The organism is Carboxylicivirga litoralis (assembly GCF_025499605.1).
Lineage (GTDB): Bacteria > Bacteroidota > Bacteroidia > Bacteroidales > Marinilabiliaceae > Carboxylicivirga > Carboxylicivirga litoralis.
In genome coordinates this window covers 57,672-115,342 of sequence record NZ_JAFMVC010000013.1, presented here as the reverse complement: position 1 = coordinate 115,342, position 57,671 = coordinate 57,672, and the positions used below count along the sequence as shown (strand labels likewise).

Genomic DNA, 57,671 nt, shown 5'->3' with positions numbered 1-57,671 from the left:
AAAACCATTTTAAATGCTAAGCGTGTGCGAGTATTAGCCTGGGGTGAAGGTAAAGCTGCTATTTTAAAGAAAACCATTGAAGGTGGAATGACTGAAGAGATTCCTGCGTCGTTCCTGCAAAAGCATGAAAACTGTAAGATGATTGTTGACGAAGCTGCGGCAGCTGATTTGATTCGTGTACAAACGCCTTGGTTGATTGATAGTGTGGAGTGGGACGATCGCTTGATTAAAAAAGCTGTTCTTTGGTTGTGCCAAAAAGTGAAGAAACCAATTTTAAAGCTAACCGATCGCGATTACAATGATAACGGGATGGGGGATATCTTGGCTGAAAGAGGTTCGGCTTACCAAACTAATATTCGCATCTTTAATGAATTACAGCATACCATTACCGGTTGGCCAGGAGGAAAACCTAATGCTGATGACACAAACCGTCCTGAGCGTAAATCGCCTGAAAAGAAACGTGTTATTATTTTTAGTCCGCACCCCGATGATGATGTGATTTCGATGGGAGGTACTATGTTGCGTTTGGTTGATCAGGGGCATGAAGTACATGTGGCTTACCAGGTGTCGGGTAGTATTGCCGTATCAGACGATGATGTGTTGCGTTATCTCGATTTTATTGGGGATTACACTAGCGGTTTGACTGAGGACGATAAGAAAATTAGGGCCGAGCACGATAAGATTCGCAAGTTTTTAGCTAACAAAAAAGCTGATCAGATTGATTTACCTGAAGTACGTCGTATTAAAGGCTTGATTCGCGTTGGAGAGGCCAAAGCCGGATGTCGTTATGCCAATGTGAAGGATGAGAATGTACATTTCCTAAATCTTCCTTTCTATGAATCAGGAAGTGTTGAAAAGCATCCGATGGGCAAAGCAGATGTGAAGATTGTTGCTGATTTGATAAAAGAAGTAAAACCACATCAGATTTTTGCAGCCGGTGACTTATCTGATCCACACGGAACGCACCGGGTTTGTTTGGATGCCATTTTCCAGGCCATTGACGTGTTAAAGAAAGAAACTTGGATGAAAGACTGTTGGGTATGGTTATACCGTGGTGCATGGCACGAGTGGGAAATCCATAACATTGAAATGGCGGTGCCAATCAGTCCGGATGAGTTGATGCGTAAGCGTAATGCCATTTTCAAGCACCAATCACAAAAAGACGGAGCGATGTTCCTTGGAGGTGATAACCGTGAATTCTGGCAACGTGCAGAAGACCGTAATCGTGGAACGGCTCAATTATATAACGAATTAGGTATGGCCGAATATGAGGCGTTTGAAGCCTTTGTACGGTACGAGTTTTTATAAGATTTTAATAATTGATGATAGGCCTGGAGTTGAAAACTCCGGGCTTTTCTTTGTTGTTTGGATATGTTCTTTTGTTGTATCAACACAAAAAAAGAGCAACCATTGCTGATTGCCCTTCCATATCTTTTGAGATAACTTCTATCTGTTTGCTTTAAGCTTTGCAGCCATGGCAACACCTAATTGCCAGCAGGCTTCGTATTTGTCTTCTTTTAATGCATGCTTTTCTTCCACCGCATCGGCTACTTCTTCCCATTTAAGGTTTTCGCCAACTTCGCGCAACTTCTTAACCGAAGCACCTGCCCAGGTGAATGAACCTAATACTCCAAAATAATGATTAACAACACCCATGTGCTGAAGCTTGTTAGTTAAAGCTTCCATGTTAGGGTGTAATTCATTGCTGTAGGTTGGGCTACCAAGAATGATACCTTTGTATTTAAAGATGTCAGAAATGATGTAGGATGGATGTGTTTTACTTACATCATAAACACGAACATTTTTAATGCCACTTTCTGTTAAAGCACGGGCTGTTACTTCGGCCATTTCCTCAGTATTTCCATACATCGAAGCATAAGCGACAACTACCCCTTCTTCACCTTCGTATTTGCTCCATTGATCGTACATTTCAATCATGCGGGCAATGTTTTCACGGTAAATAGGGCCGTGTGAAGGAGCCACCATTTTTAAATCCAGACTGCCTAATTTTTGAAGTGCTTTTTGCACTGGATTGCCATACTTTCCAACAATGTTAGAGTAGTAGCGTCGCATTTCGTCAATGTAATGCTCAAAGTTTAGTTCATCGTCGAAAATGCCACCATCAAGTGTGCCGAAGCTACCGAAAGCATCAGACGAGAAGAGGATTTGATTGGTTTCTTCAAAACAAACCATCGACTCTGGCCAGTGTACCATTGGAACAGTATAGAAAGTCAGTTTATTTTTACCAAGATCGATGCTGTCGCCTTCTTTAACAATTTCGAAGTTGCTATTGATACCGTAATATCCTTCAATCATTGGAACCGTTTTTTTGTTGCCAACAATTTTCATTTCAGGATACAATTCAGTTAAAATGCGTATAGCGCCTGAATGATCAGGTTCCATATGGTTGACTACAAGGTAATCAACTGCTCGGCCATTTAATATAGCTCTTACTTTTGCAATCCATTTTTCGAAATGTCCTGCTTCAACAGTATCAATAATAGCTACTTTTTCGTCGGCAATAACATATGAGTTGTAAGAAACACCACGATCAAGTGGCCACATGTTTTCAAATAAGCTTGTGCGACGATCATTTACACCAACGTAAAAAATATCTTCAGAAAGATTTACCGGTCTGTACATATTTGTCTGGTTTATATTTTATCTAGTTTATTTCGGTATTTGAATGCGCAAAAATAGGAAAAAGTTAAGGAGTAGAAAGAATAATTATCATGATATGTGTCGTTTATTGATGTTGAAGGCATAAAAAAAGCCGGAACATAATTGAACCGGCTCATCGTAATTTCTTAATAATGCTTATGCTTTACGAATTAGCAACCAAACATCATTATACTTTTCAAACTTCTGGCGGATGGAGCCAATCTTAAAACGGGCAGTATCTTCTTCGTTGTAGGCCGAGACAGAGACACGGTACAAGCCATTTTCGTTTTCAAGCAGAACCGGTAAAAAACCTTCTTCAATCAATTGTTTTTTATAGTTCTGAGCATTTTCCAAAACGCGGAAAGAGCCAATTATGACGTAGTATTTATAAACTTCAGCACTTTTATCATCAATAACAGTTACTTTTTCTTCCTTCACCACAATTTTTTCAGGTTTGGGTGTTGGTTGCTCTTTAACAACAGGTGTTGTTTCTTCTTTTATATAGGGGCTGTCGCTATCGTCAAAACTAGACGAACCGCCATTTAGCGATGCACAAGAAACAATCGATAGTGAGATGAAAGCTAATGTTAAGAATTTAAATAGTTGCATTTGAATGGTTTTAATATTATCGATTAATGAAGCTGATAGCTTCATAAAATTGTTTGCGTTTGCGAAAATAATTCCAATTTTCTTCTGTTGCTACTTCTTCTAAATAATCTTCAAAAATATTGCTGAAAACATTAGAGAAGGTGAAATGTTCAGATTTTAAAAATTCAGGCTTATGTATTTCTTTTATTCGTTTTATGTATTTATCAAGAATCATACCTTTATTAAGGTTTGCTTTATACTCGCCGGTTTCTTGTCCTTTATCTATATTGTTGCTCAGGTGCTTACGAATTAATTCAAATTTTTTGTTTTGGCAGTTTCGGTACAGCTCTGGATTAATATCAGCAATAAACACGTAATTTGCAGGAGACAGTTGCTCGAAACGTTCGTAAATTTCCTGGCCGCTAATGACCATGCTATCAACGGCATTTTCCGATTTATATTTGTCGTAGTCAAGCACATCCATTAATTCCTGACTTTTTAAATCAAGTATCTGTTCAATTAACGATTCTGGTGTTGAAGCCCAGGTTGTTATTTCGTTTAACTCGTAATTCAGCTCTTGACAAATTTCCAATAGATTTATTTTATTGGCCTTTTTCCTGCGTAGATAATTTCGAATTTTGATGAGTATTTCTCGCTTATCTTGTTTCATAGCATAAGGTTTAATTGTAAGATGAAGCAATTATAAAAGCTTAAAATAATCATTTTGAAACAAAAGAACGAATCGGCTTCAATTATCGATATATCCGGTTTGAGTTAAGTGCTCGTTGAAACTTGGCTGCATTGATATTGTGCTGCTTCAGTGTTTTTGCAAAGTTATGATAGCCTGAAAAATCTTCTTTAGCACACATATACAGGTATTTGTGTTTCGTGTAATTTAATACAGCGTCAATGCCCGAAACCGATGGAATCCGGATAGGACCTGGAGGCAGACCGGCATATTTGTAGGTGTTATATGGCGAGTCGGTTTTTAAATCTTTCGTCAGGACTCGTTGAATGGAAAAATCGCCAATGGCATATTTAATGGTTGGATCGGCCTGTAAGCGAATGTTTTTATTGAGGCGATTAATGTATAATCCGGCTACCTTAGGTTTTTCATCATTTTTGATGGTTTCTTCATCAACAATGGCTGCCAGTGTGCTAACTTCAACAGGAGTAAGCCCTGCTTGCTTTGCTTTATCGATGCGCTGAGCTGTCCAGAACTTTTTATATTCCTTGTGCATGCGCTTTATAAAACCTTCAGGTGATGTATTCCACCAGAATTCGTATGTATTAGGAATGAACAAAGCTGGTGATGTTGCTTTACTAAAGCCCCATTCTTTAAAAAGAGATTCTTTGTTAAGTGTTTCCAAAAGTTCAATACTGTCACACTCTAAATAATCACTTACTTCGCCCGCCAACTCAGCCATTGTTCGGATGTTATTAAAAGTCACTTTTACTGGCGTTTGATTGCCTGAGCGTAGTGTATTAACCAAATCATTATTAGTCCAGTTATTCTTAATACGATAACGTCCGGGTTTAATATTAATATAGTTTTTTTGCTCAGCTACCCATTTAAAACCATCAACATCTTTCAAGTAACCCGCTTCTTCTAGCGCTATACACACATCTTCAAAATCGGAACCTGTAGGGATGTAAAAGTATTCAGTACCTTCAGCTACTGTAATATTCGGGGCGTATATTTTATTATAAAACGATTTACCTACAAATATTGCCACTACAATGAACAGTAATGCTGCATATATGAGGCGCATCAATAGCTTGTTGGGTTTATTGCTTTTGCTTCGTTGCTTTATTGACATGATTTTCGATTAAGGTTTTATTTTAAAACAAGCTCAAATTAGAGAATGTTGACTTCTGGTTCAATGGAAATACCAAACTTTTTTTTGACATCTTCTATAATTTGTTGTGCCAAATTTAAAATATCCTGTCCACTCGCGTTTCCTTTATTAACGAGAACCAGCGCCTGTTTATTATGCACGGCTGCATCACCAATGGCTTTGCCTTTCCATCCTGTTTGTTCAATTAACCAGCCAGCTGGTACTTTAATATGCTTGCTGTCTATCGGATAATTGGGTATCGATTCAAATTGATTTTGTAGTTGTAAAAAGTGGTCCACTTCAATAATTGGATTTTTAAAGAATGAACCGGCATTGCCCAATTCTTCCGGCTCCGGTAATTTGCTTTTTCTTATTCCAATTATGGTTTGGCGAACATTTTTTAAACTAATCACCCCTTTTTTTTCTACCTCTTCTTTTACAGGGCCGTAATCGAGCGTGTAGCTTTCAGTTTTATTGAGTTTATAAACCACAGAGCTGATGATGATTTTATTTTTCAACTCTGATTTGAAAATGCTTTGGCGATAGGCAAAGTGGCAATCGGCATTACTTAGTTCAAAAGCTTCTGCATTTTCGATATAAAAACCTTTCACTGTTTCAATACAATCTTTTGCTTCTACACCGTAAGCTCCAATATTTTGTACTGGAGATGCCCCCACATTGCCTGGTATATAAGAAAGGTTCTCTAAACCATACCACTTGTTATTAACACAGTGTTCTATAAAGACATCCCATTCAACACCAGCCCCAACTTCAATCCATACATGACTTTCATCTTCTTTAATAAGTTCAATAGTTGATAGTTGCGGATGAATGATGAGTCCATCGAAATCATTGCAGAATAAAATATTACTACCACCTCCTAGTATAAAGTATGGCTGAGGATTCTCTCTTAGATAATGAAGGGCTTCTTTAATAGATTCAACTGTATGGCAGGCTATCAATTCTTTTGCTGTAGCTTTTATGCCAAAGGTATTATAGGTACTAAGATCAACCTTATTTGTGGTATTTATCATTTCTATATTATTGAACCAACAAAGATAAAAGAATCCTGCAGAGAAAAGTAATGACAAAACGGCAAGAAGGGTTAACAGAAGAAAAGAGAAGGCAAAATCCTTCTCTTTTTTATATCCTGTTCTGTTACTGCTTGAAATTTATTTCTCAGTTGAATCAACTTTGAAGAATTGAATCATATTATCCAGTTCTCCTGCCTGGCTAGATAACTCCTCGGAGCTTCCAGCCATTTCTTCAGCCGAAGTGGCATTCTGCTGGGTTACCTGGCTAAATTGTTGGATTGAAGAATTGACCTGATTGACCCCTTCAGCTTGTTCAGAACTGGCACTTGAAATTTCTTGTACTAGTTCGGACGCATTTCTGACATTAGGTATAATGGCTTTTAACAAATTATTGGAATTCTCAGAAACGAGCGTTCCTTCCTGTGCTAATTCAACAATCTCATGTGCGGCTGCTTTACTACGTTCTGCTAATTTTCTCACTTCAGCAGCTACTACAGTAAAACCGCGACCTTGTTCACCTGCTCGTGCAGCCTCAACTGCGGCGTTAAGAGCCAGGATATTGGTCTGCTCCGCTATATCAACAATCGCTTTAATTTTATCATTGATATTTTTCGACGATTCAACGTTTTTTTCTGATGCAGAAGCAATACTTTCAATTGATTGGCTGGTTTCATTTGTAATCAATAATGCCCTCTTGGCATTAGCAGATGTTTGCTGAATATTTGAAGCCATTTCCTCCATCGATGATGATATTTCTTCAGCCGATGCAGCTTGTTCGTTAACACCGTTAGAGATTTGTTGTGCACCCGACGTCATTTGTTGACTGGCAACAGCTAGGTTATCTGAGCCGGTTTTGATGTTACTTACAATACTTTGAAGTTGCAAAGCCATGTCGCTTAGTGCCTTTGCTAGTTGACCAATTTCATCGTTGTGGTCTATATCTACTTTTGCCGTTAAATTACCTTTGGCCATCTCATTTGCAAAAGCAACTGATTTTTTAATAGGATTCAGCAGGTTCATAGTAATTAAATAGGCTAGTATTGCTGAAATAATAACTGCTGCAATAATCAACCATATAACAACCAAGCGAGTAGAATTGGCCCTTTCCAGCATGGCTTCATCTGTTAATATATAATCCTTCGATTGTTCAATCGTTTGGTCAAAGAGGTGTCCCATTGTTTCCAGATGTTGCATTGTTTCATTCTGATAAATGCTATTGGCTTCATCCATTCCATGCAAATGTACCTCGGTCCATTCACCAAATTTGGATAATTCTGTTAAAACAGCTTTCGTGTTAGACCTGATGGTGGTGTTGAAGAATTGCTCAGCTTGTGTTTGATTTCCTTGTTTTAGAAATGATTCGGCTCGATAAACGCTTGAGTGAAGATTATCGTGTTTTTCAGAAATGCTTTGTAAAATATTTTCAAGTTCAGGATGACTTTCTTTAAGAAATTTTAGGTCTTCAGAATTTAACCATTTACCAAAATTACATTTAGTAGGGTCTTTAGTAACATTTATGTTTTTGGCCTTTTTAATAAAGATGGCATCTTTTACATTATTCATCCAATTGATATGGTCTAATTCGGCTTGTTTCAATAAAACCGTTATTCGCCAGTCCATTTGCTCAAATACTTGATCTAATTTAATGGCTGATTCGTGTAAATGCTGATGTGGTTCTTCAAACTGATCAAATATTGGTTTTAACTCAGGGACTAATTTTTCCGCATTTTTACGGCCTTCTCCATAATACCATTTGCCAAAAGCGCACTGGTGAGGATCGGTTTGGACTGTTATTTCAGTAACATTTTCATCGGTTAATAAACGATTTAGATCTTTAGCCCAAAGCAGGTGGTCAACATATTTTGTTTCAAGATTTGTGCGAAGTTTGTTGCCATCAATTACTTCATTGGCATCTGATACAATACCTCCAATACCATTAATAGCCCAAAAGCCGGATAACAAAAGCAAGGAGATAATAATGCCGAAGGAAATCAAAAATTTAATTCCCAGTTTTAAATTATTCCATTTCATGATGTGTGATAATTGTTCTAGTTATTTTTCCATGAGCTGTTACGTCATTATTGAAGAAGAGTTTCTGTAATGACAAACAGGAAAAATAGTACCTAAATCAATAAAAACATTAAAGCCTTGATGTCAGATAGGTAATGAATAACAAAACTTTAAATTTAACCTTTCTTAACCGCTTGTGGGTTTTGATGAGTTACTAATGAGGTATTTATGTTACGTTCTTTCACATCTTTTTTAATTTGTTCAATGTTTATGGTATGCTCATTGATTCCTTTTTATGAAAAGGAAAAAGTAATGATGGCAAATGATGTGTGGGAGTTGATGATCAATTCATTTGATTATGAACGAAGACGATGTAAACAAGAGTTTGAAGAGATTTGTGAACGCTCTTCGTATCAGTTAATAGAGTTACGAAACAATAATCAATTACAAGGTATAGTAGGATATTGGGACTTTAGTAAATGGATTGCTATTGAACACCTAGCCGTTCAGAAAGGTGAAGATGAGACGCAGATCGTACCTGCCTTGCTTGAGCAATTATTACAAACAACCGCCAATGGAGTGATTATTATTGCAGAAGTCGATATTTTGCAAAATAGTAGAGGTCATTCGATTAAAAGCCTATATAAAAAAACAGGTTTTATCGAAAATCCATTTGTTTATATTCAACCCTCCTATCACAAGGGATGTGCGTCATTTCCTCAGCGAATTTTAAGTTATCCGAGTGCCATTAATTACGGACAGTTTAAAGAATTACGTAGCCTGCTATACCGGTTTGTTTACGGTAAAAAGAAAGTTATTTAATTTATATAAACTACAACGTCAATAAGGGGATGTGATGGCTTAATTTCACCGTTAACCAGCATATACCAAACAAATATTTACTTTTGTGCTAAAACTGTGTTATGACAAAAGTAAAAGCTTGGATTAGTGCATTTCGATTACGCACTTTGCCTTTAGCACTTTCATCAATAATAATGGGAGGTTTTTTAGCAGCCTACTATGACGCTTTTAATTGGATTATATTCCTATTAGCCTCTCTGACTACATTATTTTTACAGGTTTTATCTAACCTGGCCAATGATTATGGCGATACGGTTAATGGTGCCGATCATGAAGAACGAAAGGGCCCGGCACGTATGGTTCAGTCGGGTTTAATAGCTTTAAAAAGCATGCGTCATGCCATTGTTTTGTTTTCCATTTTAAGTTTCATAACCGGGTTGGCCTTAATTGTTATAGCATTTGGAAGTGCTAATGCGTTGTTAAGTCTCCTTTTTATTTTACTTGGAATAGCTGCCATTGCTGCAGCTATGAAATACACAATGGGCAATAATCCATATGGCTACAATGGGCTCGGAGATTTTTATGTATTGCTATTTTTTGGTTTAGTTGGGGTAGCTGGTTCATTCTATTTGTATATGCACGAGATACGATGGGAAGTATTGTTGCCAGCATCGTCGGTTGGATTTTTAAGCGCAGGCGTGCTAAACCTTAATAATATGCGCGATGAGCAAAGTGATAAAATGGCCAATAAAAATACTTTAGTGGTTAAGAAGGGGATTAATTGGGCAAAAAAATACCACTATTCACTTGTTGTTGGTGCATTACTTTTGAGTTTTGTATTTGTGTTGTTTGGTGAGCTAACTGCATATAAGTTGTTGTTTTTGTTAAGTCTGCCGTTATTTATTCGTCATTTGATTGTTGTGAATAAAGCAAAAGAGTCGAAAGCGTTTGATCCTGAACTAAAGAAGTTGGCTCTTTCTACGCTTATTTATGTAATTTTATTTGGTGTTGGACTTATATTGGGCTAATTGAAATGCATAAAGCGGAATTTGTTAAACGAGAATTAGAATTTAAAGAAGCAGGAGGAACTTCCAGAGGTGTTCTTTATACCAAACCAAGTTGGTTTATAAAAATTACAAATGAGGAAGGTTGTAGTGGAATTGGTGAGTGTTCTATTATTCCATCCTTAAGTTTGGATGATGCGCCCGATTTGGAAGATAAAATTGAAGAGGTTTGCAAAAATATCGATGCATATCTCTTGGATTTTCATTCGTCTTTAGTTGCGTATCCTGCTTTGCGATTTGCCATAGAAATGGCCTTGCTTGATTTATCCAATAAAAGGCCTTTTCATTTGTTTGATTCAAGTTTTGTCAAAGGAGACGATTCCATCACCATTAATGGATTAATTTGGATGGGCGAAGCTGAAGAAATGCTACGTCGTATTACTCACAAGCTCCAAAGCGGTTTTAAATGCTTGAAACTTAAAGTTGGAGCGATTGATTTTGAACAAGAGCTTAGTTTATTGACCACTATACGTCAGCATTACTCAGCTGATGATTTGGAAATAAGGGTAGATGCTAATGGTGCTTTCGCTGCAGGGGAGGTGGAAGAGAAGTTACAGAGGCTTGCGAACTTTCAGATTCACTCAATTGAGCAACCCATAAAAGCCGGGCAAATTGAAGAAATGCATCATACTTGTCAAACTTCACCAATTCCTATTGCCCTAGATGAAGAGTTGATAGGTGTTTCTGATTATAATGACAAGAAATTACTTTTAGAATCCATAAAGCCACAATATATTATTTTAAAACCAAGCCTTTTGGGAGGATTTTCTGCTAGTGATGAGTGGATTGAACTGGCAGAGAAACTGAATGTTCAATGGTGGGCTACATCGGCTTTAGAAGCCAATGTGGGATTGAACGCCATTGCACAATGGGTTTTTACTAAAAATAATCCATTGCGTCAGGGGCTTGGAACGGGGCAGGTTTTTACCAATAATATCGAATCGCCGCTTTATCTCTCTGGTGAGAAACTGTTTTATCAACCTAAAGGTGTTTGGGAGAATCCGTTTGTATGACAAATGCCTATTCATATCGTTTGTTTCAAACCATCATATATAATGATGAAGGGTATAGAGGAAAAGAAGCTATATTGACATTGGCTCAGCAACTTGTGAACGATGATGAGGAAGAAAAGCATTATATTGGACAATTTTTGTCAGACTGGCTCAATGATAATGACTTTATAGAATTACAAACATCTGGCAGTACGGGAACTCCCAAAATAATTAAAGTCAAAAAGGTGGCAATGGTTGCCTCCGCAAAGCGCACAATTGAGTTTTTAAAGTTGCAGCCATTTGATTCTGCATTGTTATGCCTGTCGGCAAAGTACATTGCCGGAAAAATGATGTTGGTTAGGGCAATGGTTGGGCAGTTAAACTTGGTGACCTCAACAGTTAGCTCAAATCCAATGGAAAGTATAAGTCGCGACATTGATTTTGCTGCCATGGTGCCAATGCAGGTGGCAACTATTCTGGAGGAGAATAAAAATGCTTTTAAGAGTATTCGCCACCTGATTATTGGCGGAGGAAGGGTGAATGCTCAAATATCAAAGGCGTTAAGGACGCTTAAGGTTAATGCTTGGGAAACTTATGGCATGACCGAAACAGTTTCTCATATTGCTTTACGAAATATCAAAGATGAAAGAACAGGGTTTCGTGTATTACCAGGTATCTCCGTTTTAAGTGATAAACGGGGCTGTTTGCTTGTAGAAGCATCGGACATAAATGAACAGCCTCTTGTTACTAATGATATCGTTAAGTTTAACTCTTCTAATGAGTTTACTATAAAAGGACGATACGACAATATTATTAACACAGGTGGTGTTAAAGTAATAGCCGAGGATATTGAAACAAAACTTGCGCCGTCAATAACGGTGCCTTTTGCTATTTCCTGGAAGAAAGATGATTTGTTGGGGCAAAAAGTAGTACTCGTTTGTCAATCAAAAGAACCGGTTATTCTTGAAAGCATTGGGTTTCTTACGAAATTTGAGTGGCCCAGGGAAGTGATATGCATTGATAAAATCCCAATGACCGAAACAGGAAAAATACAACGCAAGAAATTGCAACAACTCATAGATAAATAGTGTTATGCAGTGGGCAATATATTATATTTGCTGCGCACTATTTTTGATTGAATACAATGAAAACTTATTTGTTAGGTAGTTGCGTTGTCCTGATGCTGTTGTTGGCATCGTGTTACAATCAGCGAGAGAATATTAATTATAGCACTTTTTCAGAACCGGTTAATCCGGAGAAAAAAGATATAGAATCATGGGAAGCAACCGGACGTGGTTTGCACCTTTCGTTTGGCTCAAAAGATGTTAAGTACGCAAAAGGGCAGGTTCCAATGAAAGCCGTTACAAAAGAAAAACAGCTGACAGCCTGGAGAGGTGAGCGTGTTTCATTTCAGGCTGTGTTGTGGAGCTCCTATGATGTCAACCAAGTAGAATGTGTTTGGAGTGATCTTGTGTCGTCGGATGGAGATACTATTGGTAATGATATAATAGAAACGCACTTCGTCCGATACATTATGAGTGATGCTGATTTTGTGTCAGAAGAAGCGGATGAAATGACCTGGCGCGATTCCTGCCTGATTCCGGATATGCTTGATAATTTACCATGTATTGATGTTGAATCTCAGTCTGTTCGGCCTTTGTGGGTAACCATTAAGGTGCCAAGAAATGTAAGTAAAGGAAGTTATAATGCCTCACTTAAAGTGTATTCTAAGGAAAACCCACCGCAAGAGTTGAGAGTGCAGCTAGATGTAATTGATAAGGAGCTACCTGCATCCGGAGAGTGGCGATTTCAAACAAATATGTGTATTAATCCTGTTACAATAGCCCAGTGGCACAAGGTCGAATTATGGTCAGAAGAGCATGTTGAGCAACTGACACCTTATGTGGAATTAATGAAGTTGGCAGGACAAAAAAATATTAATGTTTCCATCTTTAATCAATATAATACGCCAACTCAATTACCACTTATAAAATGGAAAGAGATATCTGATGGAAGATTAATGGCCGATTTTACCAACTTCGATAAATGGGTAGAAACATTATCTGAGCTAGGCGTAAAAGAGCAAATTGATTGCCTGGCATTTCGTCCGGAAGGCGTTAATACAATAAGTTATATATCAGGTGAAGGGCAAATAGTTAATCAATCAATAGATATTTATGGAGACGCAGTTTTAATTAAAAATTGCTATGCACAGCTTATTCAACATTTAAAAGAAAAAGCACTGTTCGAAAAATCAGTTTTCGTAATAGGAGCAGGAAATTCAGAAGATATCACATTTTTAAAGGAGCTTATTGCATCAGTTGATGCAGAAATTAAACTTGAGCTTGTTGCGCATGAGTGGACAAGTGGCATTATGCAAAATGTTTATGCCGCTAATGTGCCTTCCCAGTTCAGTAATTTAAAAGAGTGGTTTAAGTTGCGCCATCAGAAGGGATTAGAGACTTCTTATTTATTAGGAGCTAAAGATAATTATCCGAATATTTGTTTGCGATCGCCATCAGCACAGGCAACCTGGTTAGGTTGGTATGCGGCGTCGCAAGGTATAGATGGTATTCATGTTGACCAGTTTAATAATTGGGGTAACAAGCCTTTAGTTGAAGCGCGCCTTCCACAGGCAAGCTCTGGAAGTAGTTTTCTTATTTACCCCGATGCACGAAGTTCTATTCGATACGAACGATTAATTGAAGGCATCCAGGATTTTGAAAAGCTGCTGATTTTGAGGGAGCAACTATCGGCTGTGGGAGAAGATAAAAATGCTAAAAACCTCGAATTAATCGATGAGGTATTAAGTGACTTTGTAATTGACCGTATTCCGCGCGAAAGTGCAAAACAGATGGTGACCAATGGTCAATTGCTTATCAACCAAATAGTGAATGAGTAATGACTTTAATTGCAGGTGATTGTTTATCATCTATTTATACATTAGATGAATATTATCATTTAACAATCCACTTATCTTTTCTTTATTTGTATTATCGATTCATGTCGAGATAAGTCAATAAAAGTCAAATTGTAAAATTCAAATAAAAACAAATGAAAGTATTATCAACAGTATTACTAAGCCTTTTCTGCCTAACGGTGATGGCACAGGAGGAAAAAGAAGGCTATGAGTTTGAGACAATTTATGATTTAGAAGCAACAAGTGTAAAAGATCAGCATCGTTCTGGTACTTGTTGGAGCTTTTCGGCTTTGGGTTTTTTCGAGTCAGAAATGATTCGTATTGGAAAAGAGCCAACAAACTTATCTGAAATGTTCGTTGTTCGCCATTGTTATGCAGACAAAGCTGAGAAATATGTTCGTTTACACGGTTCATTAAATTTTGGCCCCGGTGGAGCTTTTCATGATGCTGTATACGTGATGAAGAAGTACGGAATGGTCCCAGAGGAAGCATACGCAGGACTTGAGTACGGAGAAGAATCACACGTTCATGGCGAAATGGATGCTGTTCTTAAAAACTATGTAGATGCCGTGATTAAGAATAAAAACAAAAAACTGACTCCAGCCTGGAAAAGTGGTTTTGATGGTGTTTTGGATGCTTATTTAGGTGCAGAGCCAACTTCTTTTGAGGTAGATGGTAAATCATATACACCACAAACTTATATGAAAGAAAAAGTAGGTTTGGATATGGATGACTATATTCAGGTAACATCATACACGCACCACCCAACCTATGAAACATTTATTATTGAAGTGCCAGATAACTGGTTGTGGGGAGAAGTTTACAATGTAACTTTGGATGATTTAATGACCATATTTGAACATTCATTAGAAAATGGATATACCATTGGTTGGGCTGCTGATGTGAGCGAAAAAGGATTCTCGCACACCAATGGAGTCGCTATAGTTCCTGAAAGTGATGTTAAAGAAATGTCAGGTTCGGAGCGTTCTCGTTGGGAGAGTATGTCTCGTGCCGATCGTAATAAAGCGCTTTATAGCTTCGATAAGCCTGTTAAAGAAAAAGAAATTACACCGGAGTTGCGTCAGGAAGCATACGATAACTACCAGACAACAGATGACCATGGAATGCAAATCACTGGTATGGTAAAAGACCAGAATGGTACAAAGTATTTCAAGGTGAAGAATTCATGGAATACCAACAATAAGTACGATGGTTATTTCTATGCTTCTGAAGCTTTTGTTAAGTACAAAACAATGTCGATCATGATTAATAAAAATGCTTTGACTAAAGACTTAAAGAAAAAGCTTGGTATTAAGTAATTTGCGAAAAATATTTTTTCGATAGGGGTGGCGGAAGTCACCCTTTTTTTATTCCTTTAGAAAAAGTAAAGTAGAATGTTATGAAGATATATGCTGTTTTAGCACTTTTATTATTTGTTTTGATATCCAATGGTAATGCCCAATCTAAGGGAAATAAGGCACTGGTTTTAATTGACATTCAGGATTTTTATTTTCCTGGCGGCGCAACTGAGTTGGTTGGTGCTGAAAAAGCTGCAGATATTGCTTCGGAAGTATTAAAGATTTTTCGCCAAAAAGGCGATTTAATTATACACGTAAAACATCGTGTAAAGTCAGGTGGTGAAATTTATCAAGCGGTAAAAGCTATTAAAGGCGAAAAGGTTATTGAGAAATCAGAGGTCAATGCTTTTAAGGGAACGCCATTGAAAGAATATTTAGAACAAAACAAAGTTAAAGAATTAGTGCTTATAGGTATGCAAACGCACATGTGCCTTGAAGCTGCAGCAAGAGCAGCTGCTGATTATGGATATAAAGTAACGGTTATAAGTGATGCATGTGCAACTCGAGATTTAAACTTTAATGATAAATTTATCTCAGCTGAGCAGGTTCATTATTCTACATTATCAACCCTTAAGAGCTATTGTGATGTAATTACTTTTGAAGAATTTGAAAAAAAAATTTTTGAATTAATTAAAAAAACTTCATATTTGTAAATGTTAAAATGTGTGAATAATTAGAAAAGGGAAGCCACACAATGATTTAGAATTACAAACTCGCGTTAAAAAAGTTTAAAAGATTGCTTTTAAAGTAATTATTAGAGAACTTTATTTATGCGAATTGAGTATAAAGATTTATGAAGCTTTCTTCATAAGTTAGGGTTAAGGTTAGGTTGAAGAAGGAATGTTTGAAAAGTCAAGCATTCCTCTTTTTTTTGCCCCTAACTGAACCATTTGTACTTGAAGGTGTTATATCAATAGTTAAGATTTTTTTCATAGATTTGGATTTTGAGTTAAGGTTAGAAGGAAAAGGAGTTATGCATTTAACTCCTTTTTTCGTTAATACTTTGCAGTTATCTGCTGAAAAATCATAGACTTAATAGGTCAAAAAGTCCATAATAAACAAGAAATGTTAATGAATTATGTCGCTAATGTTAATTCATAGTATGTGGACGTTATTATTGTTCGCAATTAGTGATTGAGTTATTCGTATTTTAATATATTTGCATTGGGGAATGTAAAAATTTAAAGATGAATCGGGGAATGTATAACAAATGGAAAGTCCTACTTGTTGTTTTCTGTTTAATTGTTACAGGTCACGTTAATGCATTGGAAGAATTAAGGGATAAACCAGATGTTGATGACGTAACAGTTATTTCGGATAAAAACTGTCAGGAGCTAATTGCGAAAAAAGGGAAAGCACTATTTGAAGTGAAGGCCAAGTATGATGGTGCTATTACTATCAGCTGTGATGAATTATCGGATAAAATGGGTTTAGTTACAGTGTTCTCAAGTGACTATAAAGAAATAATTGCGCAAAGCCTGCATCTGAATGACGAATCGATTTCTTTTACATCAAAAGCGGGAGATCTTTACTACATTGTTTGGCAATTTAAGCAAGACGATCTTACTTTAAATTGGAAGGTTAAGCAGCAGGAAGAGAAGGGGATTAGTTTTGAAAATGCTATTGTTGCGACTCCTGGAGTGATGCAGGTAAGTCATAGAGGTGGGTATGACAGGTGGTTTATTTATAAAGCTGAAAGAACGGGTGAAGTAGCTTTTTCGAGTTATGGGCATACCAATGAAAACACCTGTTTGTTTGTGTATAATGAGACTCGTGAAGTAGTGATTGGCTCAAGCAATTTTACAGAAGGGACTTTGCAGTCAAAGGTTATTGTTAATGTACAAGAAGGCGAGACCTATTTCATTAAATGGTCAAGTGCATTCACTAAAGGTGATTATAACTGGACACTTGCATATTTATAGTTGTTGCATGTGATTTAAAACATATAAAAAAGGACTATCCATAACGGATAGTCCTTTTTCTTTGCTGATGTTAAATCTTATTTTCTAATCAGAGCTCCTAATTCTCTTTCGTAGTTGCTCATCATCTTATTCATGATTTTATCAATTTGCTTGTCGTTAAGCGTTTTTGTTTCATCTTGAAGGATGAAGCTAACCGCGTACGATTTCTTATCTACTCCTAATTTTTCGCCTTCAAAAACATCAAATAAAGAAACACGCTTAAGCAATTTCTTTTCTGTTTTATGTGCAATCTGTTTTACTTGCTCAAATTTCACATCTTTATTTAGTACTAAGGCTAAATCTCGTTTTACTTCTGGGAATTTAGAAATCTCAGTATAAGTAACTGTTTTTTTACTGCTCTTCTTAAGGATAATATCCCATTTGATTTCAGTAAAATAAACGGGCGTATCAATATCAAAAGCCTTAAGTAATTTACCATTTACCAAACCAAAATCAATAATCGGTTTATCTCCTTGAGATAAGCTTAAACCTTCGGCAAATAAATCAGACTTTGTTTCTTCTTCTTTGAAATCGGTAAACGATAATCCAAGGCGTGATAAGATGTTCTCCAGCTGATTCTTTAAATCGTAGAAGCTAACTTTTTGCTCTGGTGTATTCCAGTTCAAGGCAGCTTTATTTCCGACCATGAATAGTGCCAGTTTTTGCTCTTCATCGTAATTGTTCAAATCACTTTTATCCGATTCTGCCTTGTAATGATAGCTATTTCCGAATTCAAAGAACTTTAAGTCGCTGTTACGTCGGTTAACATTATGGTTGATGGATTCTAATCCGCCAAATAATAATGTTTGACGCATACCGTTTAAGTCATTACTCAACGGGTTAGCTAATTCAACCACATTTTGACGAGGATAGGACTCTAGTGCTTCATAATAAGCTGCCTTAGTTAGTGAGTTACACATTATCTCACTAAAACCTTGTGATGTAAGCTGGTTAGCAATTATATTTTTCGATTTATGGTCATCAGGCTTCTGCGAATAAACAATAGTACTGTTTACCGATGAAGGCATTTCAATATTGTTGTAGCCATAGATGCGTAGAATTTCCTCAATTATGTCAGCTTCACGCTGTACATCCACTCTGTATGGAGGTACTGAAAGTTTTAATCCTTCTTCCGTTTCAGAAACAATTTCAATTTCAAGAGCTGTTAAGATGTTCTTAATCGTTTCTTTGGTTAGTTCTTTACCAATTAAACGGATGATATTATGGTACGTCACATCAATCTCGAAATTTGCTACCTTTTCAGGGTAGATGTCGGTAATTTCGCTTGAAATCGTTCCGCCAGCTACTTCTTTAATTAATAGTGCAGCGCGTTTAAGAGCATAAATGGTCATGTTTGGATCTACACCACGCTCAAAGCGGAAACTGGCATCGGTGCTTAATGTATGGCGCTTTGCTGTTTTACGCACCCAAACCGGATTGAAGTAAGCACTTTCAAGGAATACTTTTGTAGTCTTTTCACTCACACCACTCTTAATGCCGCCAAATACACCAGCGATGCACATGCCACCTTCTGTGTTACAAATCATCAAATCTTTATCTGATAATTCACGTTTTTCTTCGTCAAGTGTTATAAACTCTGTACCGTCGGCTAATGTTTTAACAATCACTTCATCGCCAATAATTTCATCGCCATCAAAAGCATGAAGTGGTTGGCCTAACTCGTGTAATACAAAATTAGTAACATCTACAATGTTGTTGATAGGATTCAGACCAATACCCTTCAAACGGTTTTGTAACCATTCAGGCGATTCCTTAATGGTGACATCACTGATTGTTACGCCGCAATAACGAGGACATGCTTCGGTATTTTCAACGGTTACTTTTACAGGGTAGTTGGTGTTCTCAGTTTTGAAATCATCTACTGCAGGCAATGTTAATTCAACACCTTCTTGATGTTGTTTGAGGTAAGCAGCCAAATCGCGGGCAACGCCATAATGAGAAGAACCATCCACACGGTTAGGTGTCAGGTCAATTTCAATGGCAATGTCATTTTCAACTTTAAAATAGTCTTTAGCTAATGTACCTGGTTTAACATCTGTGGGCAGTACCATAATACCATCGTGACTGGTGCCAAGACCAATTTCATCTTCGGCACAAATCATACCCATTGATTGTTCTCCCCTGATTTTTGACTTTTTAATGGTAAAGTTTTCGTCGCCACTGTATAGAATTGTACCAACAGTTGCTACTACTACTTTTTGACCGGCAGCTACATTAGGCGCTCCACAAACTATAGGAAGAGGTTGTTCACCTCCAACGTTTACTGTAGTAACGCTTAGTTTATCCGCATTAGCATGCTTTTCGCAAGTTAAAACTTCACCGATAACCAGGCCTTCTAATCCACCTTTGATTGATTGAATCTCTTCCATGCCACCAACTTCCAAGCCAATGTCGGTAAGTATTTCAGATACTTTTTCTGGTGCTAAATCAATATTCAGGTAATTTTTTAGCCAGTTGTATGAAATATTCATTCGTCTAAAATCATTATAAGTTGAACATCAAAGCGATGCATTATGCAACGCCAACTTCTCTAAAAAAGAGCTAACAAAAGTAGTTAATTAGATTTCGAATAACGAAAAAAATAAGATTTGATTTCAGTAATATCTTAGCATTAAGAGCAAAGAAGGAATTTAAAGTAATAATCAAATAGTGGCTTTTGTCCCTTCAAATGCGAATCCATATCTTTGATGTTCATATAGATTCAAAAATGACAAAAGAAAAAAGTTCGCGACCATTAATTTTGGTAACAAATGATGATGGTATCAAAGCCGGAGGTTTAGAGTCGCTTGTTAAGGTGTTAAAACAGGTTGGAGATGTGGTGATTGTGGCACCTAATGAGTCTTACTCAGGTATGTCTCATGCTATTACGGTAAAAACACCTTTATATGCTAAGTTAGTAAAAGAAAAGGAAGGTCTGAAGCTGTATAAAGTGAACGGAACACCTGTTGATTGTGTGAAATTGGCAATTAATGTTTTGCTCGATAGAAAGCCTGATTTAGTGGTGTCAGGTATTAACCATGGAACTAATTCCAGTATTAGCCTGCACTACTCCGGAACTGTTGGGGCAGCACGTGAAGGTGCGCTGAACCAGATTCCGTCCATTGGTTTTTCTTTATTGAACTACCATTACGATGCTGATTTTTCTGAAGCAGTTCGTGTGGCTGAACATGTTGTGAAAAGTGTTTTAAATGACAAGTTACCTTCAGGTACCTTTTTAAATGTTAATATTCCTGATGTTCATCCTGTAAAAGGAGCCAGGCTAGCCCGCCAAAGTAAGGGTAAGTGGGTTGAAGAATTTATTGAAAGAGAAGATCCGCGTGGGCGCAAATATTATTGGTTAACCGGTCATTTCGAAAACCTGGAGCCTGAATCAAAAGATACAGACGAATATTTCCTTGATAAAGGTTACGCAGCCGTTGTGCCTTGCCATCTGGATGCCACTAATTTTAACCTTTTACCTTATTTGAAAGAGCAGAATTATGAATTGTAAATGCAATAAACTTTATATTGGTATTTTAATAGGTGTTATTTTACCAATTATTATGTCTTTTGGCTTGTATTACTTTGTTTACAAGGGTGGCTTGGCTTATTGGCCTTTTATTAAGCAGATGGTAAATATGGGTAGTATTGGAAAGCTTTTAAGTATTAGTGTTTTGCCTAATCTTATTGTTTTTTTAATTGCCATTAATAAAGAGCGATTATTGGCTGCACGCGGCATTGTTACATCAACCATATTGTATGCCATTGTTGTTATTGCTTTTCGATTTTTACTTTAATTAAACATTATGCGTTATTATATAATTGCCGGCGAAGCATCTGGCGACCTACATGCATCTAACCTGATGAAGGCTTTTAAAGAACAGGATGTCGAGGCTGAATTCAGGTATTGGGGCGGAGATTTGATGAAAGAACAAGGTGGAACACTGGTGCGTCATTACAAAGATACGGCTGTAATGGGGTTATGGGATGTGTTGATGAATCTCAACTCGATTAAGAAAAATTTCAAGTTATGCCAGGATGATCTGTTGGCTTATAAACCAGATGTATTGATATTGGTTGATTATGCAGGCTTTAATCTACGTATGGCCAAGTTTGCCACAGAAAATAATCTGCTGGTTTATTATTATATCTCACCAAAAATTTGGGCCTGGAATCAAAAACGGGTTAAAAAGATAAAGGCCAATGTTAACCGGATGTTTACCATTCTTCCTTTTGAAACAAAGTTTTTTGAAGAGCATAATGTAGAAGTTCAGTACAGTGGTAATCCTGTTTTGGATGCCATTGATAATCGCTCTAATAAGGGCGAGTCATTTGATTCATTTGTTGAGCGTAACCAACTGGATAAGCGTCCTAAGGTTGCTTTGCTGGCAGGAAGCCGTAAAGGGGAGATAAGTCTAAACTTACCGGATATGCTTCGGATGGTAGATAAATTTCCAGACTACCAGTTTGTCATTGCAGGTGCGCCATCTTTCGCAGTGGAGGAATACGATTCATACATTAAAGATATTGATGTAGCTGTTGTCAGTGGTCAGACTTATGAACTGTTGCAGCAATCGCGGGCTGCTTTGGTAACGTCCGGAACGGCAACTTTAGAAACCGCTTTACTTAATTGTCCACAGGTTGTGTGTTACCAAATGTGGGGTGGGGGCTTTACGGATTTTATTGCTAAGAAAATATTAATTAAGGTTCCGTTCATATCTTTAGTTAACCTTATTTTGGAGAAAGAAGCCGTATTGGAATTATTCCAAAAGAGTTTCACCTTGGAAAAATTGGAAAACGAGTTAGGTTTGTTGCTTGCTGATAGTGACCGGCGGGCTGATATGCTGAATGATTATGAAGAGCTTCATCGGCGAATGGGCGGACCTGGTTCAAGTGCCCGAACAGCCCGTTTAATGCTGGAGTCATTAAGAAAAGATAAGAACATTAAGTAATCAATTATGCTGGCTATTTTTAAACGCGAATTAGCATCTTTTTTCAGTTCCATAACCGGCGCCTTGGTTGTGACGGTCTTTTTATTACTCACAGGATTATTTCTTTGGGTTATACCGAATGACTTAAACATTATCTATAATGGTTACGCAACACTCGAATCGCTTTTCTATATCGCGCCATGGGTATATTTGTTCCTGGTGCCTGCTGTTACTATGCGTTTATTTGCAGATGAAAAACGTTTGGGAACGCTTGATTTGCTGTTAACGCGCCCTGTTTCCGAATTGCAAATTGTGTTTGGTAAGTTTTTAGCCGGTTTGTCTGTTGTGTTGCTAAGTTTGATTCCAACACTTATTTATGTTTATAGTGTTTATCAGCTGGGAAATCCAGTTGGTAACATGGATATGGGAGGAACATGGGGTTCCTATATTGGTTTGGTTTTTCTGGCAGCTGTATACGTAGCCATTGGTGTTTTTGCATCATCACTGACCGATAACCAGATTGTTGCATTTATTCTGGCTGTTTTGCTATGTTTTATGTTCTATTCTGGCTTCGATTCTTTGGCTGCCTTACCAAGTTTAAGTGGATTACGCGATGCGATAACGTATATTGGAATCGACAGTCATTATCGTTCTTTAAGTCGAGGTGTTATCGATTCGAGAGACATAGTACACTTATCTTCATTGGTTTTTTTCTTTCTGTTTCTTTCTAAGCTTTCACTCTTAAAAAACAAACGTTAACAGTCGGTTCTTATGAGTATAAATGTCAATCATCCAAATAAATTAGTTAAACTGGCTGTTGTTGTTTTAGGGCTTATTGCAATAAGCTGGCTTAGTCGTCAGGTGTTTTTTCGGATTGATTTAACCTCTGAAAAGCGTTATACCTTAACCGAAACATCAAAGCAATTTATGAAGGATTTGTCATCAGAATTATATGTAAAGGTATATCTGGATGGTGAATTAAACAGTGGTTTTTCACGCTTATCTAACTCTACGCGAGAGATGCTGGAAGAGTTAAAGTCAGAGGCTGGCCGCTCCATGCATTTTGAGTTTGTTAATCCGGATGAAGGTACTGGTGAAGAGAAAAAGGCTTTGATAGAAGAGCTGGCAGAATATGGGTTTGAACCGCAAAGTGTATTTGAGAATGCTGAAGATGGGCGTCAGATACAGTCGTATGTTTTTCCTTATGCATTGGTCTATTATGAGGACCGAATTGTTGGGGTTAATCTGCTAGATAATTTGCCTTCTCGAAGTGGTTCTGAAAACTTAAACAGCTCAATTGAAGGACTGGAATATAAGTTTGCGAACGCATTTAGGAAACTATTAACTCAGGAAAAAAGTAAAATTGCTTTTCTGGAAGGACATGGTGAGCTGGATGAGTTGGATGTTATTGAAGCGACAGATGCGTTGTCGGCCTACTACCAGGTTGACCGGGGGCGGATTGGTAATGATGCCTCTATTTTAGCTCCGTACACGGTGATAATTATTGCCAAGCCGTCTAAGCCATTCAGCGAAAAGGATAAGTTTGTGTTGGATCAATACCTGATGAATGGTGGACGATTGTTGTATTTGATTGATGCAGTGAATGTGACACTTGATAGCCTGCGACAGTCGCCTCAAACCATTGGCTTATATAATGATGTTAATCTGGACGATCAGTTGTTTAAATATGGTGTTCGAGTGAACCCGGTAGTTGTTGAAGACGTGCAGGCTGGTCGTATTTTGATGAATGCCAAGCCACAAGGCCAGCCGCAACTGGTGCCCGTTCCCTGGTTGTATAGTCCGTTGTTGTCGGCGTTGCAAAATCATCCTGTAACGCGTAATATTAACCTGGTGCGTGGTGGTTTTACAGGCACTATCGATACGGTTGGAAATAATCTCGATATTTCTCGTCATATTTTATTGCGCACATCACAATATACAAAGGTTAATCAAACACCTGTCTTTATTAACATGGCCGATGTGAACAGACAACCTAAGCAAGTTGAGTTTAATTCGCCACATCAGACTGTTGCATTGATGCAGGAAGGGCAATTCCCATCAGTATTCGTTAATCGTCAAATACCTGTAGGACTTACCGGGGTGAATGAGCGGAAAGACAAAAGTGTTGCTACACGTTTAATGGTGGTGGCCGATGGCGATATTATTCGCAATACTATTCGTTTTAAAAGCAGCAATCCTCAGATTATGCCATTGGGTTATGATGAGGGCTCTCAGCAGCAATATGGGAATAAAGATTTTATCGTTAATGCCGTTAATTACCTTTGTGACGAAGATGGTTGGATGCAATTGCGTGGTCGTCATTTGACATTACGTTTATTGGATAAACAAAAGTTATCAGAAGGAACAACTTGGTTAAAATGGCTGAATGTGGTGTTGCCGATTTTGATAATGGTGTTAGGTTGTTTATTGTTTGTGTATATGCGCTTCAGACGATTTGGCAAATAAAATTCGTTCTTCAATTTACCAATTCACCTAACCCTCAATTCACCAATATTAGGGCTGTTAATAACTCCTGAAAAGAATACGAATATCGTGTTTTGTACAGAAGTGTTTTTTCGTATCTTGCATGTTGCGTTTTAAGCATAATTAATGAGATTGTATAAGCGCGTAATTATCTGTTTTTTTGATATATTTGATAAGAACTAATAACTGTAAGAATTTATGAAATTTGTAGTTTCCAGTACAGAATTACTATCGCATCTACAAGCCATCAGTCGCGTGATTAGTAATAAAAGTACATTGCCAATCCTCGATAACTTTTTATTCGACCTAAAAGACAATAAACTTGTATTGACGGCTTCCGACCTGGAGGTTACTATGGTTACGTCCTTAGAAATAGATAATTCAGATGGAGAAGGAATTATAGCTTTACCTTCTCGCATCTTGTTGGAAACGCTAAAGAAATTTCCTGAGCAACCACTTAATTTCGATATTAACATGGATACATTTGGTGTTAATATCGTGACAGAAAAAGGTAAGTTCAGTATTGTAGGGCAGGATGGAGCCGATTTTCCTGAGCTGCCACAATTAGATTCTGATAAGAGCTCAAGTCTTCAGGTAGGTGTTGATTTATTGGAAGTAGGTATCAATAAAACGCTTTTCGCAACTGCTGATGATGAATTACGTCCGGTGATGAATGGTATTTTGGTGGAATTGTCGCCTGAGAATATGACATTCGTGGCCTCAGATTCACACAAATTGGTTCGCTATCGTCGTTTAGATGCCAAAACAGAGTTTTCGGCATCATTTATCTTACCTAAGAAACCTGCCGGATTGCTTAAGAATGTTTTACCTAAAGAAAGCGGGGAAGTTTCTATCGAATTTGATGATAAAAATGCCTTCTTTACTTTGCCTAACTATAAATTAGTTTGTCGCTTGGTAGAAGGCAATTATCCAAGCTATAATGCAGTTATTCCTCAGGATAATCCATATAAAGTGATTATTGATCGTAGTGAATTCCACAACACATTGGGCCGCGTTTCTATCTTCTCAAACCAAGCCAGTAACCTGGTGAAGTTGAAAATGACACCTGGCGAGATGGTTGTTTCTGCACAGGATATCGATTTTAGTATTTCAGCGCACGAGCGTTTAACATGTCAGTACGAAGGGGATGAAATGGAGATTGGTTTCAAATCAGGATTCTTAGCTGATATTCTGGACAACCTTAATTCAACTGATGTTATTCTTGAGTTGTCTGACCCATCAAGAGCTGGTATTCTATTGCCATTCGAGAATGGCGAAAACGAAGAAGAACTGATGCTGTTAATGCCAATGATGATTAACGTGTAATTTTGTTTGTACTTTAAATATTCGAGCCGCTGCTTCATTGAAGTAGCGGTTTTTTATTGTATTCAATTGGATTGAAATTGCTAGCTGCAATACAAAGGTTTGGGGAGAGGCAAATTGTTAGTGATTTGTTAAACTGAGTCAAACTCACGAAAAAATCGTATTTTTGTGCGCTAATTGGCAAAGAAGGAGAATATAAAAATGCAGAAAAAGAAAGTTGTAATTGGCCTATCAGGTGGTGTTGATTCCAGTGTTGCAGCCTATGTGTTAAAGGAGCAAGGTTACGAAGTCATCGGGTTATTTATGAAAAACTGGCACGACACAACTGGTGTCTTAAAAGCTGATTGCCCCTGGTTGGATGATCAGTTTGATGCTAAAGCGGTAGCCATGAAGCTGGACATCCCATTTCATACGGTTGATTTAAGTGACTTTTATCGACAGCGTGTAGTTGATTATATGTTTGCCGAATATGAGCGTGGCAGAACACCTAATCCTGACGTTTTATGTAATCGTGAGATTAAGTTTGATGTGTTTATGGATAAGGCACTGGAGCTTGGAGCTGATTATGTAGCGACCGGCCATTATTGTCGAAAAGAGACGGTAATGGTGGATGGAAAAGAAGTTCACCGTCTTTTAGCAGGGAGTGATGATAATAAAGACCAAAGTTATTTCTTATGCCAGTTAAGTCAGCAGCAATTGGCTAAAGCGCTTTTCCCGATTGGTGATATTGTGAAACCGGAGGTGCGACGAATTGCCAATGAGTTAAACCTTGTGACTGCTCACAAAAAGGATTCGCAAGGCATTTGCTTTGTTGGAAAGGTGGATTTACCTGTTTTTCTGCAACAAAAATTAGAGCCTAAGAAAGGTCGTGTTTTTATTATAGATAAAGACAGTGAGTTGTTTGTGCGTGATTGGAGCAAGGCGGAAGTGGAGAATCCAAGTGATGCCGATTTAGAAGAATTATCAAAACCATATTTGTTTCACCCAAAGTACGGTAAGAAGATTGGTGATCATAATGGAGCTCATTTTTATACCATTGGGCAGCGTAAAGGTTTAAATATTGGTGGTTTCCCTGAACCACTGTTTATTATTGGAACCAATGTTGACTTTAACCAGGTGTATGCCGGAATGGGTAAACAGCATCCGGGTTTATTCCGTAAAGTGCTTCGCATTATGCCGGATGAAATTCATTGGGTTCGCGATGACCAGGAAATGGAAATTGGAGAATCGCGTCGATTGAATCTGCGTATTCGATACCGTCAACCACTGCAAAAAGGCGTATTGCATCGTCGCGAAAATGGTATGTTTTTGGTCTTCGATGAACCGCAAAGAGGAATTACAGCTGGTCAGTTTGCATCCTGGTATGATAAAGATGAACTAATTGGTTCTGGAGTGATTAGTTAGTAACTAAAAGACACAAGACCCAAGACTGTTTTAAGGATGAAAAAAATAGCTTAGGATTAATAGCTTTATGTTGTGTTCAAGTAATTAATCGTTGAGTTGGAAAAAGGTTGTTTTTTTCAAATTATCGAATCAGTAAATTATCATTTGTCAGTTCGTCAATTAATCAATTCGACGATTTAATAATTTTGTAAAGATGAAAGCCTATAACCCTGAAATGCATACAGCTGAACATGTACTGAATCAAACCATGGTTCGGCTATTTGGATGTAATCGTTCTTTTTCCAATCATTTGGAACGCAAAAAGTCGAAGTGTGATTACCACTTTGAACGCGCTTTAACAAGTGATGAAGAACAAATGATTAACGACAAGGTTAATGCGGTTCTGCAACAACATGATGATGTGACAGAAGAAGTATTGCCACGAACGAAAGCCGCTCAATTATTTGATTTAGATAAGTTGCCAGACGCCTCTGGTGAAGAAATCCGTATTGTAAGAGTTGGTGATTACGATGCTTGCCCCTGTATTGGTGAACATGTTGCTAATACAAAAGAAGTAGGTGAGTTTGTATTGGGTTCTACTAGTTACGATGAAGGGGTACTCAGGATTAGATTTAAATTAAAACGACCACAATTGGTATAGAAATGCCACCCTGTTTAGAGTGGCTTTTTATATGAACACTTTTGTATGCACTTTACTTAAACATCTTAGGCGCTACAAACCATTCAATCTTTCCTTCGCGGGCATTGATATCTTCCCAGCTATCTACATTAAATGAAATGGCAATTGTTCCTGTGGTTGGAAAATGCAAATAATCACTATCAGTGAGGCTAATGGCTGTCATTGCAATTTCTGGGTTGTGACCAACAATCATGATGTTATCATGCAGCGCCCCAAACTGCTCCAGGTAGCTTAATAGTTCCGAGGTTGTGTAGCCATCGTATAAAAACTGTTCAAGTACTATGTCCTGTTTGTCAATATCTAACTGTTCTGCAAATAAGCGTGCCGTTTGCTTGGCCCTCATAGCTTTACTGCTGATCAGTAAGTTAGGTCTTATTTTGCGGCTTATCATATCTTTGGCCACCAACTTTGTGTCGTTGTATCCACGTGGTTTAAGGCTACGTTCAAAGTCTGATTTTGAACTCATATAGCCTAATTGTTCAGTTTTGGCGTGACGAACTAATATTAATGTTTTCATAACGGTTGGAGCTATCTTATTTGTTTTCTTCCCTGATAATTTGGTCTAATTGATAAAGATACTCATAAGAAGCGCGCTGTGCACGTAAAGGTTTATCCTTTCCTTTGATAGGTACATTGTTTAAATTTTTGTCTATGCGTCTAACCTTCACGGTGTCCTCCAGTTGCATTTCAAGCATGGTGAGTATTTCAGCTTTCAATTCTGGTTGCTCAATTGGAAAGGCTGTTTCTATGCGTCGGTTAATGTTGCGATTTAGCCAATCAGCTGATGATAAGAACATTTCGGTATTGTTGTCATTTCCAAAAACCCAGATTCTGGCATGTTCCAGGTAACTATCCACCAAACGCAAAACACGGATGTTTCGGCTGTATTCCTGGTCAGGAACCAGGCAGCAGATGCCTCTTACAATCAAATCTACTTTAACACCTGCCTGACTGGCTTCATAAAGTTTACTAATTAGGTTTTTGTTTTGTATGCCATTCATTTTTAGTAGAATGTAGCCTTGTTTGCCGGTTTTTGCTAAATCAATCTCGCGATTAATTCGCTTCATGATTTCTTTGCGAAGATTAATCTGAGTGATAAGCAGTTTGTTGAGTTTCGGTTTATGGCTTTGGTCCTCAAGGTATTTGAAGAGGCATTCCATGTCGTCAAGATAGGCATCGTTACAAGTGAAGAAACCATGATCGGCATATGATCGAGCTGTTTTTTCATTGAAGTTGCCAGTGCTTAGGTAGGCAAATGAGCGTTTTCTAATGCCATTGGCACGTCGAATAGCCAGAGCCATTTTGGCGTGGACTTTAAGTCCTGGGATGCTGTATATAATTTTAATTCCTGCCTTTTCCATCTGACGGGCAAAGTAGAGGTTGTTGGCTTCGTCGAAACGGGCTTTTACTTCTACAAAAACAGTAACTTTCTTTTTGTTATGAGCGGCAAAAATCAAGGCTCCAACTACTTCGGAGTTACTGGCAACGCGGTATTGAGTCACTTTTATTTCATCCACCTTTTCATCAGTAGCTGCTTCGCGTAAAAACTGTATCACATAATCGAATGAATGATAAGGGTAGTGCAGCACTCGCTCTTTTCGCTTAATAGCTTCAAACATAGAGCCTGATTCTTCCAGTTCATATGGTTTTATAGGCTCTGGAGCTTTCCATTCCAGCTCCGGCGAATAGGGATTTGGAAAAGAGAAGAAGTCATGCAGGTTCTGGTAGCTGCCTGTTTCAACCAGTTCAATAGGTTTGATGTCGAAAGACTTCATGAGAAATTTTAACACATCAGATGGTATGGCTCTGTCGTGATATAAGCCTGCAGGCGTACCTGTTTTCCGAAGTGCCAGGTTTTTTCGAATTTTTTCAACCAAGTCACCCCAAAACTCATCTTCGATACCCAAATCAGCATTGCGGGCAATTTTTACACCCCAGCTGCCAACAACATCGTAACCCGGAAATAACTCCGGTAGCCCATAGCGAATAGCATCATCTAAAAACATAAAATGATACTGGTTATCAACGCGTGGTAATTTTATAAAGCGTTTATGATCGTTGGTTGGTACTTTAATAAGGGCATAACGAGCTCGCCGTTTCTTGTTTTTTTTATCACTTTTCTTTCTTTTTCGGTACAGTTTAACAGCGAGATAGAGGCGATTATCACGCATAAAACTTCGTGTGCCTTTGTTAAGTAATACCGGCTGGCAATAAGGGATAAGCTCGGTATGGAAAAAATTGTGAATAAACTGCTTGTGTTCTTTTTTATCAGAATAACCATCAAGGTGTAGAATAATACCACTTTTTTGCATTAATGGTAGTATCTCACCCTTAAATATTTTACTATACTCTATCCAGTGCTGGCCAACGATGGTATTGATCTTCTCAAGGATTTCACCTGCCTGTGGTATATCGGGATAGCTTTCCGGGTGAAGTGTAGCATTGCGGTATTCGGCTACTCGTACTTTGTAGAATTCATCAAGATTATTGGAGTATATAGCCAGAAATTTCAAGCGTTCAAATAATGGAAGGTTTGTGTCTTTAGCTTCTTCAAGAACCCTGTGATTAAAAGAAAGCCAACTAATGTCGCGGTTGAAAAATTGTCGTTCGATAGGCATAGTTTAGTCTCTTGCTTGCTTAAAAATATTAAAAATAGGGTAGATTTGACAATGATTTATGACATTTCCAACACACATGACTAAAATAGGGTTATTATCGGATACGCATTCGCATCTGGATGAGCGCTTTGTTGAATTATTCAAGGATGTAGATGAAATTTGGCACGCCGGTGATATTGGTGATATTCGTGTGCTGGATAAACTAAGAAGTATGAAACCTGTTCGTGCGGTTTATGGTAATATTGATGGATTGGACATCAGACAGGAATTAAAAGCACATGAACGCTTTATGTGCGAGGGTGTTGATGTGTGGATGACTCATATTGGAGGATATCCTGGAAAATACGACAATTTGGTAAAGGGAGCGATATACACCAATCCGCCAAAACTTTTTATTAGTGGTCACTCTCATATCTTAAAAGTGATGTACGATAAAAAACTCGGGTTACTTCATTTAAATCCCGGCGCTTGCGGTATTTCTGGTTTTCACGCAGTGCGCACTGCTTTGCGTTTTGCAATTGATGGGGAGAGAATCAAAGATATGGAGGTTATTGAGCTGGGGCCTAAGAGAGCAAAGTAGCTTTGCGTTAAATAATATTAATAGTGAACGTATGTTCAAAAATACTTTTACTTTTGTGAGCTGAATAGCTCACACACTATGAATTTTATCTTTAAACCGAAGTTTTTCACTTTATTAAAGGCTGGTATATCAAGGCAACAACTTGTTAATGATGCTCTGGCCGGGATTGTTGTTGGAATTGTGGCATTGCCACTTGCCATTGCTTTTGCAGTGGCTTCAGGAGTGTCTCCTGAAAAAGGATTAATTACTGCTATCGTAGCTGGTTTTATAATATCGCTTCTTGGAGGAAGTCGGGTACAGATTGGTGGGCCTACCGGGGCTTTTATTGTGATTGTATTTGGTATTGTTGAGCAGTATGGCTTTGATGGCTTAGTGATTTCAACCATATTGGCTGGCTTTATTTTAATAGGATTTGGTTTATTGCGTTTAGGCAGCTTGCTAAAATATTTTCCACAACCTTTAGTGGTTGGGTTCACAAGTGGAATCGCCCTGGTTATTTTCTCAACACAAATTAAGGATGCTTTGGGGCTTTCCGTAGAATCTGTTCCTGCTGATTTTTTGGATAAATGGGTATTGTATGTTTCATCGTTGAATGATGTTAACTATTATGCGATTGGTCTTACAGCGCTCACTATTTTAATTAGTGTTAATTTTAAACGTATAAGCACAAAAATACCGGGTTCTTTTATTGCGATTATTTGTATGACCTTGGCTGTTGCTATTTGGGATTTGCCGGTTGCAACCATTGAAACGTATTTTGGTGATATTCCCAATACCATCAGTTGGTCGGTTCCTCATATCGATTTGTCTACTATTCATATTTATTTTGCCCCGGCCATAACGATTGCCTTGCTTGGAGGTATTGAGTCATTACTTTCGGCTGTGGTAGCCGATGGTATGATTGGAGGTAAGCATCGTTCCAATACCGAGTTGATTGCGCAGGGAATTGCCAATGTGGTGACGCCTTTTTTTGGAGGCATTCCGGCTACAGGAGCTATTGCGCGTACGGCAACCAATATCAAAAATGGTGGTCGCACACCCCTGGCTGGTATTATTCATGCCATCAGCCTGTTATTGATAATGTTGTTTTTAGGTACCTGGGCAAAGCTTATTCCAATGGCTTGTTTGGCTGGTATTTTAATAGTGGTGGCCTATAATATGAGCGAGTGGCGCTCTTTTGTGGCAGTATTGAAAGGCTCTATATTCGATAGTATTATTCTGCTTATCACATTTATACTCACTGTTTTTGTTGATTTAACAGTGGCTATTGAGATTGGGGTTGTTTTATCTGCGATTCTTTTTATGAAACGCATGGCAGATATTAGTGATAAACGAATTGATAATGTGATTGATACAGATGTGATTGAAGACTACTCAGAGCTTCCAGAAGGGGTTGGTGTGTATGAAATTAGTGGTCCATTGTTCTTTGCATCGGCGCGTAGGTACTCTGAGCATATCAAAGAATTGGGAGGAGTTAGTAAGGTGCTGATTATCCGAATGCGACATGTGTCTTTTGTTGATCAAACAGGAGCATACAACTTGAAAGATACATTAACCATCCTCAAACAATATGGTGTGCGCATTATTTTATCAGGGGTGAACAGCTCGGTGCAAAAAGATCTGCAATCGAATGGTGTTATGGAAAATATTGAAGCAGAATGTATTTGTAATTCATTTGAACGGGCTTTGGAATTAGCTAATAATATGCAGCTTGAGAATCGTGTCGGGTCGAAACATTCAGGTTCAGCAACTGTCGGACGCGATGAGAAAGAGAATTAGTTTTACACAAAATATTAATACAATGGCTATATCAACATTAAAAGTAGGAGCTGAAATGAAAGAGGGCTTTCGCACTGAAGTTTCATGTTCGCACAATTTTGTAATTGACCAACCTAAGCCTGCAGGTACGGATGAAGGTCCTAACCCGATGGAAATCTTCTTGTCGTCACTGCCAGCTTGTATCTGCGCTATCGGTCGTATTATTGCTAATCAGCGCCGCTTGCCGGTTAAAGGTATCTCGGTTAAATTAGAAGGAGATATTGATAAGGACTTTTTATTAGGGAAAACTGAAGAAGGACGTGCCGGCTTTGTTGAAATCAGAACCTATGTAGAAATTGATGCTGATATGACAAAGGAAGATAAAGAGGCATTTTTACATGATGTTGAAAAGCGTTGCCCAATTGCTGATAACATGACGAATACAAGCTCCATTAAAGCTATTTTGGTGGAGTAGTAGTGACGGTATGCATAAAAATAAAACCGCTTAGTGCATAGATTGTTCTAAGCGGTTTTTTTGTGTATATCTTGATTTTTACTGTCGTAATAATTTCTCCGATAAAACAGATGGATTAGTCAGTTGTTGGGGAAGCAAATGGGCATGACTCACTCTGACCGGACAAATGTCAATACCGCCGCGGCGCGTATAAATGCAGCTCACGGCTAACTCTTCTGGTTCAAAAATGTCCCATAAACGCTTATATATCATCTCACATATTTCTTCGTGGAAATGATTCTCATTCCGGATAGAAACCAAATATTTTAATAGGTCACTTTTATCGGGCAACGAAGCACCTTTAATGTGAATAAAGCAGCTTCCCCAATCCGGTTGATTCGTTATTTTGCAGTTACTGCGTAATAGGTGAGAGGCGATTTTTAATTCGCCATGATTATCCGTTTTGCACAATAATTCAGGTGCTTCGTTGTAGCGTGTAAATTGAATAGAATCAGTATTCACTGTATCTTCTATCACTACATAGTCTGAAAAATCATAAGCCGCTTCATACTGCATATGTTTAAAAAAGGATAGCTGAACGTCTGTTTCTAAGAGTTGATTCAGGTCATTGTTTATGGTTGTCAGCACATCTTTCAAGCCTTTTTCGGCCGTATTACCAAAGCGGTGCATGTTAAACGAATTCAGGTATAACTTGAATGATTTACTTTCGACTATTGAAACATTGGTAGCCGGGTAAACCACTTTTAATAAGCCAGTAACAGGCAATCCTTTATTAGTTAGGAAGCTTAATTCGTAAGCATGCCACACATCATAACCAATAAAAGGAAGATTTGATTCTTCGAGCTGATATTGTTCGCGGTTAAAATGGCGAGGCACAGCCACCAGCATCTCTGGTGCATACTGCTGTGGATAATCAACTTGTTTGCCTAGGAATTTTCCTTCATTCATACATTAATGATTAGGGGTAAATGATTAGAGATTAATTAGATTTTAATCTTTGCTTAGCTGTTTTGATGCTCGATGTTAAAAGTTTCAGGAGTTCAATACAGCTACTTTTTAGTGTATTACATTTTTCATGAGTGATATAATCAGTTGCAAAGAGAAGTTCTATCCAATAAATGGATTCGTTAGCTTCTTTTTGTGCAATTTGTAGTTTATGTATGAAGTCCTTTTTGCTTTCAGCAAATTCAGCTTCTCTTATTAAAGCACCAATAGCTGTTCCAGATCTCCATACCTGTTTTGTTAAAATGTACTCTTTGAAATCCTCTTGTATGACTTGACATGTTCTGATAATGTTAATCGAGAATGCAAAACTCTTTTCTTTAAGGATATTCTTCATTGTTAATGATTTACTTGGATTAATGTATTCAAATTACAAAATAATTTTAATTAACCATTAACCATTAACCATTAACCATTAACCATTAACCATTAACCATTACTTCTATACCCCTGATTTCGAGCCAAACAACTCAATGTGAACGCGCGGGCTAAAACGCCATCCGTTAGCAATGGCCATGTCCAATACCATGGGTGAAGAGCGTGAAACCTCAACTTTAGTTGCGCCTAGTGGCATCAGTAATATATCACTCGCCTGGCAGTTATTTAATTGTTCAATAAAGTCAGAGAGAATTTCTTTATAATCGTTCTTTCTGCCGACAACGAATTTTAATTGAAGCTCCTTGTTGCTATTGTTGGCCAAATCAACATAGGATTGCAAGGCTTCTATATTAACCCGCTTTTGGGCGTGTTTTTTAAACACGGTATTTTCTTTCAATCCAAATACGGCTAATTTCTCAGGGCTTGGCACTGAGTTGCTTAGTTTAGGGGAGATGCTAAAAAGATCGACCCAGGCTGCCACATTTTCATCGAAGATGGAGCCATTGGATTCGATTGTGATGTGTACATTAAGCTGTTCTTTTAGCTTTTGACATAAGTCGGCAAGAGCTCTGCGTTGCAATAAAGGTTCACCACCAGTAATCACCACATGTTTGATGTTTCCAATGTTATATCGGACCCAATCAACTACTTTATCAACTTCCAGTTCAATTATTTCATTGGGTTGGAAAGAGGCGTAACGTGTGTCGCAACGCGAATAAGTGCCATCTTCCATTTGCCAGATACAGCGAAGATTGCAACCTGATAAGCGAATAAATAATGAGGGAACACCCGCCAGCTTGCCTTCACCTTGTATGGTTCCTGCAATGTGTAAACCTGTTTGGGGTGTTTCTTCCAATAACAGACCATTCCTGTCTTTTGTAACAGGGAATACGCCTTCTTTAGCTAAAATCAACTTCTCCATTTTCAACTTCTCTCAAATAATCAAAGTGACGTATCAATAACACCAGCCTCAGCAAATGCCTTGGCGCGTAACAAACAACTGTCGCAAGTACCACATGGTTTTTCGCCTCCACGATAACAACTCCAGGTTAAGCCCAGGTCAGCACCTAGCTCAACGCCTAAAGTAATTTCTTCCGCTTTGGTCATATTCACAAAAGGGGCATGAACTTTAATGGGTTGATTCTTTTCAGCTCCCATCACAGTGCCCAGGTTAATGGCTTTCTCCATGCCGTCAATAAACTCCTGTCGACAATCGACATAGCCAGAATAGTCAACCTGACTTACGCCGATAAATATATCTTGAGCACCGATGGCTTCAGCCAATGATGCTGCTACTGATAAAAATACCATGTTGCGGGCAGGTACGTATGTTACGGGTATATCTGAGCGGTTCACGTCGCCATCTTCCACTTTCATTGATGAATCCGTTAGTGACGAGCCACCCCATTTATCTAATTTAAGTGTTACCACCTGATGACTGGCAGCTTCTGCTTGTTCTGCAATTATTTTGGCGGCTTCCAGTTCACGGTTATGGCGTTGTCCGTAATCAAAAGAAAGAGCATGTAATTCAAAGCCTTCTTTTTTGGCCACATGCAGGGCAACGGCTGAATCCAGACCTCCGGAAAGTAATACGACTGCTTTTTTCATTGCTTATGTGAATTAAACAGTTGTAAACAAACGATAAAACAAAATGGAGAATACGGATGTACGAACGTACATCAGCAGATATTCAAATGCATACAAATCTCCTAGTTTTGTTTTACAACAGGATGGTTACGAACTGTTGGTGTTAAACACAGCGCAAAGATAAGTAAAAAGAAGCGAAATTTAACTGGGGTAATAAGAAATCAAGGATTATAGTTTAATACCCATCACTAAAACATCGTCAATCTGGTCGTTTATGCCTTTCCAAACATCAAAGAACTTATTGTAAATATCTCCTTGTTCGGCCATGGTGTAGTGGTGATTCTCCAGAAGCAGGTTTCTGAATCCTTTTTGCATGAGTTTTTTATCATTGGGTCCGCCAAACTGAGATGGATAACCATCGGAGTATAAGTAGATGCAATCGTCGTTCTGAAAAGAAATAACATGATTGGTATAGGGGAGGTTTGTTTCTCCTATTGACACAGGCATGTGGTCGGCCTGGAAAATCTGCATTTCTTTATTGCGTACTAACAGCATGTCGTTAAAAGCACCGGCAAACTCAATCTCTTTTTTCTCGGTGTTAATTGTAATAATGCTGATGTCCATACCATCTTTAACTTCACTGTCTTCGTCTTGCTTAAGCGAGTCAATCACAATGCGGCGCAGTTCGTTAAGTATTTCTGCTGGTTGTGTTATTTTGTTCTTACCAACAATCTCATGTAAATAGGCCACGCCAAACATGCTCATAAAGGCGCCAGGTACCCCATGTCCGGTGCAGTCGGCAGCTACTATAATAAGTTTGTCATCTGCTTTTTCTACCCAATAAAAGTCGCCACTTACAATATCGCGAGGTCTCAGCATAATGAAATGCTCAGGTAATACGTTATCCAGAAATTCTTTTGACGGCAGACTGGCTGATTGAATTTTCTGAGCGTATTCAATACTATCGGTTAGCTTTTTATTGACTGTTCGGATTTTATGAATCAAGCGTTGATTTTGATCGCGTGCCATTTTGATAGACAACTGGGTTTTAACCCTGGCCTTTAGTTCCATGATGTTAAATGGCTTGGTAATATAGTCTATAGCGCCAGCTTCAAAGCCTTTAAGGATACTATCCGAATCGTTTTGGCCAGTGATAAAGATGATTGGGATGTCCTTCGATAGGTCGTTGCTCTTTAGTATTTTACAGACTTCGTAGCCATTCATGCCCGGCATAACAATATCAAGTAAAATAAGATCGGGCTTATTTCTTGAGAAGGCAATTTCCATGGCGTCGTCGCCATTGCTTGCTGTAACAGTGTTATAGCGCGAAAGTGCCTCCTGAAGAATTTCCAGGTTAACAGCAGAATCATCTACCAATAATATGGTGGGGTCGAGCTGAGTCATTAAAAATACTAAATAAATGTTACTATTGGTTTAGTTACGTAGAAAACGAGTGAAAGTTGTGTTTTGTTGTCATTCCTTTTGCATGTGCTTCAAGGTGAGTGAATAAAATTTATATCAGTCTAATACTTATTAAAAGTAAGCGCTTAGTTTAAGGTTGAGTCGTCGTGATGTCAGGTAATTGGGTACTGCATATTGACGGTTGTGTATGTCTCTTACCCAAAAGTACGAAATGGTGTTGTTAATGTCGAATAGGTTAAATACTTCAAGTCCTATCCGGCAATCTTTAACCAGCGTATTCTTCTTATTCAGCCACTTTGTTAAATCTTTAGAAAATCCAATGTCAACACGGCGATAGGCCGGCATGCGGTTGGTGGCCATGTAACGCGGCGACTGTGGTGGGCCAAACGGTAATCCTGTTGAAAAGAGTAGATTAAGATTAACTCTGAAGCTTGGATTATTGGGTAAGTAATCCTGAAAGAACAAGGAGAATGAAACGCGTTGATCCGAAGGACGAGGAATATATCCAGGGTAAACGGTTGTTTCATTATCATTCTCATCTGTATCAATGTAGAAGTCATCCAGTATGTCTTCTTCTGTTTTCATTAACGACAGGTTGGCCCATGATTCAACACCCGGAACAAATTCTCCATTCAGCTTGAAGTCTATCCCGGTGGCGTACCCTTTGGCATTATTTTCTCCGGAATAGCGCACTCGTACATTGTCAACCTGGTAGGGATTAAGATTAGTCAGGTGTTTATAATAAGCTTCTGAAGTAAACTTAAACTGGCGGTTCATTGCTTCAAAGATGCGGTCAATTCCAGCCACTATCTGCACCGATTTTTGGGCTTTTATATTTTTATTGATGGTGCCATTGGGACGTCGCATCTCGCGATAAAAGGGGCTTTGGTAATAAATACCTCCAGCCAGGCGATAGCGTGTTGTTTTATCGATATTGGGATAGAACAAAAGATTAACACGCGGGCTAATTAGAAATTCATCGTTGAAATCCCAGTAATTGATTCTGATACCTGCGTTTACAAGGATAAAACCATTGGCAGTATTAACGCGGAATTCATCCTGAAGATAAGCTGTTACCCGGTTGCTTGATGTTTCGGCATCGGCATTGTATGCGTAAACAAACTTTACTTCTTTATCGGAGTAAGGTAGAGAATAGCCAGCCGAATCGCGCATTTCCCATTCGTTAATATAGTCTTTGAAATACTCATGCTGGTATTTGACCTGCCACGATAACAGGTGGTCGTTGAGCTGGTGTTTGCCCTGCAATGCCATGTTCTGGATGATGCCCAGCAGGTCGTTACGCGCATGTTCCAGATTGGTGCCTACACCAATATTCTGAATGCCATCTTCTTGAGGATTGGGTGTTGAGCCATCAAGGTTTTCAATATTTTGTAACCAATATTGGCCTTGGATATCATAGGTTTCTTCTTCGTAAGTCCGGTAGCCCATAGCTGTCAACTTATATTGATTACTACTGTTGGGTAAAAACTTTAGAGAAACAGCACCTAATCCCGTTTGAAATAAATCTTTCTCCTGGCCTTCAAAATAGATTTTAAGCTTCTTGGCATCGTTAATCGTGCCAAACGATGTTTCGCGGTCAATCGGTTCAAAGCTGTAGTTGTTTTGCGAATAATAGCCCAATGCTTCAATGGCCCACTTTTCAGAAAGTTGGTAAGTAAGAAATGTTTGCGCATCAAAAAAACTGGGGTTGTAATCACCACTCACGTCGAGCGATCCCAGCAGGTATTGGTTGGTTTTGTATCGAACGCCGGTAATAGCGCTAAATTTATTGTCTTTTGAGCTGCCTTCAATGTGGCCGGATGCACCCAGCAGACTGGCACTGACACTTCCGCTTAACTTACGTGGCTTTTTATAACGCACATCGAGAACAGACGACATTCTATCACCATATTGAGCTTCAAAGCCACCAGGCGAAAATTTAAGCGAAGAAATCAGGTTTGGATTAACAAAACTAAGGCCCTCCTGTTGGCCCGAACGAATGAGGAAAGGACGATAAATTTCAATGTCATTAACATATACCAGATTTTCATCGTAATTACCTCCCCTGACACGATATTGGGAGCTTAATTCGTTATTGGACGAAACTCCCATCTGACTTTTTACCAGGCCTTCGATATTACCACCACCCGCATCGGGTAAGCGGTCAACTAGTTTGGGGTTTATTTTATTAAATGATTGGTCGGTTATTTGTCCTTCAACATCAACCTGTCCCAGATTTTCCTGTTTCTGCGATAAGTATATTACAAGATTCTTAGCTTGTTGGGCGTTGTTGATTTGAAGTGTTGCTGTTTGATAACCAATGGATGAAACCTGCACTTCAAAAGGCAGAGCCAGGGTAGTAATAAAAGAAAATAGTCCCTCTTCATCGCATATGCCACCTTCTTTTTCATTAACGATGGTGATGTTAGCAAATGGGATGGGCTGATGAAGGCTGTCTTTAACAGTGCCTTTTAGAGTTATTCTTTCCTGAGCTGATGTTTGCCATCCCATTGATAACAGGATGAGTAAGTATAATAGGCTTAATTTATTTTTCACAGTTGAGCTCTTCTTTAGCTATGTTTTGATGCCGTTGAAGTCATTTGTTGATGCTTCAAACCGGCAGAATAATGCATGTAAAAATAGAAAGGAATTATGTATCTGAAAAATTCAACATAAATACTAAAAACCTTCTGTTAAGAGTAAACGAAAACAATTGATTTTTCGTATCTTTAAAGTATGGAGACTAAGATAATTGATAACCATCCTACCCTTAAAAATAGTGATGAACGCTTCCGGAAAATACTCAATTCTTTGGTTGATTCATTTCGGATTGAAGGTATTCATTTCTCAGATGAAGAATTAAAAAGAATGGTGGGACGAGTAGAAGGAGAGATTAAAAAATAGCTGCAATTATATCTGTCATAGGTTGATAGTTGTGATCAGCTGCAGCCTGAACGGCAATAATGTATTCTTTAAACTGACGTTGCGTAATCTTATAAAACCCCAAAAAGTCATAGCCTTGTTTAACGGCCATCATATTGGCCAAAATACGTGCAACCCTGCCATTAGCTTCTCTGAATGGGTGGATGAATAGTAACTCGGCATGCACTTTAGCAATGTCTTTTATTAAAGCTTTTTTATCTTCGTAATAGTTGGGGAGGTGATGCATTATTTTCTCGTCAAACTCATGGCATATACGAGGTAAAAATTTGGCTGTAGGAAACAAAAAGCCTCCTTTGGTCATGTTGACGGTTCTGAATTGCCCGGCAAAATCATAGACTTTATTCAGTGATAGCTGGTGGATGCGTTGGATGTATGAAAAGTCAAATTGTGTTTTAGTGGTCAATTCTTCAAGGAGTTGGTATTGTGCCTTTAAAAAACCTTCGAATTCTACTTTATGGATGGCGTCAATGCTTGAAATACCAAGTAGATTAGGTAAAACATCGTGTTGGCCATTGTCGCCAGGTATATCATATCTTGAATGCAGGTATGGCATCAATTCAAATAATAAAGTAAAAAGGAATATCAAATTAGCCCTAAAAAAGGGGATTGGCAAGTGATGTCATAAATATCATTCAATATTACATTTGGTGAAAAAGTCTTATTGGCTTTGATAAAGAATGATTTTATCTTTACAAACCTGATTTGAAAATGAAAAACATTCTAAATAGATACTAATGAAGAAGCTATTAATAATGCTGAATGTGCCACGTCAGCAATTTGATGAGATATTACCAGATTGGGAAATTATTTATCCTGAAAAAGAATCGTTTACACCCGATAAGTTGATTAAAAAGGTAGCTGATGTGGATGCTATTGTGACGGTTTATGGAAATATACTGTCGAACGAAGTCATTGATGCTGCACCTCAGTTAAAGATGATTGCCAATTTTGGTGCGGGCTATGACAATATAGATATGGAGCATGTGACTAAGCGCGGTATTGTGGTGACTAACAGTCCTGATCCGGTAACGGAACCAACAGCTGAATTGGCCATGGGTTTAATGATTGGCACGGCCCGTCGGATGGGGGAGATGAATACCATTCTGAAAAATAAGGAAGAGTTGCAATGGGGCGTGATGCGTAATCTGAGTACAACGCTTGTTGGCAAGCAATTGGGTATTATTGGCATGGGGGCTATCGGTAAAGCCTTGGCCCGACGCGCTGTGGCTTCTGGTATGTCAGTTGTATATCACAACAGAAAGCAGGTAGGTGCTGATGAAGAGCAGCAATTAAATGTAACATATATTTCCCAGGAAGAATTATTAAAAACGTCTGATGTAGTGTCGCTGAATATGCCATTAACGGCAGAAACAAAAGGCATGATAGGGAAAGCGCAATTGCAGCTCATGAAACCAAGTGCCTTTTTGATTAACACGGCCCGTGGTCCGGTAGTGGATGAGCAGGCATTGATTGAAGCATTGGAAAATAAATACATTGCCGGAGCTGGCCTGGATGTGTTTGAGAACGAACCAACCATTCCGGATGCATTGCGTGAACTGCCCAATGTGTTTTTAATGCCACACCTTGGAACGGCAACACATGAAACGCGGGGAGAGATGTCTGCTTTAGTAGCGCTTAATATTAAAACGTTTTTTGAAGGTATGGTGCCGCCTAATCAGGTGAGTTAATAACCTGAGTTCGACGAAAAATTAATCGCTCAGACCGTTTGTGAATAATTGGTTTCAAGGAATCTTTGTGAAGGAATAGCGGGCTATTTCAAACAAATATGACGTAGAAAACAGTTGTTTACAAGCGGTAAGTCAAACTTTTCAATAAATAACTAATCTACTTCTCTAAATTTTATCATCACAGCTCACTATGCTTCAAAAATTTATATTGTATATCAGTCATTTAATGAAATCTGAGCTGTTTAATTTTAATCGAATTCAGGTTAATAGAATCATGGATCAACACATCGTCTGATGAGGGCTGTTAGTGTTTAAAGGGATGTCATCTTTATTGCCAAATGACAAATCAAAGATGACATCCGAAATAAAACGATGGTTGTTGTGGTAGATTTATAGGAAGTATGAAAATTGTAATGTTATATAACGATTTGATATAGTGGTGCAACAGAAGGAAATTAGGCTGAAAGAGTATGGTCGTGGTTTTCATTTGATAACAAATGATGTTTTAGCAGCATTGCCCGACTTGCCACAAACAGGCCTGTTAAATATTTTTATTCAGCATTCGTCAGCAGGTTTATCCTTAAACGAGAATGCTGATTATACCGTTCGCGATGACTTTGAAACGGTTTTTAATAAACTGGTTCCTGAGAATGATGCTGATTATAAGCATACTCTGGAAGGAGCTGATGATATACCGGCACATATCAAATCGTCGTTGGTGGGAGCGTCATTGACCATTCCGATAACAAATGGGCGATTAAACCTGGGAACCTGGCAGGGTATTTATTTGTGTGAATTTCGGAATTATGGGGGTGTGCGCAAGCTGGTGCTTACAATTTATTATTAAGAATGGTTACAAATTATAACCATTGATAAATGTCATTACTAGAGGGTTTAGATATTTGTTACTTAGCGAGCCGAAGCAAATAAGTAATAATATAAAACCAAATAAGCACAATGCAAAAGTTATTATTGTTAGGAGATGAGGCCATTGCTCAGGGAGCAATTGATGCCGGATTGTCAGGTGTTTATGCTTACCCTGGTACCCCATCGACTGAAATTACTGAATATATTCAGGATTCTAAGATTGCTAAAGAACGCAATATACATAGCAAGTGGTCAAGTAATGAGAAGACGGCAATGGAGTCGGCATTAGGTATGGCCTATGCCGGTAAGCGCGCTATGACCTGTATGAAACACGTGGGATTGAACGTGGCTGCCGATGCCTTTATCAATGCTGCTATCACTGGTGTAAACGGTGGTTTTGTAGTGGTTGCTGCTGATGATCCATCCATGCACTCCAGCCAGAATGAGCAGGATAGCCGTGTATATGGTAAGTTTGCAATGATTCCAATTTTGGAGCCTGTGAACCAGCAGGAAGCTTACGATATGACATATGCTGCTTTTGAAATGTCAGAAAAATACAATGTGCCGGTGATGATTCGTATCACAACACGTCTGGCTCACTCTCGTGCCGGTGTTATTCGCAAGCCATTGATAGCAGAGCGTGAAGTAAGTTTACCAAAAGATCCAACGCAGTTTGTATTATTGCCTTCTATCGCTCGTCGTAACTATAAGAAGCTGCTTGAGACACGTTCTGATTTGGAGAAAATCTCGATGGAATCACCATATAATACTTACACAGATGGTCCAGACCGTTCAATGGGTATCATCGCTTGTGGTATTGCTCACAACTATTTAATGGAGAACTTTCAGGATCGTGAATTAAATAATCCTGTGTTAAAACTTTCTCAGTACCCAATGCCTCGTAAAGACATCGAACGCATGGTTGAGGAGTGTGATTCCATCTTAGTATTAGAGGATGGTTATCCGGTGATTGAAGAATTATTGAAAGGATACCAGGAAGCCGGTACACCTGTTAAAGGTCGTTTGGACGGAACCTTGCCTCGTGCAGGAGAGTTAACGCCAAATATTGTGGCCAATGCTTTAGGATTCCCATTTGAAGAAGGTGCTGATGTGCCGGAATTAATGGTTGGTCGTCCGCCGGCAATGTGTAAAGGTTGTGGTCACATCGATGCTTATAAAGCCTTAAATATTGCTTTGGAATCGTATGGCCCTGGACGTGTATTTGCCGATATCGGTTGTTACACACTGGGTGCATTGCCTCCATATAATGCGGTTAACTCTTGTGTGGATATGGGTGCTTCAATCACCATGGCTAAGGGTGCCGCTGATGCCGGTTTAGTGCCAGCTGTAGCAGTAATCGGTGATTCTACTTTCACGCACTCTGGTATGACTGGACTATTGGATGCTGTTAACGAAGGTACGCCTATCACTGTGATTGTATCAGATAACTATACAACGGGTATGACTGGTGGACAGGATTCACAGGCTTTAGGTCACCTGGAGCAGATTATTGAAGGCATTGGCGTTGATCCTAAGCACATCCGCGTGTTTAAGCCAACAGCTGCTAACCTCGATGAGATGGTGAGTATCATCAAAGAGGAGTTTGACTATCAGGGGGTTTCGGTTATTATTCCGCGCCGTCAGTGTATTCAGACCTTACGCAATAAGAGCCTTGTGTTAAAAGTTAAAGAGTTAGGATTGTAATAAAAATGTCGAATCACTTAATTGTTGATTTGTCGAATTGGAAAAGACGGAATTGATGATTGGTGTATGATTCAAATACAATTCAACGAGTAAACAAATTATCAAATTAACAGTAAAATGAAATCAGATATAGTTTTAGCAGGTGTAGGTGGACAAGGTATTTTGTCTATCGCTGCAACAATTGGTATGGCTGCTGTGGATAAAGATTTGCACCTAAAGCAGGCCGAGGTTCATGGTATGAGTCAGCGTGGTGGTGATGTACAGTCTCACCTTCGTGTAAGTAGTAAGCCGATTGCTTCGGATTTGATCCCACGGGGTAAGGCAGATATCATCTTGTCAGTAGAGCCTATGGAGTCGTTACGCTACTTACCTTATCTATCTAAAAAGGGATGGTTGGTAACCAATACAACACCATTTATCAACATTCCTAATTATCCTGAGATGGATGAAATAATGGCTAAAGTGGCCGATCAGCCAAATCATATTGCGATTGATGCCGATAAGATTGCTGCTGAAGTAGCCACTAAGCGTTCTTCAAATATAGTGATGTTAGGTGCAGCTTCTCCTTTTATCGATATAGATTTTAACGCCTTGGAAGAAGGGTTGCGTAAGATTTTTGGTCGTAAAGGCGACGCTGTTGTAGAATCAAATATCAATGCTTTACGCGCCGGACGAGCGGCGACAGAAGAGATTTTGGCCAGCCGAAATTAACCGCGTAACTTATATGAGTTAAGCTCACACAATCAACAACAATAATATGTACAGCCGGTTGCAGCAATGTAACCGGCTTTTTTAATTGCCATAATCTATTAATACTCATAATAAGCTTATCGTTTAGCTGATTCGATTGGTGCGTATTTGTTTAGAATAGTAATCATTCAGAAATTAGTAATCTCGTATATTTGATATGGATTTATCGTAAGACAAATAACAAACTATGAAGCTCAAACTGAAGGAGTGGTTATTGACAGTCGGTGCATTTACTTTCTTTTTCTATCTGTATGCTCTGTTTTCATATTTAGGGCTGAAAGATTTTATAGAAGAGGGAGCTTTAAAAAATTACTTTCGTTCGAATGCATGGCATCTGGAGATTGTTTTTACTTCCGTCTTGTTTGGTACCCTTTTTATTTTCATTAATAGGCTGACTGAAAAAAAGGTCATACGAAAACGAAGTTTCGCATTTAATATTTTGCTGAGAAGCGCGTTATATATTCTTGCCCTGTTGATTGTTGGCATGGTAATATTTAAGGTGTTTGAAACATTTGGTTTACTTGAACGTGAGTTGCTGGAAGAGACCAGGAATAAATTCTTATCTTTTAGGTTGATAGCTTCTTTTCTTGTTTATTGGGGCTTTTTTATACTTCTTTTTAATTCGATAATTACCATTAGTCAGAGGTTTGGTTCCAGAACATTTATCGATTTGCTAACGGGCAAATACTATCACCCTAAGACTGAAGAGTTAATGTTCCTATTTCTGGATTTAAAAGATTCAACAAGAATTGCAGAAAAACTCGGTCATAAGAATTATAGCCAATTTATTAAGGAGTGCGTTCATGAATTAACACCCGTAGTTCAGAAGTATAAAGCAAGAATATATCAGTATGTTGGAGATGAGGTTATCCTCTATTGGAACCTAAACGAAGGAATTAAGGAACTCAATTGTATTCACTTATTTCTTGACTATTGTAGTATACTTAAGCAACGAAATGCTTATTTCCTTTCAAAATATGGTGAAGTACCAAGCTACAAAGCGGGCATGGATGCAGGCATTGTGACGTTGACAGAGATAGGAGATATTAAGCGTGAGATAGCGTTTCATGGAGATGTTTTAAATACAGCTGCTCGTTTGGAGAAAAAGTGTAATGAATTTAACACGGACATGATAATATCACAGCATGTGCTTGACCATTTTAATGGGGATAATAACTTTCAGTTCCATTTACTTAGTGATTTACCATTAAGGGGAAAGACTGAGCGTGTGAAGTTCTATTCGGTAAGCATAAAGTAGCGTAGCAAGAAGTATATCCTGAGCCTTGACCCCTCCCCGTTGCCAGACGCTCTAAAACTCGTGCAATGCATCTGTTTGTGCAATATACTAAATATAGCCTATCTTCTTTTATACTCGATTTTGTTTACCTAAAATAAACTAATACTTCCAATACGCCTATAATGCCTGGCAGAGGCTTTAGGTCTTTGGTCATGTAAATTTTTGCCTCGCGATAGTATCGTTCTATCGGACAGACAATCATCGCGACTCTGCTACAGTTTTATACGTCAGGTCCTTATAATACCAGGCGGCCTATTTTATCGCGGGTTGTTCCGCTGTATTCGTCTAAGGGGTTATCAAGTAAAACCAATTCATCCAGTTGATTGGCGGTAAGCATTTCAAATGGAAAGCTGGTGAGTTGGTTGTTGTTAAGGTAAATATTTTTAAGCTGTTCGGCTTTCAATAATGATTCACATCCTTTAGAAATACTGTTCTCACTAAAGTCAATCAGGTTCAGGCCTGATAAACCTTCTACCTCTTGAGGAATACTCGTAAAATGGTTCTGTCCGAGGTAAAGCCGTTCCAGTTTTGAAAGCTCGGCAAAAGATGCAGGAAGCTTGTTAATGGCATTGATACGAATGTCCAGGTAGCGTAATTGCTTTAGGTTTTTAATCTGTACGGGTATTTCTGTGATGCTGTTTTCTCTGATATCCAGGTAAGCCAGGTGCTGAAGTTGAAACACTTCTTCAGGTATTTCACCATTGAGGCGACATTTAAATATGCTTAGATGGGTCAACTGTTGCTTATCATTCAGAACATAGCCTTTGGTTATCCAGCTTATCTTTTTTAGTTCTTTAAGGGGGCGTGGCAGCTTTTTGTTTAGTTTCTCTATGATTGAGATATCTGACATTAATTTAGTTTTGTTCGAATATACAAAGGATTTATGAATTGGTGTTAGGATATATGATGTGAGATGTTTGGTGGTTGTTTTCAGTTTCACGTCGGGGCGGTATATTTGTATATACTTCCTGATACCACTGTCATCGTCGGAATGGAAACGACCGCTCAAGTCAATAAACAGGTGATTGTTCTTCCTGTTTGGGATAATATAGTTGCCTATTATAGAGGTTTTTATTGGATATCTAACACTTTAATCAGCTGATTGTTGAAGTTAATTTCATCACCCGTCTTTTTACCTTTTAGCTGTTGACCAATAGGCGATGCCATCGACAATACATAGTAATCCCTGGAATCAATCGTAACTTTGCCATGGGCAATAGCCATCAAGTAAAGGCCTTTATTGGTATGTACCAGGCTTCCGAATTCGATAGAAGTATAGCTTTTGTTGAGCTTTATCAGTTCTAAATCTTTTTTTAATTGTAGCTGCTTCTTCAATTGCACTTGCTGTTTGCTCAGCTCTATTTGCATCATCTCCCGACCTGTTTCAAACTTATCGCCAGCACTGCTTTTTGTATCGTTTTTCATGGAGTCGGAGATGTCCGAAATACTGGATTTGATGGTATTGATTTTTTCATCAATAATTCGATTAAGCTCTTCCAGTAGCTTTGTCTTTATTGTCAAGTCATCCATTTGTTAAAAGCTAAAAGAATTAAATAATGCTTTTGTACTACCTAACAATTCATCAGCACCGGCATCAAGTAATACCTTGTCAGCCAGTTTGCCTGTATTTACAGCGATGGTAAATATACCAGCTGCTTTAGCCGATTCAACCCCCATAGGTGCATTTTCAACCACCATGCACTCTTCCTTTTTCAGCCCCGAACGCTGCCAGGCGATCAGGTAGGGCTCGGGGTGCGGTTTGCCTTGCTTGACATCGGCACCGCTGATAATATTGGATGCTGCAACGCCAAAGTGCGTGCTTAATTTTTCAACCAAAGACGGTTGGCGCGAACCGGTGACCACAAAGACCTGGATGTTTTTCTCCCGAAGCTGAGTCAACAATTCCTGCATCATCGGCAAAATGGGGGCCTTAGGACGCTCACTCATCAATTTTGTTTTCAAAGCATACACCGCTTCTTCCTCTTCGCGACTAGGTAATCTGTTCAGGTACTTTTCAAAAGCAATGCGGATGGTTGAAAATCCGGTTCGTCCTTCGTTCATATAGGCTTCCTCGGCAGGAAAATCAATGCCATATTCCTTAAGGCTATGAATCCAGGTGTATTCATGGTTGGGCATCGAATCGTATAACACACCATCCATGTCGAAAAAAACAGCTTTTATCGTTTGAGGTCTTGACATATGCTTAATATTTCCGGCTAAAGTAATGCAATTTTTCACACAGGGAAATGACAGTGATTGTATTGTGATTGGTGTATTTGTTAAATAATTGATAGGTAGGGTTGTGTGAGGCTGAATGTTGTTCTGGTGGTAGGTTCCTATCAACTCAAACGTTAGGAAATTCATGTGTTTTTAAAGAAATGAAGCTGTTTTTGCTCGATACGATGCTTTTTTTACTTCAATTCGGGCCTTCTTCATGTCAGAATCGTACCAACATCGTATCATAATCGCTATTTCTTCGGAAGTACTTCGTTACTTTATTGGCCCACGCGCCTAGCGAACAATGGCCGAAGGAGTGCCGAACAACTGTCAAACAAGTGCTGAATATGGTACGAAGCTGGTATGTCGGAGGTACAAGCAAAGATCGAACATAGATAGGATTGATTCCGAAGAAAGGACATATTCATCAAGGGTATGTGCACAAAAATGACTTATTTTGCTCCATCAAAATCGAATTATGACTATCCATATTGAATCTATTCTTAAAGAAAAGCTGCCTCACCTGCTGTTGGGTGGATTTATTGTTGACGTCAAAGTGAATGCGCCTCAGCCTGAGTTATTAGCCTTATTGGATGATGAGGTGAAGAAGTTGGAGACAATGCATACTCCGGAATCGATACGTGAGCTGTCAACCGTGAAAGCCAATAAAAACGCCTATCGAACTTTGGGGAAAGACCCGAACCGTTATCGTCCGGCCGCTGAAGCACTATTGCGGCGTGTGGCCAATGGTAAAGGCTTGTACCACATCAATAATGTGGTGGACATTTTGAATCTGATTTCTGTCAAAACCGGCTTTTCAATTTGTGGCTATAACTACAAGGCTATTGAGGGAGAGGTGAGCATGGGCATTGGGAAGGAGAATGAACCCTACCAAGGCATTGGTCGTGGTGATGTGAATATTGAAAAATTACCCATATTCCGTGATGCTAAAGGGGCTTTTGGTAACCCAACCAGCGACTCAACGCGAACGATGGTAACGGATGATACCATACAGTTTCTGATGATTATTATTGGATTTGAAGGTAAAGAACCCATCAATGCCGCATTAGATGAAGCAATGGCTTTGTTGGAGCAATATGCTGAGGGCAGGGAAGAGGAACGTTTTTTTGTGATGTAGATAGTATGAGAATTGTCGAACTGCTGAACAGTGGAATTGAAAACTGATTCCGGACTTTGTACTTCGGACTAAATAAATTAACCAAGCTGTAAATAGCTAGCGGCTATCAGCTATAAGCTTTTTAGAATGATTAAAGTTTGTGCCATTGCCTCAGGCAGTAATGGTAATTGTTATTATATTGGAACAGAGAAGGAAGCGATTCTGGTAGATGCGGGTATATCACGTCGTCAGGTGATGAAGCGTATGAAAGAGTTGCGCCTGGATATTTCTAAGGTAAAAGCGGTGTTTATCTCGCATGAGCACAGTGATCATATCAAAGGCTTACGCGTTTTATGTGATATGCATGACATTGATGCTTATTTAACACGAGATACTTTACAAAAAGCACATCGTAATTATCACCCGAAGACAGCACATGTATTTACGGCCGGTGATTCAGTGAAAGTTGGAGCGTTCACCATTCATTCCTTTTCAAAACAGCACGATGCGATTGATCCCACAAGTTTTAGAGTGGAAGTGGAAGGTCAGAACATTGGTGTTATGACCGATATTGGACTGGCATGCGACAATACAAAGCAGCACCTTAGCCAATGTAATATTGTGTTTTTAGAAAGCAACTATGATGAACAATTATTGGAAGAAGGGCCGTATCCTTATTATTTAAAGCAGCGCGTTAAATCGGATCATGGCCATTTGAGTAATAAGCAGGCGGTTGAATTGGTGGAACAAGTAGAAAACCCAAAATTAAAAACTATTTTTCTGTCGCATATTTCGGCTGATAATAACCGGGTTGATATTGCCATGAAAGCCTTTGAGCATTTAGCCAATCAATACAATATATTGCCAACCAATCGTTATGCCCCATCCGAGATTTTATGCGTAGGAGAAGAGCAGTTGGTTTTGTTTAGTCAATAAAATTGGAAAAAGACAGAGGTGAGAAATGAGCGATGAGTTGTGAGAAACTGAAAAACTGTAGAATTGTTGAAATGTAAAACTGATTACGGACTCCGGATTGGGGCTTCGGACTTAATTTATAACCAAGCTGCCAATTGCTAATAGCTAGCGGCTAGTAGCTAAAAGCTTTTGATAATAACCAAACTGTAAATATCAAATTACCAAATAAACAAATCATCAAATAGACATATAATGAACTCAATCATACACGCCAATCAACATTTTTTAGTATTAACCATGGTTGTAGCAGCAGCTGCATTTGGTATCTGGTCGGAGCATAAGAAATGGTTTGGAAAAGTATCGGGTATATTGGTGACCATGATATCCATGTCTATACTGGCCATGATTGGTTTTGTGCCGGTTGGCTCTGGTACAGGCGTATCTGTGCCGGTTTATGATATGGTTTTCGATTATTTTATTCCCATCTCTATCCCTTTGCTATTGTTCAGTTCCAATATTGTAAAGATTATTAAGGAGAGCGGAAAATTATTGCTGGCCTTTGTGATTGGAGCCATCGGTGTGGTGTTGGGCTGCTTTATCGCTTTTAGTTTTATTGATTTGGGCGAAGATGGGGGTAATACAGCTGGTGTTATTGCAGCAACGCTTGTTGGAGGAAGTATTAACTTCGTTGCCACAGGTGAAACGCTCAATTTTAGCACGAATCCCTATTTCTCAGCCACCATTGCTGTTGATAACTTTGTGGCTAACCTTTACGTTTTGTTTTTATTCCTGGTGCCGGCATTGACTTTTTTAAATCGATTCTGGTATAAAAAAGAGAAAGTAAGTAAAGACGTCGAATCTATTGAAGATAAAGGTAGTCCGGTTACGATGGAACGCATTGCTATTTCGTTGTTTTTAGCCATTGGTATAGCGGCTGCTGGTGAATGGTTATCACCTTACGTTCAGAGCCTGTTCAATACTGATTTAAATCTAAGTATCCTTTTGATTACGGTACTTTCGTTGGTGGTTGCTAATAGCATTCCATCGCGATTGAAACCTTTGGAAAACACCGCTTTTACCCTTGGATTATGGATGATGTATGCTTTTCTGGCGGTTATCGGGGCTTCAACTAACATATATGAAGTATTAAAAGTAGGACCATCCTTGTTATTGTTCTATCTGGTGATTATGTTCTTCCATTTTATCTTTTTGATGGGACTGGCGCGTTTATTTAAACTCAATGTTTATGAAGTCATTGTTTCTTCAGCAGCCAATATTATGGGGCCATCAGTAGCGGCACCTATGGCAGCTTCTTTGGGGCAAAAACGTATGGTGACGCCAGCCATTCTGGTAGGTATTCTTGGGTATGTTATCGGCACATTTATTGGCGTTAGTATTGCGCTGGTGCTTGGATGATTCCAGATAAATTGTTAAACTGTCCATAAACTCAGCTGATAACTATAAGCACTATGCCAGTGTCATCTGCTGAAAATCTACACGGTTACTATTGGGTGTCAAAATAAAGAATCTCCGCACGTAAGAGTATATCGATTACCTTCCACTTCTTTAAAAATTTCACTAAAAATCGTTTCAAAACGAAAGGTATCACAAGGGTTTTTATATATTTGAGAAGCATTTCGAAATGCATTGAGAGAAAACCTTTAACTTAAATTAGTTACGATGATTAAAAAAACAATGGCGGCGCTATCGATGGGGCTGCTCATGCAATTGGGGGTATCTTGTCATAAACCCATTCCTGCTAACCTTTCAAGTGTAAGTCTGATTCCTGCACCGGTTGAACTGAATTCAAGTGGAAGCTCTTTATTATTAGACGAAGGAACAACTGTTTATGTACAAAATGATGATTTGAAAGGGCTGGGTACCTTGCTGTCCGAACAAATGGCTTCACTAACCGGTCTGGAGTTTAATGTAGAATTAAGTAAAAATGCGCCTTCAAAAGGAATTTACCTGGCCATTGATGCAGAGGTAAATGTTGCTGAAGAAGCTTATGCATTAACGATTAATGAGAAAGTATTAGTGTTGAAAGCTGCTAATCCGGCAGGCATTTTCAGAGGTATACAAACAATCGATCAGACTATTGTTAAGCATGAAGGTGAAACAACAGCATGGATAATTCCAACGGGGAGTATTGTTGATTATCCGCAATACGAGTATCGTGGCGTCATGCTGGATGTGTCGCGTCATTTCTTTGGTGTGGAAGACGTCAAACGAGTGATTGATTTAGCCGCTAATTATAAAATAAATGTATTACATCTGCATTTAACAGATGATCAGGGCTGGCGTATTGAAATTAAGTCATGGCCCAAACTAACTTCCGTTGGCGCCCAAACACAAGTTGGCGGGGGAGAAGGTGGATTTTATACGCAAGAGCAGTTTAAGGAGATTGTGGCTTACGCCAAGGAACGATTTGTTACGGTGGTTCCTGAAATTGATATGCCGGGACACACCAATGCTGCTGTTGTTGCTTATCCCGAGTTAAACGGCACGAAAAAGAAAGCAGAGCTGTATACCGGAACAAAAGTTGGTTTTAGCACATTGGCAACTCGCAAGGAAGTGACCTATCAATTTGTGGATGATGTCATTCGTGAGTTGTCGGCCATTACCGAAGGACCATACATTCATATTGGGGGAGATGAATCGCACGTGACTAAAGAAGATGATTACGTGTATTTTATCAATCGTACTAAAGCCATCGTGAAAAAGTACAATAAAACAATGGTAGGCTGGGATGAGATGGCACATGCTGCTATTGATGCAGCTGATGTGGTTCAGTATTGGGCCAAAGATAAAAATGCTGTGATGGGCGTTGAGAAAGGAGCTAAAGTGCTGCTTTCGCCATCCAAGCGTATGTATCTGGATATGAAATATGATTCTACGACGCACATTGGTTTGGATTGGGCGGCACTGATTGAAGTAGATCAGGCTTATAACTGGGATCCTGAGAAACTTGTTGAAGGAATTGATAAAGAAGATATTTTGGGTCTGGAGTCTCCGCTTTGGACTGAGACCGTTGAAACAATGGATGATATAGAGTATCTGGTATTTCCGCGCTTAATCGGCCATGCCGAGCTGGGATGGTCTTTGCCTGAAAAACGTGATTGGGAAAGCTATAAAAAGCGTTTGGCAGTGCACGGGAAACGCCTAAAAAATAAAGGGGTTGACTTTTATCAATCGAAATTAATACCCTGGGAGATAGAATAAGAGGCTTGAAGTTGTGACGTTCAGAACCTGGGTGGTGGACGATGGAAATATAAAAGAGGCTGTCCTTTGAAGGGCGGCCTCTTATCGTATCAGAGCAATAATAAGCTTTGTTTACTTGTCTATCGAACTTTTTGACTCAGCTCAAACAAATCGAAATTTAACAGTTTAGCTTGATTTTCTTCGCTCAACTGAATGTAAAATGCACAAAGATTAGCGCGGCATTTAACGAATAAACCAAGCAGTTTGTGAGCTTCAGAAGTTGAATGAAAAATATGGGTGAAAAAGTAATAAATATCTCTGCTACAACTTTCCAGCATTTGTTTCTGATGGTCCTCTCCAAGCGGTATGGATAGGTAGTCATTTTTTTCGTACGTTCTTTCCAGAAACGAATGGATAAAGTTAAGTCTTAATAATATTAACTCTGTTTGTTGTAATGCGGTTGTGGCTATTTTCATACTCTAATTTGCGTTATTATTAGGCGAGTGTAGTAAGATAATTATACACTTACTCATATGTGAGCAAGTGTATAATCGATGTAAAGGAAATATACCAGGGAATTCTAATCAATATCATACATCATCCGCCAATCAGGTTGGTTCTATTCTACTTTTTTATTTAGTCGATCCAGCATATAAATCATGCCGCTGTATAAATTATTTATCTCCAGATGTGGGTTTTTAATTTCAGGTGGCATTTTAGCCAATAATTGATGAGTACGTTGCTGTTCTCGTTCAATAACAGAGCGGTGTTCTGATAGGAAAGCAAACAAATGGATAAAGTCCTTTTTAATCTCTTCTGACATATGGTAATAATTTTCAAGTGTTATCTAATTTTGGTTAATAGACTGCTCCATTGTATAGTTACCGTGAGCAAATGTTTTCTGCCAAATTTGATTCAATTGAAATGGGAATAAGTAGATTCATCTTAACCTTTATTTATAAGCGATGCCAATAAGTTATCGGTTTACATTCGTATTGGATTGTCGAAATTGGCTATTCGTATTGTTGTTGTTTGCAGCAACATATTATTATAGTCGCTATGTGTAATCTCACAGTATACCTTAGCGTTTTGCTCTCTGATAAAGCGAACTCTGCCTTCTTTGCTCGTATAATCGATACCTTGCACTAAGACCTGATTATCTGTAGTTTTCCAGACCATCCTAAGTTTATCATGATTGGGGATGCCATAGGTGTGCAGATCCATAAAATCATCAATGGCGATTACCTGTTGTATATTAATGAAATCCTGATCCATAAAGTATAGCTCCGAAAGCATAGCATCCGGTAGAGAAAGGCTCGAAGGGGTTAGTTTATTTTTTGGGCAAACTAAGTTATTGAGCTTGTCGCAATTTTTAAGGTTTAACACCTCCAGCTGATTGCCGGCGCACCAAACATCGGCTAAATTGGGATTGTCATTAACATTAAATACGGTTACCCTGTTAAAGCAGAAGGCCAGGTAAATAAGTTCCTTATTGGCACTTATTTCCAAATCTTCCAGTAGGTTACTTTTGCAATTAAGGGCATGAAGGCGTTTGTTTTTACTAATGTCGAGCTGGCTGATTTTGTTACGATTACAATAAACTTGTTGAAGTTCGGTATTGTTGCTAATCGATAACTCCGATAAGTTGTTTTCAGCGATGTGTAGTATTTGTAGTTCTTTATTATTGTTGATGTCAATGTTACTTAACTCATTGTTAGTTAGCCACAAATCTTTTAAGTTCATATTGTTTCTCAGGTCTACGTCTAAGAGCATATTGTTGGTTGCATCCAGTGTCACCAATTTTTTATTAGTGCTTGTGTTGATGTTTAAAAGCTTGTTCTTACCACAATACAATTCCTCAAGGTTGGTAAGAGCGCTAAGGTCAATGTCATAAAGTAGGTTGTTGTTGGCAATAAGGCCGGTAATATTAGCAGGCTCACCTTTAATGGTAACCGTTTGCGTCTGACCTATTTGACCGTTAATGCTTGTGTAATCCGTTCCTATCAAATACGATTGATTGGTATTATCTCCAAAATCGATTATGACAGTTGTAGGTTGCGATGCTTTAATGAAAATATCAAACGTGTCTCCTGCTTTTTTCTGGCTTGTCATCTGACAAATCTCTTCACTTGTTTGTGCATAGCTATTGAGCATCACAAATGAAAAAAACAGGGATATTGCGGTTTGAATAGCTAGTTTCATAACGCTTAATTTTTAGTTACAATTGTTTTTACTGAATACTGGGTGTTGTGGCTATTAATTGAAACAATATACAGGCCTGATGAAGGGGCTGTAAAAACGTATTGATTGGTATTAATAGTTTGTTTTAATAGCGTTGTGCCATTAACCGTTGTAATATTAATAGTGTAAGGCTCACGATAGTCTTTCGCCGTAATGAATATGCGGCCATTACTGCTATTAACAATATATGGACAGTCCTCACTTTCCGGCGCATTAATTGAAGTAGTGACTCTTTCAAGAACCAGCTGATAGCCTTCAATGGTACCTGCTTCTGGCATATATATTTCTATCGAATGAGCTTCCTTAGCTGTGTATGTTTGTCCATCGGGCGTTACAATTGTCGCTGTTATGTTCTCCAATGCCTCAAGACCGGATAGTTCTAATGTCTGGGTGCCCACTCCATCGGCATAGATGTCAATGCCAATAGGTATGACGAGGCGTTCAAAGTCATCGGGCAAAATGTTGATGGCTAAATCGTAACGAACGTTATCATCATCATTTTTAATGGTATATACCATCGGGGTTTTTCCTTTGGCTTTGCGTAGTTCTGTATCTTGCTTTGTTTTAGTGAATGAGCCGTTGTTGCGAAGTGCTACAGCGGCATCATAGGTACTGTGCTCATTGCTCACCCTGATGCGCAAGACCTGGTTACTTGTTTTGGTGGTCGACTTCAATGAGGGGTTGGTGCCTTCAGGTTCAGCCAGCATGCGTCTGTCGATTTCGAAGGTGGCATTTGTGCCATTGTTGTAAAGGAAAAAGGCTTGCCCTGGCGCTAACAGTCCTTTTTCATCAAGGCTGTTTTCCGGACTGGCAATGCCGTTGGCTGCATCATAATGGGCATACACACGGGCATTATCAATGGT

The 57,671-nt window shown here is 38.7% G+C and carries 52 protein-coding genes (2 of these 52 cut by a window edge); 30 read left to right on the top strand and 22 right to left on the bottom strand.

The features are described 5' to 3' along the window. Positions 1 to 1,308, top strand: the 3' portion of a protein-coding gene (locus J1N10_RS13265) for a glucosamine-6-phosphate deaminase (RefSeq protein WP_262327202.1). The gene continues 675 nt to the left of window position 1, outside the view; the window shows 1,308 of its 1,983 coding nt (coding positions 676-1,983); its start codon lies off the left edge, out of view; the stop codon is at positions 1,306 to 1,308. Positions 1,309 to 1,446: 138 nt separating this feature from the next. On the opposite strand, the gene J1N10_RS13260 is transcribed toward J1N10_RS13265, so the two are convergent. The 6 genes from J1N10_RS13260 to J1N10_RS13235 all read right to left on the bottom strand — a co-directional run bounded on the left by J1N10_RS13260 (position 1,447) and on the right by J1N10_RS13235 (position 8,152). Beyond that, the gene (locus tag J1N10_RS13260; RefSeq protein WP_262327201.1) at positions 1,447 to 2,643 is read right to left on the bottom strand and encodes an FprA family A-type flavoprotein; all 1,197 of its coding nucleotides are present in this window, start codon (positions 2,641 to 2,643) and stop codon (positions 1,447 to 1,449) included. A 174-nt stretch (positions 2,644 to 2,817) separates the two neighbouring features. Then, positions 2,818 to 3,270: an SPOR domain-containing protein gene (locus J1N10_RS13255; RefSeq protein ID WP_262327200.1), complete on the bottom strand. Its 453-nt coding sequence runs from the start codon at positions 3,268 to 3,270 to the stop codon at positions 2,818 to 2,820. Positions 3,271 to 3,286: 16 nt separating this feature from the next. Next, the gene (locus tag J1N10_RS13250; RefSeq protein ID WP_262327199.1) at positions 3,287 to 3,919 is read right to left on the bottom strand and encodes a hypothetical protein; all 633 of its coding nucleotides are present in this window, start codon (positions 3,917 to 3,919) and stop codon (positions 3,287 to 3,289) included. A gap of 82 nt (positions 3,920 to 4,001) precedes the next feature. Then, positions 4,002 to 5,069: an endolytic transglycosylase MltG gene (gene mltG, locus J1N10_RS13245; protein ID WP_262327198.1), complete on the bottom strand. Its 1,068-nt coding sequence runs from the start codon at positions 5,067 to 5,069 to the stop codon at positions 4,002 to 4,004. A gap of 38 nt (positions 5,070 to 5,107) precedes the next feature. After that, positions 5,108 to 6,121 carry a UDP-N-acetylmuramate dehydrogenase gene (murB, locus tag J1N10_RS13240; protein ID WP_262327197.1) on the bottom strand — a complete coding sequence of 338 codons (1,014 nt, stop codon included), beginning with the start codon at positions 6,119 to 6,121 and terminating at the stop codon, positions 5,108 to 5,110. 138 nt (positions 6,122 to 6,259) lie between these two features. Next, positions 6,260 to 8,152 (bottom strand): methyl-accepting chemotaxis protein, encoded by a 1,893-nt coding sequence (locus J1N10_RS13235; protein WP_262327196.1) that lies wholly within the window; start codon positions 8,150 to 8,152, stop codon positions 6,260 to 6,262. Between the two features lie 207 nt (positions 8,153 to 8,359). Between J1N10_RS13235 and J1N10_RS13230 the strand changes: the two genes are divergently transcribed. From J1N10_RS13230 to J1N10_RS13195, 8 genes are all read left to right on the top strand, one after another. Next, complete coding sequence (locus J1N10_RS13230) at positions 8,360 to 8,953, top strand: hypothetical protein (RefSeq protein ID WP_262327195.1); 594 nt, start codon at positions 8,360 to 8,362, stop codon at positions 8,951 to 8,953. 101 nt (positions 8,954 to 9,054) lie between these two features. Beyond that, positions 9,055 to 9,960 carry a 1,4-dihydroxy-2-naphthoate polyprenyltransferase gene (locus tag J1N10_RS13225; protein ID WP_262327194.1) on the top strand — a complete coding sequence of 302 codons (906 nt, stop codon included), beginning with the start codon at positions 9,055 to 9,057 and terminating at the stop codon, positions 9,958 to 9,960. A 5-nt stretch (positions 9,961 to 9,965) separates the two neighbouring features. Continuing rightward, a complete protein-coding gene (locus tag J1N10_RS13220) occupies positions 9,966 to 11,009 on the top strand; it encodes an o-succinylbenzoate synthase (RefSeq protein ID WP_262327193.1) in 1,044 nt (347 codons plus the stop codon). Beyond that, positions 11,006 to 12,076 carry an AMP-binding protein gene (locus J1N10_RS13215; RefSeq protein WP_262327192.1) on the top strand — a complete coding sequence of 357 codons (1,071 nt, stop codon included), beginning with the start codon at positions 11,006 to 11,008 and terminating at the stop codon, positions 12,074 to 12,076. Before J1N10_RS13220 ends, J1N10_RS13215 begins: the two co-directional genes overlap by 4 nt. Positions 12,077 to 12,132: 56 nt before the next feature. Further along, a complete protein-coding gene (locus J1N10_RS13210) occupies positions 12,133 to 13,890 on the top strand; it encodes a DUF4091 domain-containing protein (RefSeq protein WP_262327191.1) in 1,758 nt (585 codons plus the stop codon). 152 nt (positions 13,891 to 14,042) lie between these two features. Continuing rightward, positions 14,043 to 15,227: a C1 family peptidase gene (locus tag J1N10_RS13205; protein WP_262327190.1), complete on the top strand. Its 1,185-nt coding sequence runs from the start codon at positions 14,043 to 14,045 to the stop codon at positions 15,225 to 15,227. An 80-nt stretch (positions 15,228 to 15,307) separates the two neighbouring features. Then, a complete protein-coding gene (locus tag J1N10_RS13200) occupies positions 15,308 to 15,919 on the top strand; it encodes a cysteine hydrolase family protein (protein WP_262327189.1) in 612 nt (203 codons plus the stop codon). A 534-nt stretch (positions 15,920 to 16,453) separates the two neighbouring features. Next, positions 16,454 to 17,188 carry a hypothetical protein gene (locus J1N10_RS13195; protein ID WP_262327188.1) on the top strand — a complete coding sequence of 245 codons (735 nt, stop codon included), beginning with the start codon at positions 16,454 to 16,456 and terminating at the stop codon, positions 17,186 to 17,188. A gap of 77 nt (positions 17,189 to 17,265) precedes the next feature. Here J1N10_RS13195 and pheT read toward each other — a convergent pair whose 3' ends face one another. After that, the gene (pheT, locus tag J1N10_RS13190; protein WP_262327187.1) at positions 17,266 to 19,719 is read right to left on the bottom strand and encodes a phenylalanine--tRNA ligase subunit beta; all 2,454 of its coding nucleotides are present in this window, start codon (positions 19,717 to 19,719) and stop codon (positions 17,266 to 17,268) included. Positions 19,720 to 19,955: 236 nt separating this feature from the next. Here pheT and surE point away from each other — a divergent pair, with 236 nt between their 5' ends. The 8 genes from surE (at position 19,956) to J1N10_RS13150 (ending at position 28,009) form a co-directional block, all read left to right on the top strand. Next, on the top strand, positions 19,956 to 20,738 hold the full coding sequence (gene surE / locus J1N10_RS13185; RefSeq protein WP_262327186.1) for a 5'/3'-nucleotidase SurE: 783 nt from the start codon (positions 19,956 to 19,958) through the stop codon (positions 20,736 to 20,738). Then, positions 20,728 to 21,024: a hypothetical protein gene (locus tag J1N10_RS13180; RefSeq protein WP_262327185.1), complete on the top strand. Its 297-nt coding sequence runs from the start codon at positions 20,728 to 20,730 to the stop codon at positions 21,022 to 21,024. Before surE ends, J1N10_RS13180 begins: the two co-directional genes overlap by 11 nt. A gap of 9 nt (positions 21,025 to 21,033) precedes the next feature. After that, positions 21,034 to 22,179, top strand: coding sequence for a lipid-A-disaccharide synthase (gene lpxB, locus J1N10_RS13175; protein WP_262327184.1), 1,146 nt, complete (start codon positions 21,034 to 21,036; stop codon positions 22,177 to 22,179). Positions 22,180 to 22,185: 6 nt separating this feature from the next. Next, entirely contained in the window at positions 22,186 to 22,917 is a 732-nt protein-coding gene (gene gldF / locus J1N10_RS13170) for a gliding motility-associated ABC transporter permease subunit GldF (protein ID WP_262327183.1), read from the top strand. Positions 22,918 to 22,929: 12 nt separating this feature from the next. Further along, positions 22,930 to 24,624 carry a gliding motility-associated ABC transporter substrate-binding protein GldG gene (gene gldG / locus J1N10_RS13165; protein WP_262327182.1) on the top strand — a complete coding sequence of 565 codons (1,695 nt, stop codon included), beginning with the start codon at positions 22,930 to 22,932 and terminating at the stop codon, positions 24,622 to 24,624. 216 nt (positions 24,625 to 24,840) lie between these two features. Then, complete coding sequence (gene dnaN, locus J1N10_RS13160) at positions 24,841 to 25,968, top strand: DNA polymerase III subunit beta (RefSeq protein ID WP_262327181.1); 1,128 nt, start codon at positions 24,841 to 24,843, stop codon at positions 25,966 to 25,968. Positions 25,969 to 26,166: 198 nt separating this feature from the next. Beyond that, on the top strand, positions 26,167 to 27,369 hold the full coding sequence (mnmA, locus tag J1N10_RS13155) for a tRNA 2-thiouridine(34) synthase MnmA (RefSeq protein ID WP_262327180.1): 1,203 nt from the start codon (positions 26,167 to 26,169) through the stop codon (positions 27,367 to 27,369). A gap of 193 nt (positions 27,370 to 27,562) precedes the next feature. Beyond that, positions 27,563 to 28,009: an alanyl-tRNA editing protein gene (locus J1N10_RS13150; protein WP_262327179.1), complete on the top strand. Its 447-nt coding sequence runs from the start codon at positions 27,563 to 27,565 to the stop codon at positions 28,007 to 28,009. A gap of 52 nt (positions 28,010 to 28,061) precedes the next feature. Here J1N10_RS13150 and J1N10_RS13145 read toward each other — a convergent pair whose 3' ends face one another. Together J1N10_RS13145 and ppk1 are read right to left on the bottom strand one after the other, a co-directional pair. Then, positions 28,062 to 28,565 carry a SixA phosphatase family protein gene (locus J1N10_RS13145; protein ID WP_262327178.1) on the bottom strand — a complete coding sequence of 168 codons (504 nt, stop codon included), beginning with the start codon at positions 28,563 to 28,565 and terminating at the stop codon, positions 28,062 to 28,064. 16 nt (positions 28,566 to 28,581) lie between these two features. Continuing rightward, a complete protein-coding gene (gene ppk1 / locus J1N10_RS13140) occupies positions 28,582 to 30,666 on the bottom strand; it encodes a polyphosphate kinase 1 (RefSeq protein WP_262327177.1) in 2,085 nt (694 codons plus the stop codon). A 58-nt stretch (positions 30,667 to 30,724) separates the two neighbouring features. Here ppk1 and J1N10_RS13135 point away from each other — a divergent pair, with 58 nt between their 5' ends. The 3 genes from J1N10_RS13135 (at position 30,725) to J1N10_RS13125 (ending at position 33,479) form a co-directional block, all read left to right on the top strand. Continuing rightward, the gene (locus J1N10_RS13135; protein ID WP_262327176.1) at positions 30,725 to 31,246 is read left to right on the top strand and encodes a metallophosphoesterase family protein; all 522 of its coding nucleotides are present in this window, start codon (positions 30,725 to 30,727) and stop codon (positions 31,244 to 31,246) included. A gap of 78 nt (positions 31,247 to 31,324) precedes the next feature. Beyond that, complete coding sequence (locus J1N10_RS13130; RefSeq protein ID WP_262327175.1) at positions 31,325 to 33,025, top strand: SulP family inorganic anion transporter; 1,701 nt, start codon at positions 31,325 to 31,327, stop codon at positions 33,023 to 33,025. 22 nt (positions 33,026 to 33,047) lie between these two features. Continuing rightward, positions 33,048 to 33,479: an OsmC family protein gene (locus tag J1N10_RS13125; RefSeq protein ID WP_262327174.1), complete on the top strand. Its 432-nt coding sequence runs from the start codon at positions 33,048 to 33,050 to the stop codon at positions 33,477 to 33,479. Between the two features lie 78 nt (positions 33,480 to 33,557). On the opposite strand, the gene J1N10_RS13120 is transcribed toward J1N10_RS13125, so the two are convergent. The 6 genes from J1N10_RS13120 to J1N10_RS13095 form a co-directional block, all read right to left on the bottom strand. Further along, positions 33,558 to 34,427 (bottom strand): NADPH-dependent 7-cyano-7-deazaguanine reductase QueF, encoded by an 870-nt coding sequence (locus tag J1N10_RS13120; RefSeq protein WP_262327173.1) that lies wholly within the window; start codon positions 34,425 to 34,427, stop codon positions 33,558 to 33,560. A gap of 31 nt (positions 34,428 to 34,458) precedes the next feature. After that, positions 34,459 to 34,818, bottom strand: coding sequence for a four helix bundle protein (locus J1N10_RS13115; protein ID WP_262327172.1), 360 nt, complete (start codon positions 34,816 to 34,818; stop codon positions 34,459 to 34,461). 105 nt (positions 34,819 to 34,923) lie between these two features. Continuing rightward, on the bottom strand, positions 34,924 to 35,781 hold the full coding sequence (locus J1N10_RS13110) for a 7-carboxy-7-deazaguanine synthase QueE (RefSeq protein WP_262327171.1): 858 nt from the start codon (positions 35,779 to 35,781) through the stop codon (positions 34,924 to 34,926). A 20-nt stretch (positions 35,782 to 35,801) separates the two neighbouring features. Beyond that, positions 35,802 to 36,467 (bottom strand): 7-cyano-7-deazaguanine synthase QueC, encoded by a 666-nt coding sequence (gene queC, locus J1N10_RS13105; RefSeq protein WP_262327170.1) that lies wholly within the window; start codon positions 36,465 to 36,467, stop codon positions 35,802 to 35,804. Between the two features lie 207 nt (positions 36,468 to 36,674). Continuing rightward, a complete protein-coding gene (locus tag J1N10_RS13100) occupies positions 36,675 to 37,850 on the bottom strand; it encodes a PP2C family protein-serine/threonine phosphatase (protein WP_262327169.1) in 1,176 nt (391 codons plus the stop codon). Positions 37,851 to 37,979: 129 nt separating this feature from the next. Next, complete coding sequence (locus tag J1N10_RS13095) at positions 37,980 to 40,424, bottom strand: TonB-dependent receptor (protein WP_262327168.1); 2,445 nt, start codon at positions 40,422 to 40,424, stop codon at positions 37,980 to 37,982. Between the two features lie 180 nt (positions 40,425 to 40,604). On the opposite strand from J1N10_RS13095, the gene J1N10_RS13090 reads away from it, so the two are divergent. Then, a complete protein-coding gene (locus tag J1N10_RS13090; protein WP_262327167.1) occupies positions 40,605 to 40,772 on the top strand; it encodes a hypothetical protein in 168 nt (55 codons plus the stop codon). Here J1N10_RS13090 and J1N10_RS13085 read toward each other — a convergent pair. Next, entirely contained in the window at positions 40,762 to 41,364 is a 603-nt protein-coding gene (locus J1N10_RS13085) for a Fic/DOC family protein (protein WP_262327166.1), read from the bottom strand. The two genes, J1N10_RS13090 and J1N10_RS13085, sit on opposite strands and share 11 nt — an antisense overlap. Before the next feature lie 181 nt (positions 41,365 to 41,545). Between J1N10_RS13085 and J1N10_RS13080 the strand changes: the two genes are divergently transcribed. The 5 genes from J1N10_RS13080 (at position 41,546) to J1N10_RS13060 (ending at position 47,078) form a co-directional block, all read left to right on the top strand. Then, complete coding sequence (locus J1N10_RS13080; protein WP_262327165.1) at positions 41,546 to 42,499, top strand: NAD(P)-dependent oxidoreductase; 954 nt, start codon at positions 41,546 to 41,548, stop codon at positions 42,497 to 42,499. 439 nt (positions 42,500 to 42,938) lie between these two features. Beyond that, the gene (locus tag J1N10_RS13075; protein ID WP_262327164.1) at positions 42,939 to 43,346 is read left to right on the top strand and encodes a secondary thiamine-phosphate synthase enzyme YjbQ; all 408 of its coding nucleotides are present in this window, start codon (positions 42,939 to 42,941) and stop codon (positions 43,344 to 43,346) included. 110 nt (positions 43,347 to 43,456) lie between these two features. Next, positions 43,457 to 45,070 (top strand): thiamine pyrophosphate-dependent enzyme, encoded by a 1,614-nt coding sequence (locus tag J1N10_RS13070; RefSeq protein WP_262327163.1) that lies wholly within the window; start codon positions 43,457 to 43,459, stop codon positions 45,068 to 45,070. 117 nt (positions 45,071 to 45,187) lie between these two features. After that, on the top strand, positions 45,188 to 45,781 hold the full coding sequence (locus J1N10_RS13065) for an indolepyruvate oxidoreductase subunit beta (protein ID WP_262327162.1): 594 nt from the start codon (positions 45,188 to 45,190) through the stop codon (positions 45,779 to 45,781). A 226-nt stretch (positions 45,782 to 46,007) separates the two neighbouring features. Further along, entirely contained in the window at positions 46,008 to 47,078 is a 1,071-nt protein-coding gene (locus J1N10_RS13060) for an adenylate/guanylate cyclase domain-containing protein (protein ID WP_262327161.1), read from the top strand. A 274-nt stretch (positions 47,079 to 47,352) separates the two neighbouring features. On the opposite strand, the gene J1N10_RS13055 is transcribed toward J1N10_RS13060, so the two are convergent. The 3 genes from J1N10_RS13055 to J1N10_RS13045 all read right to left on the bottom strand — a co-directional run bounded on the left by J1N10_RS13055 (position 47,353) and on the right by J1N10_RS13045 (position 49,316). Beyond that, positions 47,353 to 47,967: a leucine-rich repeat domain-containing protein gene (locus tag J1N10_RS13055; protein ID WP_262327160.1), complete on the bottom strand. Its 615-nt coding sequence runs from the start codon at positions 47,965 to 47,967 to the stop codon at positions 47,353 to 47,355. A gap of 221 nt (positions 47,968 to 48,188) precedes the next feature. Next, positions 48,189 to 48,647 carry a hypothetical protein gene (locus J1N10_RS13050; protein ID WP_262327159.1) on the bottom strand — a complete coding sequence of 153 codons (459 nt, stop codon included), beginning with the start codon at positions 48,645 to 48,647 and terminating at the stop codon, positions 48,189 to 48,191. A gap of 3 nt (positions 48,648 to 48,650) precedes the next feature. Beyond that, positions 48,651 to 49,316 (bottom strand): HAD family hydrolase, encoded by a 666-nt coding sequence (locus tag J1N10_RS13045; protein ID WP_262327158.1) that lies wholly within the window; start codon positions 49,314 to 49,316, stop codon positions 48,651 to 48,653. A gap of 496 nt (positions 49,317 to 49,812) precedes the next feature. Here J1N10_RS13045 and J1N10_RS13040 point away from each other — a divergent pair, with 496 nt between their 5' ends. The 4 genes from J1N10_RS13040 (at position 49,813) to J1N10_RS13025 (ending at position 54,588) form a co-directional block, all read left to right on the top strand. Then, positions 49,813 to 50,472, top strand: coding sequence for a B3/B4 domain-containing protein (locus J1N10_RS13040; RefSeq protein WP_262327157.1), 660 nt, complete (start codon positions 49,813 to 49,815; stop codon positions 50,470 to 50,472). A gap of 126 nt (positions 50,473 to 50,598) precedes the next feature. After that, positions 50,599 to 51,387, top strand: a complete 789-nt coding sequence (locus J1N10_RS13035; protein WP_262327156.1) for an MBL fold metallo-hydrolase — start codon at positions 50,599 to 50,601, stop codon at positions 51,385 to 51,387. Positions 51,388 to 51,618: 231 nt separating this feature from the next. After that, positions 51,619 to 52,782: a DUF819 family protein gene (locus J1N10_RS13030; RefSeq protein ID WP_262327155.1), complete on the top strand. Its 1,164-nt coding sequence runs from the start codon at positions 51,619 to 51,621 to the stop codon at positions 52,780 to 52,782. A gap of 264 nt (positions 52,783 to 53,046) precedes the next feature. Further along, the gene (locus J1N10_RS13025) at positions 53,047 to 54,588 is read left to right on the top strand and encodes a beta-N-acetylhexosaminidase (RefSeq protein ID WP_262327154.1); all 1,542 of its coding nucleotides are present in this window, start codon (positions 53,047 to 53,049) and stop codon (positions 54,586 to 54,588) included. 598 nt (positions 54,589 to 55,186) lie between these two features. On the opposite strand, the gene J1N10_RS13020 is transcribed toward J1N10_RS13025, so the two are convergent. From J1N10_RS13020 to J1N10_RS13010, 3 genes are all read right to left on the bottom strand, one after another. Next, positions 55,187 to 55,390 (bottom strand): hypothetical protein, encoded by a 204-nt coding sequence (locus tag J1N10_RS13020; protein ID WP_262327153.1) that lies wholly within the window; start codon positions 55,388 to 55,390, stop codon positions 55,187 to 55,189. A gap of 161 nt (positions 55,391 to 55,551) precedes the next feature. Next, positions 55,552 to 56,769: a leucine-rich repeat domain-containing protein gene (locus J1N10_RS13015; protein WP_262327152.1), complete on the bottom strand. Its 1,218-nt coding sequence runs from the start codon at positions 56,767 to 56,769 to the stop codon at positions 55,552 to 55,554. Between the two features lie 5 nt (positions 56,770 to 56,774). Continuing rightward, positions 56,775 to 57,671: the final stretch of a LamG-like jellyroll fold domain-containing protein gene (locus tag J1N10_RS13010; protein WP_262327151.1), read on the bottom strand. 2,721 nt of this gene lie beyond the right edge of the window; the window shows 897 of its 3,618 coding nt (coding positions 2,722-3,618); its start codon lies beyond the right edge, outside the window; the stop codon is at positions 56,775 to 56,777.

What these genes read in the sequence shown, in the direction of transcription:
- J1N10_RS13260 (WP_262327201.1), bottom strand. Translation starts at nt 2,643, where the DNA reads ATGTACAGACCGGTAAATCTTTCTGAAGATATTTTTTACGTTGGTGTA.
- J1N10_RS13255 (WP_262327200.1), bottom strand. Translation starts at nt 3,270, where the DNA reads ATGCAACTATTTAAATTCTTAACATTAGCTTTCATCTCACTATCGATT.
- J1N10_RS13250 (WP_262327199.1), bottom strand. Translation starts at nt 3,919, where the DNA reads ATGAAACAAGATAAGCGAGAAATACTCATCAAAATTCGAAATTATCTA.
- mltG (WP_262327198.1), bottom strand. Translation starts at nt 5,069, where the DNA reads ATGTCAATAAAGCAACGAAGCAAAAGCAATAAACCCAACAAGCTATTG.
- murB (WP_262327197.1), bottom strand. Translation starts at nt 6,121, where the DNA reads ATGATAAATACCACAAATAAGGTTGATCTTAGTACCTATAATACCTTT.
- J1N10_RS13235 (WP_262327196.1), bottom strand. Translation starts at nt 8,152, where the DNA reads ATGAAATGGAATAATTTAAAACTGGGAATTAAATTTTTGATTTCCTTC.
- J1N10_RS13230 (WP_262327195.1), top strand. Translation starts at nt 8,360, where the DNA reads ATGTTACGTTCTTTCACATCTTTTTTAATTTGTTCAATGTTTATGGTA.
- J1N10_RS13225 (WP_262327194.1), top strand. Translation starts at nt 9,055, where the DNA reads ATGACAAAAGTAAAAGCTTGGATTAGTGCATTTCGATTACGCACTTTG.
- J1N10_RS13220 (WP_262327193.1), top strand. Translation starts at nt 9,966, where the DNA reads ATGCATAAAGCGGAATTTGTTAAACGAGAATTAGAATTTAAAGAAGCA.
- J1N10_RS13215 (WP_262327192.1), top strand. Translation starts at nt 11,006, where the DNA reads ATGACAAATGCCTATTCATATCGTTTGTTTCAAACCATCATATATAAT.
- J1N10_RS13210 (WP_262327191.1), top strand. Translation starts at nt 12,133, where the DNA reads ATGAAAACTTATTTGTTAGGTAGTTGCGTTGTCCTGATGCTGTTGTTG.
- J1N10_RS13205 (WP_262327190.1), top strand. Translation starts at nt 14,043, where the DNA reads ATGAAAGTATTATCAACAGTATTACTAAGCCTTTTCTGCCTAACGGTG.
- J1N10_RS13200 (WP_262327189.1), top strand. Translation starts at nt 15,308, where the DNA reads ATGAAGATATATGCTGTTTTAGCACTTTTATTATTTGTTTTGATATCC.
- J1N10_RS13195 (WP_262327188.1), top strand. Translation starts at nt 16,454, where the DNA reads ATGAATCGGGGAATGTATAACAAATGGAAAGTCCTACTTGTTGTTTTC.
- pheT (WP_262327187.1), bottom strand. Translation starts at nt 19,719, where the DNA reads ATGAATATTTCATACAACTGGCTAAAAAATTACCTGAATATTGATTTA.
- surE (WP_262327186.1), top strand. Translation starts at nt 19,956, where the DNA reads ATGACAAAAGAAAAAAGTTCGCGACCATTAATTTTGGTAACAAATGAT.
- J1N10_RS13180 (WP_262327185.1), top strand. Translation starts at nt 20,728, where the DNA reads ATGAATTGTAAATGCAATAAACTTTATATTGGTATTTTAATAGGTGTT.
- lpxB (WP_262327184.1), top strand. Translation starts at nt 21,034, where the DNA reads ATGCGTTATTATATAATTGCCGGCGAAGCATCTGGCGACCTACATGCA.
- gldF (WP_262327183.1), top strand. Translation starts at nt 22,186, where the DNA reads ATGCTGGCTATTTTTAAACGCGAATTAGCATCTTTTTTCAGTTCCATA.
- gldG (WP_262327182.1), top strand. Translation starts at nt 22,930, where the DNA reads ATGAGTATAAATGTCAATCATCCAAATAAATTAGTTAAACTGGCTGTT.
- dnaN (WP_262327181.1), top strand. Translation starts at nt 24,841, where the DNA reads ATGAAATTTGTAGTTTCCAGTACAGAATTACTATCGCATCTACAAGCC.
- mnmA (WP_262327180.1), top strand. Translation starts at nt 26,167, where the DNA reads ATGCAGAAAAAGAAAGTTGTAATTGGCCTATCAGGTGGTGTTGATTCC.
- J1N10_RS13150 (WP_262327179.1), top strand. Translation starts at nt 27,563, where the DNA reads ATGAAAGCCTATAACCCTGAAATGCATACAGCTGAACATGTACTGAAT.
- J1N10_RS13145 (WP_262327178.1), bottom strand. Translation starts at nt 28,565, where the DNA reads ATGAAAACATTAATATTAGTTCGTCACGCCAAAACTGAACAATTAGGC.
- ppk1 (WP_262327177.1), bottom strand. Translation starts at nt 30,666, where the DNA reads ATGCCTATCGAACGACAATTTTTCAACCGCGACATTAGTTGGCTTTCT.
- J1N10_RS13135 (WP_262327176.1), top strand. Translation starts at nt 30,725, where the DNA reads ATGACATTTCCAACACACATGACTAAAATAGGGTTATTATCGGATACG.
- J1N10_RS13130 (WP_262327175.1), top strand. Translation starts at nt 31,325, where the DNA reads ATGAATTTTATCTTTAAACCGAAGTTTTTCACTTTATTAAAGGCTGGT.
- J1N10_RS13125 (WP_262327174.1), top strand. Translation starts at nt 33,048, where the DNA reads ATGGCTATATCAACATTAAAAGTAGGAGCTGAAATGAAAGAGGGCTTT.
- J1N10_RS13120 (WP_262327173.1), bottom strand. Translation starts at nt 34,427, where the DNA reads ATGAATGAAGGAAAATTCCTAGGCAAACAAGTTGATTATCCACAGCAG.
- J1N10_RS13115 (WP_262327172.1), bottom strand. Translation starts at nt 34,818, where the DNA reads ATGAAGAATATCCTTAAAGAAAAGAGTTTTGCATTCTCGATTAACATT.
- J1N10_RS13110 (WP_262327171.1), bottom strand. Translation starts at nt 35,781, where the DNA reads ATGGAGAAGTTGATTTTAGCTAAAGAAGGCGTATTCCCTGTTACAAAA.
- queC (WP_262327170.1), bottom strand. Translation starts at nt 36,467, where the DNA reads ATGAAAAAAGCAGTCGTATTACTTTCCGGAGGTCTGGATTCAGCCGTT.
- J1N10_RS13100 (WP_262327169.1), bottom strand. Translation starts at nt 37,850, where the DNA reads ATGACTCAGCTCGACCCCACCATATTATTGGTAGATGATTCTGCTGTT.
- J1N10_RS13090 (WP_262327167.1), top strand. Translation starts at nt 40,605, where the DNA reads ATGGAGACTAAGATAATTGATAACCATCCTACCCTTAAAAATAGTGAT.
- J1N10_RS13085 (WP_262327166.1), bottom strand. Translation starts at nt 41,364, where the DNA reads ATGCCATACCTGCATTCAAGATATGATATACCTGGCGACAATGGCCAA.
- J1N10_RS13080 (WP_262327165.1), top strand. Translation starts at nt 41,546, where the DNA reads ATGAAGAAGCTATTAATAATGCTGAATGTGCCACGTCAGCAATTTGAT.
- J1N10_RS13070 (WP_262327163.1), top strand. Translation starts at nt 43,457, where the DNA reads ATGCAAAAGTTATTATTGTTAGGAGATGAGGCCATTGCTCAGGGAGCA.
- J1N10_RS13065 (WP_262327162.1), top strand. Translation starts at nt 45,188, where the DNA reads ATGAAATCAGATATAGTTTTAGCAGGTGTAGGTGGACAAGGTATTTTG.
- J1N10_RS13060 (WP_262327161.1), top strand. Translation starts at nt 46,008, where the DNA reads ATGAAGCTCAAACTGAAGGAGTGGTTATTGACAGTCGGTGCATTTACT.
- J1N10_RS13055 (WP_262327160.1), bottom strand. Translation starts at nt 47,967, where the DNA reads ATGTCAGATATCTCAATCATAGAGAAACTAAACAAAAAGCTGCCACGC.
- J1N10_RS13050 (WP_262327159.1), bottom strand. Translation starts at nt 48,647, where the DNA reads ATGGATGACTTGACAATAAAGACAAAGCTACTGGAAGAGCTTAATCGA.
- J1N10_RS13045 (WP_262327158.1), bottom strand. Translation starts at nt 49,316, where the DNA reads ATGTCAAGACCTCAAACGATAAAAGCTGTTTTTTTCGACATGGATGGT.
- J1N10_RS13040 (WP_262327157.1), top strand. Translation starts at nt 49,813, where the DNA reads ATGACTATCCATATTGAATCTATTCTTAAAGAAAAGCTGCCTCACCTG.
- J1N10_RS13035 (WP_262327156.1), top strand. Translation starts at nt 50,599, where the DNA reads ATGATTAAAGTTTGTGCCATTGCCTCAGGCAGTAATGGTAATTGTTAT.
- J1N10_RS13030 (WP_262327155.1), top strand. Translation starts at nt 51,619, where the DNA reads ATGAACTCAATCATACACGCCAATCAACATTTTTTAGTATTAACCATG.
- J1N10_RS13025 (WP_262327154.1), top strand. Translation starts at nt 53,047, where the DNA reads ATGATTAAAAAAACAATGGCGGCGCTATCGATGGGGCTGCTCATGCAA.
- J1N10_RS13020 (WP_262327153.1), bottom strand. Translation starts at nt 55,390, where the DNA reads ATGTCAGAAGAGATTAAAAAGGACTTTATCCATTTGTTTGCTTTCCTA.
- J1N10_RS13015 (WP_262327152.1), bottom strand. Translation starts at nt 56,769, where the DNA reads ATGAAACTAGCTATTCAAACCGCAATATCCCTGTTTTTTTCATTTGTG.